Annotated in this window: 53 protein-coding genes and 3 tRNA genes (1 of these 56 running past the window's edge); 38 read left to right on the top strand and 18 right to left on the bottom strand. The window is 66.2% G+C overall.

The window, feature by feature from the left end; genetic code table 11:
* From VF329_04345 to VF329_04365, 5 genes are all read right to left on the bottom strand, one after another.
* Positions 1-203, bottom strand: a 203-nt coding sequence (locus VF329_04345; GenBank protein ID HEX7080222.1) for a hypothetical protein, incomplete at its 3' end; no start/stop codon positions are given.
* A 580-nt stretch (positions 204-783) separates the two neighbouring features.
* On the bottom strand, positions 784-1611 hold the full coding sequence (locus VF329_04350; GenBank protein ID HEX7080223.1) for a peptidylprolyl isomerase: 828 nt from the start codon (positions 1609-1611) through the stop codon (positions 784-786).
* A gap of 20 nt (positions 1612-1631) precedes the next feature.
* On the bottom strand, positions 1632-1913 hold the full coding sequence (locus VF329_04355) for a BolA family protein (protein HEX7080224.1): 282 nt from the start codon (positions 1911-1913) through the stop codon (positions 1632-1634).
* Positions 1910-2209: a YciI family protein gene (locus tag VF329_04360; GenBank protein ID HEX7080225.1), complete on the bottom strand. Its 300-nt coding sequence runs from the start codon at positions 2207-2209 to the stop codon at positions 1910-1912. The genes VF329_04355 and VF329_04360 overlap by 4 nt, the downstream gene beginning before the upstream one ends.
* Before the next feature lie 5 nt (positions 2210-2214).
* Positions 2215-2766 carry a septation protein A gene (locus tag VF329_04365; protein HEX7080226.1) on the bottom strand — a complete coding sequence of 184 codons (552 nt, stop codon included), beginning with the start codon at positions 2764-2766 and terminating at the stop codon, positions 2215-2217.
* Positions 2767-2946: 180 nt separating this feature from the next.
* Between VF329_04365 and VF329_04370 the strand changes: the two genes are divergently transcribed.
* The 5 genes from VF329_04370 (at position 2947) to VF329_04390 (ending at position 7028) form a co-directional block, all read left to right on the top strand.
* Positions 2947-3570 (top strand): L-threonylcarbamoyladenylate synthase, encoded by a 624-nt coding sequence (locus VF329_04370; GenBank protein ID HEX7080227.1) that lies wholly within the window; start codon positions 2947-2949, stop codon positions 3568-3570.
* A 30-nt stretch (positions 3571-3600) separates the two neighbouring features.
* Entirely contained in the window at positions 3601-4269 is a 669-nt protein-coding gene (locus VF329_04375; protein HEX7080228.1) for a site-2 protease family protein, read from the top strand.
* 98 nt (positions 4270-4367) lie between these two features.
* Positions 4368-5180, top strand: coding sequence for a segregation/condensation protein A (locus tag VF329_04380; protein ID HEX7080229.1), 813 nt, complete (start codon positions 4368-4370; stop codon positions 5178-5180).
* A gap of 8 nt (positions 5181-5188) precedes the next feature.
* On the top strand, positions 5189-6244 hold the full coding sequence (gene scpB, locus VF329_04385; GenBank protein HEX7080230.1) for an SMC-Scp complex subunit ScpB: 1056 nt from the start codon (positions 5189-5191) through the stop codon (positions 6242-6244).
* A gap of 31 nt (positions 6245-6275) precedes the next feature.
* Positions 6276-7028 (top strand): pseudouridine synthase, encoded by a 753-nt coding sequence (locus VF329_04390; protein HEX7080231.1) that lies wholly within the window; start codon positions 6276-6278, stop codon positions 7026-7028.
* A 60-nt stretch (positions 7029-7088) separates the two neighbouring features.
* Here VF329_04390 and VF329_04395 read toward each other — a convergent pair whose 3' ends face one another.
* Genes VF329_04395 through VF329_04415 form a run of 5 tightly spaced genes read right to left on the bottom strand, consistent with a single transcriptional unit; the run spans position 7089 to position 11936 of the window.
* On the bottom strand, positions 7089-7832 hold the full coding sequence (locus tag VF329_04395) for a YciK family oxidoreductase (protein HEX7080232.1): 744 nt from the start codon (positions 7830-7832) through the stop codon (positions 7089-7091).
* Positions 7833-7842: 10 nt separating this feature from the next.
* Positions 7843-9213 (bottom strand): DNA recombination protein RmuC, encoded by a 1371-nt coding sequence (locus tag VF329_04400; protein HEX7080233.1) that lies wholly within the window; start codon positions 9211-9213, stop codon positions 7843-7845.
* Positions 9200-9880 (bottom strand): HAD-IA family hydrolase, encoded by a 681-nt coding sequence (locus VF329_04405; protein ID HEX7080234.1) that lies wholly within the window; start codon positions 9878-9880, stop codon positions 9200-9202. Before VF329_04405 ends, VF329_04400 begins: the two co-directional genes overlap by 14 nt.
* Positions 9877-10599 (bottom strand): bifunctional 2-polyprenyl-6-hydroxyphenol methylase/3-demethylubiquinol 3-O-methyltransferase UbiG, encoded by a 723-nt coding sequence (gene ubiG, locus VF329_04410; protein HEX7080235.1) that lies wholly within the window; start codon positions 10597-10599, stop codon positions 9877-9879. The genes VF329_04405 and ubiG overlap by 4 nt, the downstream gene beginning before the upstream one ends.
* On the bottom strand, positions 10596-11936 hold the full coding sequence (locus VF329_04415) for a TRZ/ATZ family hydrolase (protein ID HEX7080236.1): 1341 nt from the start codon (positions 11934-11936) through the stop codon (positions 10596-10598). Before VF329_04415 ends, ubiG begins: the two co-directional genes overlap by 4 nt.
* Positions 11937-12213: 277 nt before the next feature.
* Here VF329_04415 and gyrA point away from each other — a divergent pair, with 277 nt between their 5' ends.
* From gyrA to galU, 12 genes are all read left to right on the top strand, one after another.
* Positions 12214-14802, top strand: coding sequence for a DNA gyrase subunit A (gyrA, locus tag VF329_04420; protein ID HEX7080237.1), 2589 nt, complete (start codon positions 12214-12216; stop codon positions 14800-14802).
* A 54-nt stretch (positions 14803-14856) separates the two neighbouring features.
* Positions 14857-15939, top strand: coding sequence for a 3-phosphoserine/phosphohydroxythreonine transaminase (gene serC, locus VF329_04425; protein HEX7080238.1), 1083 nt, complete (start codon positions 14857-14859; stop codon positions 15937-15939).
* A complete protein-coding gene (locus VF329_04430; GenBank protein HEX7080239.1) occupies positions 15939-17117 on the top strand; it encodes a phosphoglycerate dehydrogenase in 1179 nt (392 codons plus the stop codon). Before serC ends, VF329_04430 begins: the two co-directional genes overlap by 1 nt.
* A 121-nt stretch (positions 17118-17238) precedes the next feature.
* Positions 17239-18336 (top strand): prephenate dehydratase, encoded by a 1098-nt coding sequence (gene pheA / locus VF329_04435; GenBank protein HEX7080240.1) that lies wholly within the window; start codon positions 17239-17241, stop codon positions 18334-18336.
* Positions 18333-19688, top strand: coding sequence for a 3-phosphoshikimate 1-carboxyvinyltransferase (gene aroA, locus VF329_04440; GenBank protein HEX7080241.1), 1356 nt, complete (start codon positions 18333-18335; stop codon positions 19686-19688). The genes pheA and aroA overlap by 4 nt, the downstream gene beginning before the upstream one ends.
* On the top strand, positions 19685-20386 hold the full coding sequence (cmk, locus tag VF329_04445; GenBank protein ID HEX7080242.1) for a (d)CMP kinase: 702 nt from the start codon (positions 19685-19687) through the stop codon (positions 20384-20386). Before aroA ends, cmk begins: the two co-directional genes overlap by 4 nt.
* Positions 20387-20489: 103 nt before the next feature.
* Positions 20490-22166, top strand: a complete 1677-nt coding sequence (rpsA, locus tag VF329_04450) for a 30S ribosomal protein S1 (GenBank protein HEX7080243.1) — start codon at positions 20490-20492, stop codon at positions 22164-22166.
* A 61-nt stretch (positions 22167-22227) separates the two neighbouring features.
* Positions 22228-22530, top strand: a complete 303-nt coding sequence (gene ihfB, locus VF329_04455) for an integration host factor subunit beta (protein HEX7080244.1) — start codon at positions 22228-22230, stop codon at positions 22528-22530.
* Positions 22531-22614: 84 nt separating this feature from the next.
* The gene (locus VF329_04460; GenBank protein ID HEX7080245.1) at positions 22615-22920 is read left to right on the top strand and encodes a lipopolysaccharide assembly protein LapA domain-containing protein; all 306 of its coding nucleotides are present in this window, start codon (positions 22615-22617) and stop codon (positions 22918-22920) included.
* Complete coding sequence (gene lapB / locus VF329_04465; GenBank protein HEX7080246.1) at positions 22910-24091, top strand: lipopolysaccharide assembly protein LapB; 1182 nt, start codon at positions 22910-22912, stop codon at positions 24089-24091. The genes VF329_04460 and lapB overlap by 11 nt, the downstream gene beginning before the upstream one ends.
* A gap of 251 nt (positions 24092-24342) precedes the next feature.
* Positions 24343-24627, top strand: coding sequence for a helix-hairpin-helix domain-containing protein (locus tag VF329_04470; GenBank protein ID HEX7080247.1), 285 nt, complete (start codon positions 24343-24345; stop codon positions 24625-24627).
* 217 nt (positions 24628-24844) lie between these two features.
* Positions 24845-25717 carry a UTP--glucose-1-phosphate uridylyltransferase GalU gene (gene galU / locus VF329_04475; GenBank protein ID HEX7080248.1) on the top strand — a complete coding sequence of 291 codons (873 nt, stop codon included), beginning with the start codon at positions 24845-24847 and terminating at the stop codon, positions 25715-25717.
* 62 nt (positions 25718-25779) lie between these two features.
* On the opposite strand, the gene VF329_04480 is transcribed toward galU, so the two are convergent.
* Complete coding sequence (locus tag VF329_04480) at positions 25780-26949, bottom strand: CoA transferase (protein ID HEX7080249.1); 1170 nt, start codon at positions 26947-26949, stop codon at positions 25780-25782.
* 68 nt (positions 26950-27017) lie between these two features.
* On the opposite strand from VF329_04480, the gene VF329_04485 reads away from it, so the two are divergent.
* The 4 genes from VF329_04485 to VF329_04500 all read left to right on the top strand — a co-directional run bounded on the left by VF329_04485 (position 27018) and on the right by VF329_04500 (position 32421).
* A complete protein-coding gene (locus VF329_04485; GenBank protein HEX7080250.1) occupies positions 27018-27716 on the top strand; it encodes a 4-carboxy-4-hydroxy-2-oxoadipate aldolase/oxaloacetate decarboxylase in 699 nt (232 codons plus the stop codon).
* Between the two features lie 303 nt (positions 27717-28019).
* Complete coding sequence (locus tag VF329_04490; GenBank protein ID HEX7080251.1) at positions 28020-30512, top strand: TonB-dependent receptor; 2493 nt, start codon at positions 28020-28022, stop codon at positions 30510-30512.
* A gap of 170 nt (positions 30513-30682) precedes the next feature.
* A complete protein-coding gene (locus tag VF329_04495; GenBank protein ID HEX7080252.1) occupies positions 30683-31966 on the top strand; it encodes a GGDEF domain-containing protein in 1284 nt (427 codons plus the stop codon).
* 233 nt (positions 31967-32199) lie between these two features.
* Entirely contained in the window at positions 32200-32421 is a 222-nt protein-coding gene (locus VF329_04500) for a hypothetical protein (protein ID HEX7080253.1), read from the top strand.
* A gap of 67 nt (positions 32422-32488) precedes the next feature.
* Here VF329_04500 and VF329_04505 read toward each other — a convergent pair whose 3' ends face one another.
* A complete protein-coding gene (locus VF329_04505) occupies positions 32489-32959 on the bottom strand; it encodes a hypothetical protein (protein ID HEX7080254.1) in 471 nt (156 codons plus the stop codon).
* 435 nt (positions 32960-33394) lie between these two features.
* Between VF329_04505 and VF329_04510 the strand changes: the two genes are divergently transcribed.
* A complete protein-coding gene (locus tag VF329_04510; GenBank protein HEX7080255.1) occupies positions 33395-34972 on the top strand; it encodes an arylsulfatase in 1578 nt (525 codons plus the stop codon).
* A gap of 80 nt (positions 34973-35052) precedes the next feature.
* On the opposite strand, the gene VF329_04515 is transcribed toward VF329_04510, so the two are convergent.
* The 4 genes from VF329_04515 to VF329_04530 form a co-directional block, all read right to left on the bottom strand.
* Positions 35053-37290, bottom strand: a complete 2238-nt coding sequence (locus tag VF329_04515) for an ATP-binding protein (GenBank protein ID HEX7080256.1) — start codon at positions 37288-37290, stop codon at positions 35053-35055.
* Between the two features lie 245 nt (positions 37291-37535).
* Positions 37536-38186 (bottom strand): PAS domain-containing protein, encoded by a 651-nt coding sequence (locus VF329_04520; GenBank protein ID HEX7080257.1) that lies wholly within the window; start codon positions 38184-38186, stop codon positions 37536-37538.
* Positions 38187-38323: 137 nt separating this feature from the next.
* On the bottom strand, positions 38324-38704 hold the full coding sequence (locus VF329_04525; GenBank protein HEX7080258.1) for a response regulator: 381 nt from the start codon (positions 38702-38704) through the stop codon (positions 38324-38326).
* A 205-nt stretch (positions 38705-38909) separates the two neighbouring features.
* Positions 38910-38985: transfer RNA gene (locus VF329_04530), tRNA-Asn, on the bottom strand.
* Positions 38986-39381: 396 nt separating this feature from the next.
* Between VF329_04530 and uvrB the strand changes: the two genes are divergently transcribed.
* The 11 genes from uvrB (at position 39382) to VF329_04585 (ending at position 48088) form a co-directional block, all read left to right on the top strand.
* Positions 39382-41415 carry an excinuclease ABC subunit UvrB gene (uvrB, locus tag VF329_04535; GenBank protein HEX7080259.1) on the top strand — a complete coding sequence of 678 codons (2034 nt, stop codon included), beginning with the start codon at positions 39382-39384 and terminating at the stop codon, positions 41413-41415.
* Between the two features lie 75 nt (positions 41416-41490).
* Positions 41491-41565 (top strand) — tRNA-Val (locus VF329_04540).
* 188 nt (positions 41566-41753) lie between these two features.
* Complete coding sequence (locus tag VF329_04545; protein HEX7080260.1) at positions 41754-42485, top strand: HAD family hydrolase; 732 nt, start codon at positions 41754-41756, stop codon at positions 42483-42485.
* Between the two features lie 231 nt (positions 42486-42716).
* A complete protein-coding gene (gene infC / locus VF329_04550) occupies positions 42717-43235 on the top strand; it encodes a translation initiation factor IF-3 (protein ID HEX7080261.1) in 519 nt (172 codons plus the stop codon).
* A 106-nt stretch (positions 43236-43341) separates the two neighbouring features.
* The gene (gene rpmI / locus VF329_04555; GenBank protein ID HEX7080262.1) at positions 43342-43539 is read left to right on the top strand and encodes a 50S ribosomal protein L35; all 198 of its coding nucleotides are present in this window, start codon (positions 43342-43344) and stop codon (positions 43537-43539) included.
* Positions 43540-43548: 9 nt separating this feature from the next.
* A complete protein-coding gene (gene rplT, locus VF329_04560; protein HEX7080263.1) occupies positions 43549-43911 on the top strand; it encodes a 50S ribosomal protein L20 in 363 nt (120 codons plus the stop codon).
* Between the two features lie 22 nt (positions 43912-43933).
* Positions 43934-44917, top strand: a complete 984-nt coding sequence (pheS, locus tag VF329_04565) for a phenylalanine--tRNA ligase subunit alpha (GenBank protein HEX7080264.1) — start codon at positions 43934-43936, stop codon at positions 44915-44917.
* Positions 44918-44926: 9 nt separating this feature from the next.
* Positions 44927-47305, top strand: coding sequence for a phenylalanine--tRNA ligase subunit beta (gene pheT, locus VF329_04570; protein ID HEX7080265.1), 2379 nt, complete (start codon positions 44927-44929; stop codon positions 47303-47305).
* A gap of 20 nt (positions 47306-47325) precedes the next feature.
* Positions 47326-47625 carry an integration host factor subunit alpha gene (gene ihfA, locus VF329_04575; protein HEX7080266.1) on the top strand — a complete coding sequence of 100 codons (300 nt, stop codon included), beginning with the start codon at positions 47326-47328 and terminating at the stop codon, positions 47623-47625.
* Positions 47606-47962 carry a MerR family transcriptional regulator gene (locus VF329_04580; protein ID HEX7080267.1) on the top strand — a complete coding sequence of 119 codons (357 nt, stop codon included), beginning with the start codon at positions 47606-47608 and terminating at the stop codon, positions 47960-47962. The genes ihfA and VF329_04580 overlap by 20 nt, the downstream gene beginning before the upstream one ends.
* 49 nt (positions 47963-48011) lie before the next feature.
* Positions 48012-48088 (top strand) — tRNA-Pro (locus VF329_04585).
* A 48-nt stretch (positions 48089-48136) separates the two neighbouring features.
* Here VF329_04585 and VF329_04590 read toward each other — a convergent pair.
* On the bottom strand, positions 48137-48928 hold the full coding sequence (locus VF329_04590; GenBank protein HEX7080268.1) for a hypothetical protein: 792 nt from the start codon (positions 48926-48928) through the stop codon (positions 48137-48139).
* A gap of 100 nt (positions 48929-49028) precedes the next feature.
* Here VF329_04590 and VF329_04595 point away from each other — a divergent pair, with 100 nt between their 5' ends.
* The 4 genes from VF329_04595 to VF329_04610 all read left to right on the top strand — a co-directional run bounded on the left by VF329_04595 (position 49029) and on the right by VF329_04610 (position 53897).
* Positions 49029-49436: a DUF6152 family protein gene (locus VF329_04595; GenBank protein ID HEX7080269.1), complete on the top strand. Its 408-nt coding sequence runs from the start codon at positions 49029-49031 to the stop codon at positions 49434-49436.
* A gap of 36 nt (positions 49437-49472) precedes the next feature.
* Positions 49473-49877 (top strand): gamma-glutamylcyclotransferase family protein, encoded by a 405-nt coding sequence (locus VF329_04600; protein ID HEX7080270.1) that lies wholly within the window; start codon positions 49473-49475, stop codon positions 49875-49877.
* Positions 49878-50004: 127 nt separating this feature from the next.
* Entirely contained in the window at positions 50005-51306 is a 1302-nt protein-coding gene (locus tag VF329_04605; protein HEX7080271.1) for an FHA domain-containing protein, read from the top strand.
* 80 nt (positions 51307-51386) lie between these two features.
* Positions 51387-53897 carry an ABC transporter permease gene (locus VF329_04610; protein ID HEX7080272.1) on the top strand — a complete coding sequence of 837 codons (2511 nt, stop codon included), beginning with the start codon at positions 51387-51389 and terminating at the stop codon, positions 53895-53897.
* A 237-nt stretch (positions 53898-54134) separates the two neighbouring features.
* On the opposite strand, the gene VF329_04615 is transcribed toward VF329_04610, so the two are convergent.
* Positions 54135-55409: a hypothetical protein gene (locus VF329_04615; GenBank protein HEX7080273.1), complete on the bottom strand. Its 1275-nt coding sequence runs from the start codon at positions 55407-55409 to the stop codon at positions 54135-54137.
* Between the two features lie 270 nt (positions 55410-55679).
* On the opposite strand from VF329_04615, the gene ilvD reads away from it, so the two are divergent.
* Positions 55680-57353 carry the 5' portion of a dihydroxy-acid dehydratase gene (gene ilvD, locus VF329_04620; protein ID HEX7080274.1) on the top strand. It continues 15 nt past the right edge of the window, so the window shows 1674 of its 1689 coding nt (coding positions 1-1674); the start codon lies at positions 55680-55682; the stop codon falls past the right edge of the window.

Here is a 57353-nt window from a genome sequence, read left to right on the forward strand (position 1 = left end):
CAGCGCAGCATCTCCGGCAGCAGCCAACGCAGTATCTCCGGGAGCAGCCAGCGCAGCATCTCCGGGAGCAGCCAACGCAGTATCTCCGGGAGCAGCCAACGCAGTATCTCCGGGAGCAGCCAGCGCAGCATCTCGGGCAGCAGCCAGCGCAGCATCTCCGGCAGCAGCCAGCGCAGCATCTCGGGCAGCAGCCAGCGCAGCATCTCCGGCAGCAGTCAGCGCAGCATCTCGGGCAGCAGCCAGCGCAGCATCTCCGGCAGCAGCCAGCGCAGCGCCTCTACGAATGCCAGCTCAGCCAGCGATCTTGTGGTCTATGGACTCGTAACCGCGGCAAACGAGAGTCGAATCGAAGTCCTTGGTCAGAGCTTGAAGGTGAAACCTAGTATCGCACCCAGTGGGCTAGGTGGTGCGGTTGGAAAGACAGCATACGTTGAGGCCCAAATTCAGGATGGTGCACTCGTTGCGACCAGAATCGACCTATTCGATGAACTATCTGTTCCCGGCGCCAGTACTGTGCTCATAGCAGGTCGAGTAGACCAGGTGAAATCAGCTATCGGTCAGATAGTTGTCGGCGAAATAACGATTGACATCACCTCCGTGCCCGGATTGAGTCTGGAACCTTCTCAAAGCCTTGCTATCGCTGGTATTCAGCCAGTACCGGGCGGCCTAGTTATCGCTCAATCGTTAGTTCATCTTGATGATCATCTCATTCGGCCTGCTGATCGCGTGGCTGCTGAGGACCTTTCACTAGCCCAAGAGCCGTAGAGACTAGAGATCAAATTCCTAACGTTCATTTGTGACTGACCGCAAAGATACTAGGTACTCCTCAACCTTCCGCTGAGTTACTCGGTTTGTAATCTCAGCGCGGACTGCGTCGAGGCCGGGTGGTTCGCTGGTGCGACGGTCCTCTAAGAGGATCACGTGCCAGCCGAACTGTGTTTCGACGGGTTCAGACGAGAACGTGCCCACTTCCATTGCGCTGACGGCGGCGGCAAACGGCGCGACCATCGAGTCGGAGGTGAACCAACCGAGATCGCCGCCGTTCGAATCGGCCGAGGGATCGGTGGAGCGCTCCTGAGCTAGCTCGGCGAAGTCGGCGCCGCCCTGAAGGTCTGCGATCACAGCCTTCGCCTCGTCCTCCGATTCGACGAGAATATGGCGGGCTTTGTGCTCGGTCGTCGCAAACTCGGAGGCGCTCGCCTGATACTCCGCTTGAAGCTCTTCTTCGCTCGGGGGATTCTCTTCAACGAACCGATTGACCATCGATCGAGCTAGAACCTGCAATCTCTGCAACTCGAGCTGTACGGCAATCGGCTCTTCGTTAGGCAGGCCGCGTTCTTCCGCTTCGTCCGCGAGTGCCTCCAGGTTGGCGAGACTTTCCAGAATGGCTTCGCGCTCCTGATCGGTGAGCTGCTCGGGAGACTTCTGAAGCACGTTCGTCGCGTAATAGCGAAAGAACGATTCGCGCACCGGTGTACCGTCGGAGGCCTGTAAAGTCGCGGACCCCAGGGGATCCGCCGTAGATGCTGCGTCTGTCGCGTCGTTCGATTGCGTGCAGCCGAGCACCGACATCGAAACGGCAGCGACGGCGATAATCCCTCTGGAGTACATGCCTAGTCCTCGCGTGGTAATCAGTCTTTCTTGGCAGGGGAGGGCGCGAAAGCCACCAGGCTCAGCGCATGAATTTCCGTCTTCATGAGATCGTCGAGCGCTTCGTACACCATCCGATGGCGCGTGAGAGGATTCGTCCCCGCGAAGCGCTTGGATACGATGCGCACCTTGAAGTGCCCTTTACCTTCTCGTGCACCCGGATGTCCCACATGCAGCCGGCTTTCGTCGATGACGTCCAGCTCTTCCGGTTGGAAAGCGGCTTCGAGACGGGCGCGGATCGCCGAGACGCGGCTGTCGTTCATGGAAGTGTTTGCAGTACCGGCTGAATTTCAACGGCTGCGAATACGCCTTCGACCGAGTAGGGGTCGCGTGACACCCAGTCTCGAGCCGCTTCGAGCGACGAAAATTCGGCGATGATGAGGCTGCCGGTGAAACCGGCCGGCCCGGGATCCGGGCTATCGATGGCCGGGTGCGGACCGGCAAATACCATTCGCCCCTCGTCGACGAGCTGCTCGACGTACTGCAAATGGCGGGGGCGCGCAGCGGCCCGCTTTGACGAGCTGCTCTCGATATCTCGGCCGAATATGGCGTAGAGCATCTCGATCAAGCCTCCTCTTGGCTTTCGCCGTGACCCGAAGTTCGGGCGGCTATCCAGATCCCTTGCCCCAAAGCCGTGAGGAGCGTAAGTCCGAGCATTCCGAACAGCTTGAAATTCACCCACGTGTCTTCGTCGAAGTTGTACACCACGTAGAGGTTGGCGGCACCGAGAAAGACGAAGTTTGCTACCCAAATCATGTTGAGCTGCCGCCACATTCTGGCATCGAGCCGCACTGCGTGCCCCATCACCCGCTCGATCAGGTTCTTCTCGCCGATAAATTCGCTGCCGAGCAATGCAACTGCGAACAACCAGTTGACTATGGTGGGCTTCCACTGAATGAATATCGGATCGCGCAGCAGCAGCGTGATACCGCCGAGCACCGCAACGATGGCGCTCGAGGCGAGCAGCATTTTGCTGATCGTCCGTTGCCGGAACCACTGAATCGCCATTTGGACGCCCATCGCGAGAATGATCGCCGCAGTCGCCCAGTAGATGCCGGCGAGCTTGTAAACGACGAAAAATACGACAATGGGAGCAAAATCAATCAGTAGCTGCATGTGCGGGGATGCGGGGGATGGGGGAGATCAGCAGATGTTAACCCAAGTCGGTGCGGGGCTCATCGTGCGCACGCGCTAGAGCCGCCGGGCGGCCTTCGACCTTGGGCGAAGGCCTTTTTCGCCTCGCCGGCCCGCCGCTCACCAGGCAGGCGGCGCCGGAAAGCGTCTTACAATGAGCCGGTGAGCCAGTTCTTCAAGATCCATCCCGTAAATCCCCAGCGCAGGCTGCTGGAGCGGGCCGCGGAGATTCTGCGCGAAGGCGGCGTCATCGTCTATCCGACCGACTCGAGTTACGCGCTCGGGTGCCGGCTCGCCGACAAGGCGGCGGTCGACCGAATCCGCCGCATTCGGGCTGCCGACTTGGACCACGAGTTCACGCTCGTGTGCCGGGATCTCTCCGAGATCTCCAACTATGCACGCGTCGACAACCGTGCTTACCGGATGCTTCGGGCGCTTACGCCGGGGCCCTACACGTTCATTCTGCGCGCCACGCATGAGGCGCCGAGGCGGCTTCGGGACCCGAAAAAGCGCTCGATCGGAATTCGCGTGCCTGACCACAAGATCGTGTCCGCGCTTCTCGACGTGCTCGGCGAGCCGATTACGAGCTCGACTCTGCTTCTGCCTGGCGACGCGCTGCCCGTTTCCGATGCGGAAGCCGTGCGCGGCCGCCTGGAGCGGCAAGTCGATGCGATCATCGACGGCGGAACCTGTGGCCTGGAGCCGACAACGGTCCTCGATCTGACCGATGGCAACGTCACCGTGGTACGGCAGGGGAAGGGAGACGCCTCCGCCTTCCTGTCCTGAATCCCGCGCGCGACCGCGTATAATGCGCCGATGCCCCCGATAGACATCGCCTCGGTCCTGTACGACCTCTCGGTCGCAGCCGTGCCAATTCTTTTTGCTATCACGCTGCACGAGGTCGCACACGGGTGGATCGCGAAGCTATTCGGGGATCCCACCGCGCAATTTGCCGGCCGCCTCACACTGAACCCCCTGAAGCACGTAGATCCGATCGGCACCGTCGTTCTGCCGATCGTGCTCCTCTTCCTCGGCGGCCCGATTTTCGGTTGGGCCAAACCCGTGCCGGTCTCGTTCGCGAATCTCCGCAATCCTCGGCGCGACATGATTCTCGTCGCCGCAGCGGGTCCGGGCTCGAACCTGCTGATGGCGCTCGGGTGGGCTCTTTTGGCGGCCGTCCAACTCTCGGTCCTGCAGATCGGCGGCGCGATCGGCGACTGGATCGTCGATGCGTGCACCGTGGGTATCCTGATCAACGTGATCCTGGCGGTCTTCAACATGCTGCCGATCCCGCCGCTCGACGGCGGGCGCGTGCTCGCGGGCCTGTTGCCGCCGAGCGGTGCTCGGGTGCTCAATCAGATCGAGCCGTTCGGCATTCTCATCGTGCTCGTGCTCCTCATGACGGTGCTGTGGCAGGTCATCGAGCCGGCGATCCTGTTTTTCAACGACTTCTTCGTCTCCATCGCGGGGATATACGGAAATTGACCGCCGACGTGAAACAATCCGAGCGGCCGCGCCTGCGGCTGGTGCCGCAGGTTCCGCCGCCGTTGCACGATGAAGCGAACGCGCCGGCGCAAACCGAAATGCCGTTCGCCATCGTAGAGGGCGAGCCGATCACTCAGCTGCCGAGAGATCTCTACATCCCGCCATACGCGCTCGAGGTCTTCCTCGAAGCCTTCGAGGGTCCCCTCGATCTGCTTCTTTACCTGATCCGACGGCAGAATCTCGACATCCTCGATATCCCGATCGCCGAGATCTCGCGGCAGTACGTCGAGTACATCGAGCTGATGAAGGAGATGCAATTCGAGCTCGTCGGCGAATATCTGGTCATGGCCGCGACGCTCGCCGAGATCAAGTCGCGCATGCTGCTGCCGCGCGCGGAGTCGCAGGAAGAAGAGGAAGAGGATCCGCGCGCGGAGCTCGTTCGTCGCCTTCAGGAATACGAACGATTCAAGAAGGCCGCCGAAGATTTGGATTCGCTCGAGCGGCTCGAGCGCGACGTCATACAGGCATCGGGCGAGGTCGTCGAGCGGCGCGTCGTCACGAAACTTCCGGACGTCACCCTAAAAGAGATGTTGATCGCCTTCAAAGAGGTGCTGGACCGCTCGAACATGTTCGCTCACCATCACGTGCAGCGCGAAGCGCTCTCGGTGCGCGAGCGGATGTCGGCCGTGCTGCTTGCCGTGCAGAGCGAGCGCTACGTCGACTTCGTCAAGCTCTTCGACCCGCTGGAGGGACGCATGGGGGTCACGGTTACTTTTCTCGCGCTTCTGGAGTTGCTCAAGAGTTCTCTCATCGACGTCGTTCAAACAGAGCCGTACGGGCCGATCCGCGTGCGCAGTGCTCAGTCCCGCCCCGAGGCCGTCCGGCCCGACAACGCGACCGAGCAGGCCTGAGGCGCTCGATGGACGAGACCCAGGTCAAGCACGTGCTCGAGGCTGCGCTGTTGGCAGCCGGTCGTCCGCTTTCGCTGGATACGCTCGCCTCGCTCTTCGCGACGAAAGCGTCCGAGCTCGACAAGACCATGCTGAAGGCTGCGCTCGATGCCCTCGCGGAGGATTACCGGGAAAGGGGGATCGAGCTGAAAGAGGTCGCGAGCGGTTACCGCATCCAGATCCGGCGCTCGATGAGCGACTGGCTCACGCCCCTTTGGGAGGAACGAGCGCCTCGGTACACCCGTGCCCTGCTCGAGACGCTTGCGCTGGTCGCGTATCGCCAGCCGATCACCCGAGCCGAGATCGAGGAAGTGCGCGGCGTCGCCGTGAGCACGAACATCATCCGTACATTGATGGAGAGAAACTGGATTCGTGTCGTGGGACACCGTGACGTTCCCGGCAAGCCCGCGATGTTCGGGACGACGAAGGAGTTCCTCGACTACTTTGGGCTGCGCAAGCTCGAAGACCTGCCTCCGCTCGCCGATATCAAGGACGGGCTTCCGGAGCTCAGCCCTCAAAGCGATCTCATCGACGCCCTCGTCGTGACCGAAGAAGGGGGAACGGCAGAAGTCGACGCCGACGCGCACGGCCCAACGGCGGCCGCCGCCTCGGAGGCGTCCGGACAGGCTGCGGAGCAGCGGCCAGCCGAAGCGACGACAGGATCTGAGCAGACAGAAGCGGCAGCAGAGTCGGCGCCGATCGAGGCGTCGGCAGCGCCCGAGCCGACCGAAGCGGACGCAGAGTCGGAGCCGACCGAAGCGCACGCGGAGTCGGAGCCGACCGAAGCAAACGCGGAGCCGGAGCCGATCGAAGCCGAGGCATTGTCCGAGTTGATCGAAGCAGCCGAGCGACCGGCGGAGGAGCCCGAGCCGGCGGCGACGGCTCTCGAAGCGCTCTCCGAGCCCGACGACGAAGCCCCGTCGCTTCGCCTTCGGGATGCCGCCGAGCCTTTTGCGAGCGACGAGAGCGAGGGCGACGAGAGCGCGGACGACGACGAGGAGCTGACCAAGGTCGAAGCGCGTTGAATCGGCGCGCCGCGCGCCGAGCGGACCGACCGTGGCCGAAAGAATTCAAAAGGTGCTGGCCGACGCGGGCGTCGCGTCGCGCCGCGTGATCGAGCGCTGGATTGCCGAAGGGCGCGTTGCGGTCGACGGCCGGGTCGCGAAGCCGGGCGACCGCCTCGAAGGCACCGAGCGGGTCGTCGTCAACGGTCGGCTCGTCCGCTTGAAGCCCGCCGCCGGGCGGCATGCGCACCTGGCCTACTACAAGCCGGCCGGTGAGGTCACGACGACGGCCGACCCGGAGCGCCGCGCGAAGGTCTTCGACCGCCTGCCGCGCGCGCCGCGCGGCCGCTGGATCAGCGTCGGCCGCTTGGACCTCAACACGTCGGGCCTTCTGCTGTTCACCACCGACGGCGAGCTTGCGCATCGTCTGATGCATCCGCGCTACGAGATCACGAGGGAATACGCCGTACGCGTGCTCGGCTCGCCGGACGAAGCGCAACTGCACCGCTTGCGCCGCGGCGTCGTGCTCGACGACGGCCTCGCGGCATTCGACAGCATCGAGCCGCGAGGCGGGAGCGGCCGGAACACATGGCTGCACGTCGTGCTGAAGGAAGGCCGGAAACGCGAAGTGCGGCGCATGTTCGACGCGGTGGGTTTGCCGGTGAGCCGGCTGATTCGCGTGCGCTACGGCCCGGTGCGCCTCGGCCGCATGACGCGCGGCGGGATACGCCCTTTGACGCAGGCCGAGGCCGGCGCGCTTTACGCCGCCGTCGACCTGCCGCCGCCTCGCGCCGGCGGCGAATGAGCGCGTGCGACCGTCCGTTCGCCGCAGCGCTCGCGCGCCCGTCGGCCGCTCGACCTCCGTTCAGCCTGCCGGATCGAGCCGCTGCCCGGAGACGCCGCGACTGTCCGGGCCGAGCAGATAAAGATACGGGCCGACGACCTCTTCCGGCGGCTTGACCGTCTCGGGGTCCTCGGCCGGATAGGCGCGGGCGCGCATCTGCGTTCGAGTGGCACCCGGGTTGATGCAGTTGACGCGAATCGACGTCTTGTCGAGCTCGTCCGCGAGGATTTGCGCAAGCCCTTCCACCGCGAATTTGGACGCCGAATACGCGCCCCAGTAGGCCCGCCCCTTTCGGCCCACGCCGCTCGTCGTGAAGATCAGCGACGCATCCGGCGATTGCTTAAGCAGCGGCAACAGGCAGCGCGTAAGGATGAAGACGGTATTCACGTTCACGTGCATCACGCGCTGCCATACGCCGATGTCGTGGTGCTCGATGGGGCTGCGGTCGCCGAGAATCGCGGCATTGTGCACGAGACCGTCGAGCCGTCCGAAGCTCGATTCGATCTCGGAGGTCAGATGCTGGTACTCGGGCCCTTGCGCGCGCTCGAGGTCGAGTTGCGCGATCGCCGGCGTCGGCCCGATCTTCGCGACCTCGTCATGGAGTTGCTCGAGCGCAGGCCGATTGCGCCCATGGAGCAGCACCGTCGCGCCGTGCCGCGCGGCGGCGAGTGCGAGCGCGCGGCCAATCCCCCGCGTCGTGCCGGTGATCAGAATGACGCGGCCTTCGAGCAGGCCGGCGCGCGGCGAGTAGCTCCAGGGATCCATCCGTCCGAGGCTATTCGCGTGCGGTGGAGACCGCAAGGCGGTCCGCAACCTCGGCGTCGTCCGAGTCGCGCCCCATGTCGGCCGCGTCGGCGCACTCTGCATTGCTCGCCTCGACGACGGCGGCGCCCTCGCGCGGAGATTCCTCTATCGGCGACAGCGTAGGCAACTCCTGCCGCGGCGTAACGCCGAGTTCCGTGAAGCGGCGCGCCCCAGGCAGGACCAACCGCTCGAGCGAACCGATGCCGCGGTTATAGGCCTTGACGCTGTCGCCGAGCGACTTGCCGACCTGGAGAAGGTGACCTGCGAACGAGTTCAATCGCTCGTAGAGCTGCGTCCCGATGCGGCGGATCTCCGCGGCGTTCTCCGTGAGCGTGACCTGCTGCCAGCCATAGGCCACGGCCTTGAGCAGCGCGACCAAGCTCGTCGGCGTCGCGAGAATGATGTTTTGCCGCAGCGCCTCGTCCAGAAGCGCAGGGCGCTGCGACAGAGCGGCGCTCAGAAACTGATCGCCGGGAATGAACAGGATGACGAACTCGGGGCTCTTTTCGAACTGAGTCCAGTAGGCCTTCGCGCTCAGCTCTCGTACCCGCTCGGCTAGCGTCGCTGCGTGGCGCGCGAATGCGGCGCGCTTCGCCGCCTCGTCCTCCGATTGAATCGCATCGAGATAGGCATCGAGGGGCGTCTTCACGTCGACGACGAGCTGCCGCCCTTCGGGGAGATGGATCACCATGTCCGGGCGGATCGCGCCGTCCGCCGTCGCCCGGTGACTCTGGCTCACGAAGTCGCAATGCTCGACCATTCCCGCGAGCTCCACTAGACGGCGCAGCGTGATCTCGCCCCATTGGCCGCGAACCTCGGGGCGCCGCAGCGCGCTCACGAGGTTCCGCGTCTCGACGCTCAGCTCGCGTTGGCTCGCCGTGATCGCCTCGAGCTGCGCCTGCAACACGGCCTGCGATTCGCGGCGCGACTTCTCGAGCTCTTGAAGCTGAACGTCCGTGCGCTGCAGCGCCTCGCGTATCGGCCGCACGAGGTTCTCGATGGCCTGCTCGCGCGCGGCCAAATCTCCTTTCGCTCGCTCGTGGTGCACGCCCATGCTTTCACGGGCAAGCTTCAGGAACGTGTCGGCATGCGACCGGAACTGCTGGCTCGCGAGCTCGCCGAAGGTCGCGCTCAGACGCTCGCTCGCGAGCGCGAGCGCCGCCTCCCGCTCCGCCTCGGCGCTCGCCCGCGCTTGAAGCTCCGCCGTCCGTACCTGGAGGGCGGCCTTTAGCCGCACGCGGCCGACGTGCCCGATCGCGAGCCCCGCGAGCGCACCGACGAGAAGGCAGGAGCCCGCGCCGAGCAGAAACAGCCCGAACGAGACGGTATCAGGCAGCGTCATCGGCCTTCCGGCGAGCCAACGTGTCGATCGCCGCCGCAAGTCCGCTCGGGTGGCGGACGAGGAGGTCCGCGCTCCAGGCGCGCACGTCGTTGCCGGGACGAATGTAGCCGTATGCGGCCGCGATCGTCGCCATGCCCGCGGCGCGCCCGGCCTCGATGTCGCGCGGCGCGTCTCCGACGTAGACGCATCGTGAGGGCGACGCGCCGAGCTCTTCGGCCGCGAGCAACAGCGGCGCGGGGTCCGGCTTCTTCTGTGGAAGCCGGTCGCCGCTCACCACCGAGCCGAATCGCTCCGCGACCCCGAGACGCTCGAGCAACGGGACTGTCATCTCGTGAGGTTTGTTCGTCACGATCCCCCATCTTTTAGGAGATCCAAGATTAACAAGTTTCTCTAACGATAGGAATAACCGAGATTTTGCGCATACCGCGCCCGAGTAGATCTCGAGGAACCTGGCGCGCAGCTGCTCGATGGCGGCCGGAGACGTCTCGGCACCGAAACCGAGACGGATCAGCCCGAGCGCGCCGTTCGAGACCTCGTTGCGCGCGACGGCATAGGGAACGGGCGGCTTCCCCGCTTCCGCGAGCAGCCGATTCAGCACCGCAACGAGATCCGGAGCGGTGTCGACGAGCGTGCCGTCGAGGTCGAAGAGTACCGCGTCGACGCTCATGTCGCGGCTTTGCGCGTATGGGCGAAATAATTGACGTCGACGTTGCCGCCCAATGAGTAGCGGTCGAGCAGGGGATTGAAATGCAAGCCGGTCAGCTCCTCGAGGGCGAGACCGCTTCGCCTGCACCATGCGGCAAGCTCCGAAGGCCGGATCAGCTTCAGATATTCGTGCGTGCCGCGGGGCACGATGCGGAGGACGTGCTCTGCTCCGACGATCGCGAACAGGAAGCTCTTGACGTTGCGGTTGATCGTGGAGAAGAACACCGCCCCGCCCGGCTTGACCGCGGCCGCGCACGCGGCGACCACGTCTTCCGGATGCGGCACGTGCTCGAGAAGCTCGAAACAGGTGACCGCGTCGAACTCGCCCTCGCGGGCCTTCGCGACCGAGGCGACGTCGGTGCATTGGTAGTCGATGGAGAGGCCGCTCAGCGCCGCGTGCGAGCGGGCGATGTCGATGCACGCGGGCGCCATGTCGATACCCGTGACGTTCGCGCCTTCGGCCGCGAGAGCCTCGCTGAAAATGCCGCCTCCGCACCCGACGTCGAGGACCTGGGCTGACTCGAGCGCGACGCGGCGGCGCACATAATCGAGCCGCAGCGCGTTGATCCGGTGCAGCGTCGCGAAAGGACCGTCGGGGTCCCACCAGTCCGCGGACAGCGCGGAGAATTTTTCGAGCTCCGCAGGATCGGCGCTGCCCGCTGCGCCCGTCGTCGTGCTCATGATGCTCCCGGTGCCGAACGTGCCGCCAGGAGCCGCTCGCTCCAGCGAGCGGCGCTCTCGCAGACGGCGCCCACGTCCATGCGTGCGTGCACGCCGTCGACGATCAGGTGCTCGCCTGCGACCCATACGTCGGTGACGTGCTCGCGCGACGCAGAGTAAACCAGCTGCGAGAGCGGATCGAGCACGGGCTGCAGCGCGACGTCGCTCAGCGCGACGCAAATGACGTCTGCCGCCTTGCCGGCCGCAAGCGTTCCGATCTCCTGCTCGAGGCCCACGGCTTTCGCGCCGTTCAGCGTCGCCATTCGAATCGCCGCGCGGGCCGGCACCGCCGTCGGGTCTCCCGCCGTGCATTTCCCGAGCAGCGCCGCGGCGCCCATTTCCGACCAGAGATCGAGGCGATTGTTGCTCGCGGCGCCGTCCGTGCCGAGAGCGACGTTGACGCCCGCGCGCAGCAGCGCGTGAACCGGGCAAGCGCCGCTCGCAAGCTTCATGTTCGAGCGCGGGCAGTGAACGATGCTCGAGCCCGCGTTCGCAAGCGCTTGGATTTCCTCCTCGAGGAGCTGCGTGGCGTGCACGCCGATCAGGGCGGGGGTCAGCAGACCGAGGGCGTCGAGGCGGGCGAGCGGGCGCCTGCCGGTGGCGGCCACGGCCTCGGCGACCTCGGATGCGGTCTCGTGCAGGTGAGTGTGCACGGGGACGTCGAGCTCGTCGGCGAGCTGACGAATGCGCGCGAGGGTCGCGTCGGACGTCGAGTAGGGCGCATGCGGCGCGAACGTGGTGGAGATCAGCGGACTGCCTTTGTACCTGTCCCGCACCGCCAAGCCCTTGCTGATGTACTCGTCGGCCGTCGCAGCCCAGACCGTCGGGAACTCGATGGCGATCATGCCGACGACGGCCCGCATGCCGGCCTCGAGCGCCGTTTCCGCGACGACGTCGGGAAAGTAGTACATGTCGGAGAAGCAGGTGATGCCGCCCTTCAGCATTTCGGCGATCGCGAGACGTGTGCCATCGCGCACCATCTCCGGGTTCACCCATTTCGCTTCGGCAGGCCAAATCCGCTCCCCGAGCCAGCGGTCGAGCGGGAGGTCGTCCGCGAAGCCCCGGAACAGCGACATCGCCGCATGGCAATGGGCGTTGACGAGGCCCGGCATCAGGACGTGATCGGGGCGCTCGTGCAGCGCGTCCGGCGCGAAGCGGGTTTCGGCTTCCGCGCGCGGCAGCACCGCGACGATCCTGCCGCGGTCGATCGCCACGGCGAAATCTTCGTTCGCGCACACCTCCGGCTCGACCGGAACCGTCCAGCGCGGGCAGATCAGGGTATCGATGCGTTCGGCCATTCTCGCTCCCTCGGCCGGGCCCGCTACCGGTGCACGGCGCCGGCGCAAGTATAGCCTCTCGAGGGTCTTGCCGGACCTGCGAAAGGCGCCTCCCTGTGGTAGAATTCGTTTTGTTTTTTGAGCACTTGAATCCTGTCTGTCCGGCTGCCGTTTTCGGTCGACAGCAGTGGCCGGCCCCGCAGGTGCGCGGGCCCTGAACACCATACCTCGCGTTTCTCTCGAGTTCTCCTTGGTGACGCGTCAAGGGAGACAGGGACCGTATTTTTGAGCGAAACGAATGGCTGAAGGCGCGAAGGAAATCCTGCCCGTCAATCTCGAGGACGAGATGCGGCAGTCGTACCTCGATTACGCGATGAGCGTGATCGTCGGGCGAGCGCTCCCGGACGTCCGCGACGGGTTGAAACCCGTGCACCGCCGGGTGCTGCATGCGATGCGCGAGCTCGGGAACGACTACAACCGGCCGTACAAGAAGTCCGCCCGCGTGGTCGGCGACGTGATCGGTAAGTATCACCCGCACGGCGACGCCGCGGTGTACGACGCGATCGTCCGCCTCGCGCAGGATTTCTCGATGCGCTACCTGCTGATCGACGGGCAGGGCAACTTCGGCTCGGTCGACGGCGACGCGCCGGCGGCGATGCGCTACACCGAGGTGCGGATGGCGCGCATCACGCAGGAGCTGCTCGCCGACATCGAGAAGGAAACGGTCGATTTCGTCCCGAACTACGACGAGTCCGAGCGCGAGCCTTCCGTCCTGCCCACGCGCATCCCGAACCTGCTGATCAACGGCTCCTCGGGCATCGCGGTCGGGATGGCGACGAACATTCCGCCGCACAATCTCGGCGAGGTCGTCAACGCGTGCCTCGCGCTGCTCGAGACCCCTTCGATCAGCATCGCGGAGCTGCTCAAGCACGTTCCCGGCCCGGATTTCCCCACGGCTGGGCAGATTCACGGGGTGCAGGGCATCGTCAGCGCCTATACCACGGGCCGAGGCCGCATCTACGTGCGCGCGCGTACGCACGTCGAGGAGATCGACGAGCGCAGCGGCCGCGAGGCGATCATCGTCACGGAGCTGCCGTACCAGGTCAACAAGGCGCGCCTGATCGAGAAGATCGCCGAGCTCGTCCGCGAGAAGCGCCTCGAAGGCATCAGCGAGCTGCGCGACGAATCCGACAAGGACGGCATGCGCATCGTCATCGAGCTCCGCCGCGGCGAGATGTCCGACGTCGTGCTGAACAATCTGTTCAAGCAAACGCCGCTGCAGAGCGTCTTCGGCATCAACATGGTCGGCCTCGTGGACGGGCAACCGCGGCTCCTCACGCTGAAGGAGCTGCTCGAGGCCTTCCTGCGCCATCGGCGCGAGGTCGTCACGCGGCGCACGCTCTACGATCTTCGCAAGGCCCGTGAGCGCGCCCACGTCCTCGAAGGGCAGATGGTGGCGCTTGCGAACATCGACGAGGTGATTGCGCTGATCAAGTCGTCGCCTTCGCCGGCCGAGGCGCGCGTCGCTCTCTGTGACCGGGTCTGGGCGCCCGGCGCGGTCGTCGGCATGCTCGAGCGTGCCGGCGCCGCGAACACCCGCCCCGAGGATCTGACCGAGGAGTGCGGCCTCATGGAGGGCGGGTACCGCCTCTCCACGGTCCAGGCGCAAGCGATCCTCGACCTGCGCCTGCACCGGTTGACGGGGCTCGAGCAGGAAAAAATCTCCCAAGAATACGGGGGGTTGATAGATAATATTCACGAATTTCTTCAAATCTTGTCCGATCCCGAGAAGCTGCAGTCCGTCATTCGCGGCGAGCTCGTCGAAGTGCGCGACCGTTACGCGGACCCGCGTCGCACCGAGATCGTCGAGGATTACAACGACCTGACGATCGAGGACCTGATACCGGAGGCGTCGCTGGTCGTCACGCTTTCGCATGCGGGGTACGCGAAGGCGCAGCCGGTCGAGGACTACCAGGCTCAACGCCGCGGCGGGCGCGGCCGGGCCGCGGCTCGCGTCCGAGACGAGGACTTCATCGACCAGCTTTTCATCGCGCACTCGCACGACACGCTGCTCTGCTTCTCGAGCCGCGGCAAGGTGTACTGGCTCAAGGTGTACCAGCTGCCGCAGGCGGGCTCCGGCTCGCGCGGCCGTCCGATCGTGAATCTGCTGCCGCTCGAAGCCGACGAGCGGATTAACGCCGTGCTGCCCGTGAAGTCCTACGACGAAGACAAGTACGTGTTCTTCGCCACGATGCAGGGCACCGTGAAGAAGACGCCGCTGATCGCGTTCTCGCGTCCGAGAACGAACGGCATCATCGCGATCGACTTGCGGCCGGACGACCGGCTGATCGGCGCCGGCATCACCGACGGGAAGCAGGACATCATGCTGTTCGCGAGCTCCGGCAAGGCGATTCGCTTCTCGGAGGAGGGCGTGCGGCCGATGGGCCGGACGGCGGCGGGCGTGCGCGGTTTGAAGCTCTCCGGGCAAGGCGACGAGGTGATCGCGGTCAGCATTCTCGAGCAAGGCCCGCTTCTCCTCGCCACCGAGAACGGCTACGGGAAGCTCACGTCCGTCGACGAGTTTCCCGTGCAGGGGCGCGGCGGCCAGGGCGTGATCTCGATTCGCACGAGCGAGCGCAACGGCCGCGTCGTCGGCGCTCTGCAAGTCTCGCCCGACGACGAGGTCATGCTCATCACGTCGGCGGGAACACTGGTGCGCACACCGGTCTCCGAGATCTCGATGCTCGGCCGAAACACTCAGGGCGTGCGGCTCATTCGGCTCGACGAGGGCGACCGGCTGGTCGGCATCGAGCGGGTCGAGGCCTTGCAGGACGACGGCGGGAACGGCGCGGCCTACGGCGCCGACGGGGCCTCCGACGAGGGGTGACGACTCGGCCGGACGGAGTCGGCCGGTAATGCTTTAGGGACGGATAGTTACAGGATGAATCGAGTGTACAACTTCAGCGCGGGCCCGGCGATGCTGCCCGAAGCCGTGCTGCGCCGCGCACAGGCCGAGCTGCTCGACTGGAAGGACAGCGGAATGTCCGTGATGGAGGTGAGCCACCGCGGAGCGGACTTCATCGAGTGCGCGGCCCGGGCGGAGAGCGCCTTGCGGGCGCTCCTCGAGGTGCCCGACGGTTACCGCGTGCTCTTTCTCCCCGGCGGCGCCACTGCGCAGTTCGCGGCCGTGCCGCTCAATCTCGCGCCGCCCGACGCTACGGTCGACTACGTGCTGACCGGCAGCTGGGGCAAGAAGGCCGCGGGGGAGGCCGCGCGCTATGCCGAGGTCAACATCGCCGCGGACGCGGCCGAGTCGGGCTACACGCTCATCCCGGATCGCTCCGAGTGGCGGCTCTCGAAGAACGCCGCCTACGTGCATTACACGCCGAACGAGACGATCGTCGGCGTGGAGTTCCATTCGATTCCGGAGGTCGGCGAAGCGCCGCTCGTGGCCGACATGTCGTCCACGATCCTGTCGCGGCCGCTCGACGTCGGCCGCTTCGGCGTGATCTATGCCGGCGCGCAGAAGAACATCGGCCCCGCGGGTCTCGGCATCGTCATCGTCCGGGAGGATTTGATCGGCCGCGCGCGGCGCGAGACGCCCGGCGTCTTCGATTACAAGATCATGGCCGAGTCCAACTCGATGTGGAACACGCCGCCGACGTTCGCCTGGTATCTCGCCGGCCTGATTTTCGAGTGGCTGGCCGAGCAGGGCGGGCTCGCCGTCATGGGCGAGCGCAACCGCGCCAAGGCGGAAGCGCTCTATGCGGCCATCGACGCTTCGGACTTCTACTCGAACGCCGTGCGCGCGGACTGCCGCTCATGGATGAACGTGCCGTTCACGCTCGCCGATCCGTCGCTCGACAAGACCTTCCTCGAGGAGTCGAAGGCGGCCGGCCTCACGAACCTGAAGGGGCATCGCCTCGTCGGAGGCATGCGGGCGAGCCTGTACAATGCCATGCCGCTGGAAGGCGTCCAGGCGCTGATCGAGTTCATGGCGGACTTCGAGAAGCGGAGGGCCTGATGCGGTTCAAGATCCTGACGCTGAACAACATTGCGCTCGCCGGGCTCCGTCGCTTTCCGCGCGAGCGTTACGAGATCGCCTCCGACATCGCGCGTCCGGACGCGATCCTGGTCCGGTCGCACAACATGCACGACATGGACATCCCCTCGAGCGTGCTCGCGGTCGCGCGGGCCGGGGCGGGCGTGAACAACATCCCGGTCGCGGAGCTGAGCCGTCGAGGCGTGCCGGTCTTCAACGCCCCCGGCGCGAACGCGAACGCGGTCAAGGAGCTCGTGCTTGCGAGCCTGTTCCTCGCCGCGCGCAACGTGGTCGAAGCCTGGGATTTCGTCCGCAAGCTCGACGGCTCGGACGAGGAGCTCGCCCGCCAGGTCGAGGCCGCGAAGAAGCAGTTCGTCGGCTTCGAGCTGCCGACGAGGACGCTCGGCGTCATCGGGCTCGGCGCCATCGGCGTGGAGGTCGCGAACGCGGCGCTCGGGCTCGGCATGCAGGTGATCGGGCACGACCCGAAGATCACCGTGCAGCGCGCCTGGCAAATGTCCTCCGGTGTGCAGCAGGCCGTAAACCTCGAGGATCTGTTCACCCGCGCGGACATCGTCACCGTTCACGTGCCGCTCACGAGCGATACGCGTCACCTGATCAACGCCGAGCGGCTGCGTCTGATGCGGCAGGGCTCGGTCGTGCTGAACTTCGCGCGGGAAGGCGTGGTGGACGTCGACGCCGTGATCGAGGCGCTCGACTCGGGCAGGCTGAGCCACTACGTCACCGATTTCCCGACGGAGAAGCTCAAGAATCATCCGCGGGCGATTTGCCTGCCGCACCTGGGCGCCTCCACGCGCGAGGCCGAGGAGAACTGCGCGGTAATGGTGGCCGAGAACCTGAAGGAGTACCTCGAGAGCGGCAATGTCCGCCATTCCGTCAACTTCCCGGAGGCCACGTTGAACCGGGACCGGCCGTACCGCATCGCCGTCCCGCACCTGAACGTCCCCAACATGGTGGCGCAGATCTCCTCGTGCGTCGCGAGCGAGAACATCAACATCAACGACATGTTGAACGTCTCGCGCGGCGAGATCGGCTACACGCTCGTCGACCTCGACGGGCCGATAGGCGACGGCTGCCTGGAGCGCATCCGCGGCATCAACGGCGTCCTGTCCGCGCGCGTGCTGCCGGAACCGGCGTAAGGGGCATGAGAGGCGTGAATCTCGTGATCGCACGTGCCGGCCGGCCGCGCGCAACGCGGCGGCCTCCGGTGCGAGCCGCTTCACGAGATTCACGAGGCGCTCGTCGGGCAAGGGGGGGCGCATGACCAAGGACGAGCAGCAGGCGGCGCTGCGCGAGCTCCGCGCGCGCATCGATCGCATCGACGCCGAGTTGCACACGCTCATCTCGGAGCGAGCGCGCTGCGCACAGGAGATCGGCACGATCAAAGGGCTGAGCAAGACAGCCGAGTTCTACAGCCCGGAGCGCGAGGCGCAGGTGCTGCGCGCCGTGGTCGAGCGCAATCGAGGGCCGCTGAGCAACGAGGAGATGGTGCGGCTCTTCCGCGAGCTGATGTCCGCCTGTCTCGCGCAGGAGGAGCCCCTGAAGGTGGCGTACCTCGGGCCCGAGGGCACCTTCACGCAAACCGCGGTCTTCAAGCACTTCGGGCACTCGGTCCGCGCGCTTTCCGTGCCGACGATCGACGAGGTATTTCACGAGGTCGAGGCCGGCATCGCCGATTTCGGCGTCGCCCCGGTCGAGAACTCGACCGAGGGCACGGTCAATCACACGCTCGACATGTTCCTCACGTCGCCGTTGAACATCTGCGGCGAGATCGAGATGCGCGTCCATCAGCACCTGATGGGCAAGATGAAGGAGATTGGCCGGATCAAGCGGGTTTGCTCCCATTCGCAGTCCTTCGCCCAGTGCCGCGGCTGGCTCGCCCAGTACCTCCCGGACGTGGAGAAGATCGTCGTCGCGAGCAACGCCGAGGGCGCACGCCGCGCGCGCGACGAGGAGGGCACTGCGGCGATCGCCGGGGAGTCGGCGGCCGAGGTCTACGATCTGCACGTGCTTTTCCCCAACATCGAGGACGAGGCCGACAACACGACCCGCTTTCTCGTGATCGGCCGCAAGACGTTCCCGCCGAGCGGGGAGGACAAGACGTCGCTGCTCGTCTCCGCCACGGGCACCGAGGGCCCGGGCGTTCTCTTCCACCTGCTCGAACCTCTGGCGCGCCACGGTGTCAATATGACGCGTATCGAGTCGCGGCCGTCGCGCCGGAAGAAGTGGGACTACGTGTTCTTCGTCGACGTCGACGGCCATGCCGACGAGCCGGTGCTCCGGCAGGCCCTCGCCGAAATCAAGGAGCAATCGAATCTGTTTAGGGTCCTCGGCGCGTATCCGAAGGCGGTGCTGTGAGCTCGAGGGCAGGGCGCGAGGCCGCGGAAGAGCCGTCCGGCAGCGTGTTCCGCGCGCACCCGGTGACACGCGTCGGCGGCATGCTCGAGGTTCCCGGGGACAAATCGATCTCGCACCGCGCGCTGATGCTCGGCGCCGTCGCGGAGGGCGACACGCTGATCCGCGGCTTCCTCCATGGCGAGGATTGCGTGGCGACGCGCGCGGCCCTCGAGGCGCTCGGCGTGCCGATCGCGGACGGCGACGGCGGAACGGTGCGGATCTCGGGCGTCGGCGCGCACGGCTTGCGCGGCGCGGCGCGCGCGCTCGACCTCGGCAACTCGGGCACCGCGATCCGGCTCATGACCGGCCTTCTCGCCGGCCAGCCGTTCGATTCGGAGCTCACGGGCGACGCGTCGCTGCGCCGAAGGCCGATGGAGCGGGTTGCCGCGCCGCTCCGGCGGATGGGAGCGCGGATCGCCACGAGCGACGGGCGCGCGCCGATCAGGATCAGCGGTGGAGCGCGGCTCCGCGGAGCCGAATGCACGCTCGACGTGGCGAGCGCGCAGATCAAGTCCGCGCTGCTGTTGGCCGCGCTCCAGGCGTCCGGGACGACGATGATCCGCTCGCCGGGCCCGAGCCGCGACCACACGGAGCGGATGCTGCGGAGCATGGGCGCGCTGCTCGACGTGGACGACGAGGGCCTGGTCGTGTCCGTCGAAGGGCCGCAGACCCTACGCGGCATCGAGATCGACGTGCCCGGCGACCTGTCGTCGGCCGCGTTCTTTCTCGTCGCCGGGTGCCTCGGCGCGCGGGACGGTCTGCTGCTCAGGAACGTCGGCATGAACCCGACGCGGATCGGCCTCCTGACGATCCTCGGCGCGATGGGCGCGCGGATCGAGGTCCGCAGCCCGCGCACGGCGGGCGCCGAGCCGGTAGCGGACCTGTACGTCGAGCAGGCGGAGCTCAAGGGCGTCGATGTGCCACCGGAGCTCGTGCCGCTCGCGATCGACGAGTTTCCGATCTTGTTCGTTGCAGCGGCCGGCGCCCGCGGGCCGACGATCGTCCGCGGAGCGGACGAGCTGCGGCACAAGGAAAGCGATCGGCTCGCGGTGATGGCGAAAGGGCTCACGGCGCTCGGCGCCCGGGTCGACGAGCGTCCGGCCGGGCTGATCATCGAAGGCGGACGGTTGTCCGGCGGCGAGGTGCACAGCCACGGCGATCATCGCGTGGCGATGTCCTTCGCCGTCGCGAGCCTGATCAGCGACGGGCCGATCCTGATTCGGGAGACGGCCCAGGTGGCGACGTCGTTCCCGGGCTTCACGCGGGCCGCGGCGGCGGCGGGACTGCGCATCGACGAGCTCCGCGAGGGATGAGCGGATCGAGCGGCGCGCGTCCCGATGTGCCGATCGTGACGATAGACGGCCCGAGCGGCGCAGGCAAAGGCACGGTGTCTCGGGCGGTCGCGCAGCGCCTCGGCTGGCATCTGCTCGACAGCGGCGCGCTTTACCGGCTCGCGGCCCTCGCGGCGCTCGAGGCGGGGGCGGATCTCGACGACCCGGCCGCGGTGGCGCGCATCGCGCGCGGGCTCGACGCGGCGTTCGCGGAGGAGGGCGGCCGCGAGCGGATCGTGCTCAGCGGACGCGACGTGACCGCGGAGCTACGCACGGAGCGCTGCGGCGAGACGGCGTCGAAGGTGGCCGCGATGCCGGAGGTCCGGGAGGCGCTGATGGCCCGGCAGCGCGCGTTCGCCGTGCCGCCGGGGCTCGTTGCCGACGGGCGCGACATGGGAACGCGCGTGTTCCCCAACGCGCTCCTGAAGGTGTTTCTCACGGCCAGTGCCGAGGAACGGGCGGCCAGACGACATAAGCAGTTGAAAGAAAAAGGGATTGATGTTAGCCTGCCCGACCTTTCCCGGGAGATCGCCCAGCGCGACCAGCGGGATGCGAATCGGCCGGTCGCGCCGCTCGTCCCCGCCGCAGATGCGCGGATCATCGATTCCACGCACATGACCCCGGAGGAAGTCGCGCAGCGCATCTTGCAATGGCTTCGCGAAGCGGGTGTCATGTCGTGATGACTTTCATCCCAAGGACGCGCCGAAAGAGAAGGGACTCGGCGCGATTGTTAAATCGGCCGCCGCCGCGGGAACGCGGCGGCGTTGAGGTTGCAAACGGCACATGAGTGAATCTTTTGCGGAACTACTGGAACAGAGTCTCGCCACACAGCAGATCAAACCCGGCGCGATATTGACCGGGACCGTCGTCGATGTGAACAGCGACGTCGTCATCGTCAACGCAGGCCTCAAGTCCGAGGCTGTCATTCCCTCGAGTCAGTTTCTCAACGACAAAGGAGAGCTCGAAGTCGCCGTCGGCGACGAGGTCGAGGTCGCGCTCGATACCGTGGAAGACGGCTTCGGCGAGACGCGCCTCTCGCGCGAGAAGGCGAAGCGGATGCGCACGTGGGCCCGGCTCGAGGAGGCCTTCGAGAAGGGCAGCATTGTCACGGGCACGATCAGCGGCCGAGTGCGCGGCGGCTTCACGGTCGACATCGATCTGGTGAGGGCGTTCCTGCCCGGCTCCCTGGTCGACGTTCGCCCGATTCGCGACCCCGTCGCGCTCGAAGGCAGCACGCTCGAGTTCAAGGTCATTAAGCTCGATCAGAAGCGCAACAACGTCGTCGTCTCGCGCCGCGCGGTCGTCGAGGAGGAGTACAGCGCCGAGCGCGAGCACCTGCTGAAGAATCTCGAGGAAGGCGCGATCCTGAAGGGCGTCGTGAAGAACCTCACGGACTACGGCGCATTCGTCGATCTCGGCGGCATCGACGGGCTGCTCCACATCACCGACATGGCGTGGAAGCGCGTGAAGCATCCTTCGGAGGTCGTCTCCGTCGGCCAGGAGCTCGAGGTAAAGGTGCTCAAGTTCGATCGCGAGCGCAACCGCGTATCGCTCGGCCTGAAGCAGCTCGGCGCCGATCCCTGGGAGGATCTCGCGCGGCGCTACCCGCCGGGCACGCGGCTCTTCGGCCGCGTCACGAACATCGCCGACTACGGCTGCTTCGTCGAGATCGAGGAGGGCGTCGAGGGGTTGGTTCACGTGTCCGAGATGGATTGGACGAACAAGAACGTGAACCCGCACAAGGTCGTGCAGATCGGCGACGAGGTCGAGGTCATGGTGCTCGACATCGACGAGGATCGCCGGCGCATTTCGTTGGGCCTGAAGCAATGCAAGCCGAACCCGTGGGCCGAGTTCGCGGAGAACTACAAGAAGGGCGATCGCGTCTCGGGGCAGATCAAGTCGATCACGGACTTCGGCGTATTCATCGGGCTGCCCGGCGGCATCGACGGTCTCGTCCACCTCTCCGACTTGTCCTGGGACGTGCCCGGCGAGGAGGCGGTGCGCAATTACAAGAAGGGCGAGGAGCTCGAGGCGGTCGTGCTGGCGATCGATCCGGAGCGCGAGCGCATCTCGCTCGGCGTGAAGCAGCTCGATAAGGATCCGCTGTCACTGTTCATCGCGGACTTCCCGAAGGGCAGCATCGTCAAGGGCGTCGTGCAGGAAGTCGACGCGAAAGTCGCCACGGTCGCCCTCGACGGCGGCGTGCTGGGGCAGCTGCGAGCGTCGGAAATCTCGCGCGACCGCGTCGAGGACGCGAGGACGGTGCTGAAGCCTGGCCAGGAGATCGAGGCGAAGTTCACCGGCGTCGACCGCAAGAACCGGGTCGTCTCCCTGTCGATCAAGGCGAAGGAGGCGCACGAGGAGGCGCAGGCGATTCAGAGCTACAAGACGGATGCAGGTAAGCCGTCCGCCGGAACGACGTTGGGCGATCTCTTGAAGGAACAGATGACCCCGGAGTGAGGCCGCCGTCGGGTTTCGAACGAGAGAGCGCTGCGCGAGGCCTGGGAGGAAGGTTCCGTCCATGACAAAGTCCGAGTTGATCGAGTCCATTGCCCGGAATCAGAAGCACCTGCCGGCCAAAGACGTCGAGCTGGCGGTGAAGCACATCCTGGAACTGATGAGCGAGGCGCTCGCGAGCGGCGAGCGCATCGAGATTCGAGGCTTCGGCAGCTTCTCGTTGCATTACCGGCCCCCGCGCATGGGCCGCAACCCGAAAACGGGCGATGCCGTGGCGCTGGCCGGCAAGCACGTGCCGCACTTCAAGCCGGGGAAGGATCTCCGCGAGCGGGTCAACGCGTCGCGACACCTTCCCGTGCGCAGCTGAGGACGGCTTACCGAAAAAGGTGTCAGACACCTTTTTCCGGAAAATGGTGTCTGACACCTTTTTCCGCAGAGCAGGGGCTGGCAGGTGAGTACGCTGCGGCGCGTCGTCGTCATCGTGTTGCTCGGGTTCGTCGTGGCGGTCGCGGCATTCTTCGGCTACATCAACCCGGAACCCATCGACATCGACGTCGGCGTGGCGCGCCTCGAAGGCGTGCCGGCGTCCGTGGCGTTCGTGACGGTGTTCGCGCTCGGCTGGGTCTTCGGGCTCGCCTGCGCGAGCTTCGGCATGCTGAGGCTCGCGGCCGACCGGCGGCGGCTGCGGCGAGAGCTTCGGCTCACCGAGGCCGAGGTGCGCAACCTCCGCAGCTTTCCGCTGCACGATGCCGACTGAAGCCACATTCTTCCTGGCCGGCCTGCTGATCATCGCGGCGGCGATGGGGTGGGCGTTCGAGCGCCTCAGCCGCGAGCGCGACAATCAACCGCCCGCGCGGATCAGCGCCGACTACATTCGCGGCCTGAACCTCGTTCTGAACCGCAAGACGGACGAGGCGCTCGAGCTTTTCGTCCAGATCGCCAAGGTCGACGACGATACGCTCGAGACCCACTTCGCGCTCGGCCACCTGTTTCGCCGCCGCGGCGAGGTGGATCGCGCGATCCGCGTGCATCAAAACCTGCTCGCCCGCCCGAGCTTGAGCGAGGCGCAGCGGCACCAGGCCCTGTTCGCGCTCGCCGAGGATTACCTGGGCGCGGGGCTCTTCGACCGCGCCGAGAATCTGTTCGCGGAGCTCACGAGCAGCGAAACGGTGGCCCAAGCCGCCCTCGAGCGGCTCGTCGACATCTACGAGCGGGAACGCGAGTGGAACAAGGCCATCGAGGCCCAGCGTCAGCTCGAGGCGCGCACGGGCGAGCCGTCCTCGCGCATTGCGCACTATCACTGCGAGCTGGCCGAGCAGGCGCGGCTCGAAGGCGATGACGGCCGAGCGCTCGAGCTGCTGAAGAGCACCGCTCGTACCGAGTCCGGAGCGTTGCGCGGCGCGTTGATTCGCGCGTCCATCGCGAAGGGCAAGGGTCGATTCGACGAAGCCATCCGCCTTTACGAGCAGGTGATCGACACGGACCGGCGCTTCATCGCCGAAGTGCTGCCTTCGTTGATGGAGTGCTACCGCGAGCAGGGCAAGCTCGGCCGCTTCGACGAATACGTCTCTCGGATCGTCGCGCGAGACGCCGCGCTCGAGAAGGATCTGGCGTATGCCGCGGTCATCGGCGAGCTGGTGGACTCGCCCGCGCTCGCGCGCTGCGTCGAAAGCTTCGTGCTGAGCAACGACATCCTCGTGAACCTCGTCGGCGCCGACGACCTGCGCTCCGCGACGGCGGAAAAGAAGTCGCGCGCGATTCAGCGGATCGTCAAGGGCCTTCGCCGGATCGCGATGTCGGGCACCCGGTATCGCTGCACGAATTGCGGGTACGGCACGCAGCGCCTGATCTGGCATTGCCCGAGTTGCAAGCTCTGGGATTCCGTGCGGCCGACGCAGACCTTTCATTTCGACGCGCTGATCTCGTGACCGGTTGCAGCGCGGCCACAGCGCGGTCCGCGCAAGCCGCGCGCTGGAGCGCCTGCGGAGCAGCTGCCCGGTCGGCCGCGGCGTCGCGATCGACGGACATCGGCGCGCTCGCCCGGATCGAGCTCCGGGGCATTGCGCACGCGGCTCGACGCCGTCGCTACGAATCTCGCCGAACGCGCGACATTGCCGCGCTGCCGTTCGCCGTTCCCGCCTCTACGATGCCGCTCGTCCCAACCACGAGAGGAAAAGCCATGAAACGGAATTCGCTATCGGCGGCGGCGTTGTCGATGATGTTCCTCGTGCCCGGCGTGCTGCTCGCCGGCCCGGTGAACATCAACACGGCCGATGCGGAGACGCTCGCGCTCGAGCTCACCGGCGTGGGTCCCGCTCTGGCGGAAGCGATCGTTCGCGACCGCGCGGAGCACGGGATGTTCGCTTCGGCGGAGGATCTCGCGCGCGTGAAGGGCGTCGGCGCACGCATCATCGAGATGAACAAGGGCAACATCCTCGTCAGCGATCCCCCGCCCGCCGAGTGACGCGAGCGCGCGGGCGGCCCGGCGGGGCGGCCGCCCGCGCATCTGTCACGATCATCCGCCCATGCCGAAAACGGAAACCGGTTGCCGGTGCGCGTCAATCGGTACTGTCGCGGATCGGTGACGCTGCAAGCCGAGCGCGCCGCCCGCAGCGCCGCCTCACCGGGAGCGCCGACACTTATGTATCATGCTCTCTTCCCGAGTTTTGCGGAGAGAGAGAATGGCACGGCTGCGCACCGCAGTCTTTCCGGTGGCGGGGCGGGGAACTCGCTTCTTGCCGGCGACGAAAGCGTCTCCGAAGGAGATGCTGCCGATCGTGGACAAGCCGCTGATCCAGTACGCGGTCGAAGAGGCGCTGGCTGCCGGCGTCGAAAAGCTGGTGTTCGTCACGGGAGCCTCGAAGCGATCCATCGAGGATCACTTCGACGTCGATCCCGAGCTCGAGCGTACGCTCGCCGAATCGGGTAAGGACGACATGCTCGCGTTGGTGCGCGACATCGTGCCCCCGCACGTCAGCTGCCTGTACGTGCGTCAGGGCGTGCCGCTCGGGCTCGGCCATGCGGTGCTGTGCGCGCGGCCGGCGGTCGGCGACGAGCCGTTCTTCGTCCACCTCGCGGACGACCTCATCTACAGCGAAGTGCCTTGCCTCAAGCAGATGCGCGATCAGTTCGAGCAGCACGGCTGCAGCGTGATCGGCGTCGAGACGGTGCCGCGCGACCAGACGGCCAGCTACGGCATCGTCGGGGTCGTGACGGACTCGGGGGGGCGGCAGCGCATCGACAAGATCGTGGAAAAGCCGCGGCCGGAGGAGGCGCCTTCCACGCTGGCCGTGGTCGGCCGCTACGTGCTGACGCCCGCGATCTTCGACGAGCTCGAGAAGACCGAGCGAGGAGCGGGAGGCGAAATTCAGCTCACCGACGGAATCGCCGCGTTGATGAAGAGCGAGCCGGTCTACGTCTGGCCGTTCGCCGGGACGCGCTACGACTGCGGCAGCAAGATCGGCTATCTCCGCGCCACGGTCGAGTACGCGCTTCGCCATCCGGAGCTCGGCGAGAACTTCAAGGCCTATCTCGAGGCCGTCTGGGAGCGCTGAGGCACGCTCGCCTTCCGAGGTCAAGCCCGCGCACGCGCTCCCGTAAGATCGCGTGCGTCGGCTCAGCTTCCCGCGGCTTCCTCGCGAATTTCCCGATTGTGCTCGCCGAGGAGCGGCGGGGGCCGCCGGTAGACCGGGCCGGACTCTGCGAACCGGAACGGTAGCGCCAGCGACTTGACTGCGCCGATCAACGGGTGCTCGAGCTCGACGATGAGGCCTCGGGCCCGCAGGTGCGCGTCCTCGAGCGTCTCGTCGGGGTAGTTGATCGGGCCCGCCGGAATGCCGGCGGCCACGAGCGCCTCGATCCAGTCCGCCGCGTCCCGCTGAGCGAGCGCGCGCTCGATCAGCGGAATCAGCTCCGCGCGGTGAAGATTGCGCTCGGCATTCGTCGCGAAGCGCGGATCGCGCATCACGTGCTCCTCGATGCCGAGCACGGCGCAGAACCGTGCCCACAGCCGCTCGTTGCCGACGGCCACGATCATCACCTTGTCCCTGGCGCGCACGGGCTGGTAGGGCGTGACGGTCGGGTGCGCGTTGCCGAGCTTGGCCGGCCGCTCGCCGGTCGCGAAGTAGCTGCCGGCGAGATTCGCGAGCCACATCGCCTGCGCCTCGACCAACGAGATATCGATGAGCTCGCCCGTGCCGCTCCCGCCGGCGCGGTCCCGAGCATAGAGCGCGGCGAGCACGGCGAAGGCGGCGTAAAGGCCGGCGGACAGATCCGCCATCGGCGTCGGAAACCGGCACGGCCCGCCGTCCGGCGGCCCGGTGAGCGCCATCAGCCCGGCCTCGCCCTGCGCGATGATGTCGTAGCCCGGCCGCCCCGCCTTCGGCCCGGAATGGCCGTACCCGCTGATCGCGACGTATACGACGCGAGCGTTCCTCGCGCGCACGGCTTCGGGATCGATCCCGGCGCGGCGTAACGAGGCCAGGCTCGGATTGTTCGTCAGGAAGACGTCGGCGCGATCGACGAGAGCATGCAGCACCGCGAGATCGCTCGGCTCCTTGATGTTCAGCTCGATGCTGCGCTTGTTGCGGTTGGCGGCGAGAAAGTATGCGCTCTCGCCGCACAGGAACGGCGGGCCCCAGCCCCTCGCCTGGTCGCCGATGCCCGGCCGCTCGACTTTCACGACGTCCGCGCCGAGATCGCCGAGCAGCATCGCGCAGTACGGGCCAGCCAGCGCCTCGGTCATCTCCACGACGCGGACGCCTTCGAGCGGTGGTCGGTCGGTCAACGAAGCTCCCGGGCACATCATTTATACTTTGCCGGAAGTATAAGCCGTCGACCTTCAAGGAGGAGCGAGTGAAGAACGTAGCCGTACGCAAGATCGAGCGGGCGCCCAAAGACGTCGTCGATGCCCTGGGCGAGCTCGGCGTCGCCACCGTGCACGAAGCGCAGGGGCGCACGGGCCTGCTGAACGCTTACATGCGGCCGATCTATACCGGCGCGAGAATCGGCGGTAGCGCCGTCACGGTCCTTGCTCATCCCGGCGACAACTGGATGCTTCATGTCGCGGTCGAGCTCTGCGAGCCGGGCGACGTCGTCGTCGTTGCGCTCAGCAGTCCGAACACGGACGGGATGTTCGGAGAGCTGCTCGGCACGTCGTACCAAGCTCACGGCGTCCGCGGCCTCGTGCTCGATGCCGGCTGCCGAGACGTCCGCGAGCTCACCGAGATGCGTTTCCCGGTATGGAGCCGGGCAATCTCCGCGAAGGGCACGGTGAAGGCCACCGTCGGGTCGGTGAACGTGCCCGTCGTCTGCGCCGGCGCGCTCGTGAACCCCGGGGACGTGGTGGTCGCGGACGACGACGGCGTCGTGGTCGTCCCGAGGCGCCGGGCGGAAAGCGTGCTGCAAGCCGCGCAGAGCCGCGTGGCGAAAGAAGAGGAGAAGCGCAAGCGCTTGGGCTCGGGCGAGCTCGGACTCGATCTCTACGGCATGCGCGAGCCGCTCGCGGCCGCCGGCCTTGTTTACGTCGATCGGCTGGAGGATCTCGACGAGTAGGTGTTCCGCGCGCAGTCGCGAATCTGCAACAATATCGAACCTTCTTTCTCCCTGATATAGTCCTGTTCCCACGACTTCTTGATCGTATCGTTGCGATGGCACTACAATTCCTCGCGGCTGCGCACGGTTGCGCAGCCGTGAGGGGGCCCGTTTGAGACGAACGAGAACGTCCGGCCTTACCCGCCCGGAGCTCGCTGCTCGACGACGCGGCACGCCGCGCCGAGGGCCCGCGTACCCATCATTCTGACGCCGGCCCGGGCCGGCGCAGGCCGGACGCGGTGTCGGGACTATAGGGGGGATCAGATGGAACACCGAAAGCTTTCTCGTCCGGACGCGCTCGATGCCCTGCAGCGCCTCCGCCTGCTCCGTCTCAGTCTGCCCGCCGCCGCGTGCGCGGCGATACTCGCCGTCGATCAAGCCGCCGCACAGGAGCTCGAGGAGGTCGTCGTCACGGCGCGGTTCCGCGAGGAATCGCTCCAGGAGACGCCGCTCGCGATCACCGCGATACCGGCGGAAACCCTCGAGGTCAACGGCGCGACGAACGTAATCGACGTGGCAGACTGGGCGCCGAACGTGGTCATCGATCAGCTCGGATCGGGTTGGGGGCCGACGCTCGGCGCGAACATCCGCGGCCTCGGTTACGGCGACTTCAAGGCCACCTCCGAGCCCACGGTCACGATCTACATCGACGACGTCGTCCTCGGCCGGCCCACCGGCGCGATCCTCGACCTTCTCGATCTCGAGCGCGTGGAGATTTTGCGCGGGCCTCAGGGAACGCTGTTCGGCAAGAACTCGATCGGCGGCGTCGTGCGCCTGATCTCGCGCAAGCCCGGCGAGGGCGATCAAGGCGGGAACGTCGAGGTGACGGTCGGCACGTACGACAGGCTCGACGTGCGCGGATCGTTCGAGACGACGCTCGTCGAGGACAAGGTGTTCTCGCGCGTGTCGTTCGTCTCGAAGCGCCGCGACGGCTGGCAGAACAACGTCGATTTCCGCTGCTACATGATCGAGCGCGGCACGCCCGAGCTCGCGGGCGTCAACGACGGCATCGTCGGATGGGACTCCACGACGAACACGCCGATCATGGGCGTGGCCGGCAGCCCGGAGGACAACGACTTCGCGCTGCCCACGCGCACGTCGACGCGCGGCACGGATCGCGACTGCGTCGTCGGCACGTTCGGCGACGAGAACGTTCAGGCCGCGCGCGGGATGCTGCGATTCATTGCCAGCGACACGTTCGAGGTTTTGCTCGCCGCCGACGTCACCGATCAGCAGGCGAGCAGCCCGTACGACTTTCTCGAGAACGCGAACCCGAACACGAATCTGGGAACTTTGTACAACAATGCGGTCGCGCTGCCGAATTGGGGAGTGCCTTGGGACCAGCGGTTCGTCCCGGACGACGAGAGCATCAACTTCTCCGGCTTCAACGACAACAACGGGCTCGACGGCGGCATCGAGACGCCGAACATCAACAACTTCAACCACTGGGGCGTCAGCAGCACGTTCGACTGGACCTACGACGAAGTCGCCGTGAAGCTGATCCTCGCGCACCGCGAGCTCGACGCGCAGTGGGGCCGGGATTCGGACGCCTCGCCGATGCCGATCAACCACACGCTCGATACGTTCCGGGACGATCAGGACACGGCGGAGCTGCGGTTCAGCGGCAGCCTGTTCAATGACCGTACCGACTGGACCCTCGGCGGATTCTATTTCGATGCCGACGATTTCAACTCCAACATCTCCGTGCTCTTTCCGTGCCTCTTCCCGACGGCCTGCATCGATCGCGTGGACACGCAGAACACGCGGAACACCGGCATCTTCCTCAACACGGTCACCGCTCTCACCGATCGGCTGTCGTTGACCCTGGGCCTGCGCCGCAGCGAGGACGAGAAGAAGATCCTTCAGGAGCGCTTCGACCGCGAAGGCAATCCGTGCTGTGGATTCGAGACGTTGACGCTCGTGACTGCGAAGGCGACGGAAACCGATCCGATGATCAGCCTCGCCTACGACGTCAACGAGGACATGATGGTCTACGCCACGTACCAGGAGGGGTTCCGCGGAGGCGGCACCACGGCGCGCCCCACGGCGACGACGCGCGTGCCTTTCGGGCCGGAAACCCTCGAGAACTTCGAGGTCGGCATCAAGTCGGATTTCCTGAACAACCGCCTGCGCTTGAACGCCACCATCTACGACATGGACTACGAGGACATGCAGACGGGCACGGCGGGGCAGGACGAGCGCGGGCAGCCGGCATGGGTCACGAGCAATGCCGGGACCGCGCAGATTCGCGGCTTCGAGATCGAGCTGCAATCGACGATCGGCGCTCACTGGCTCGTCGATGCGACGCTCGGCCGGATCGACTTCGAGTACGTCGATGCGCCGACGATCGAGGACTGCCTCGCCGCCGGCTTCCCGGCCTCGAGCTGCAGCGGCATCGACCTCGACAGCGCTCCGGCGCGCACGCCCGACTATACGGCGTCGCTGAACGTCGGATGGCTGGCCGATCTCGCCAACGGGTCGCAGTTCTCCGTCCGGGTCGGATCCACGTATCAGGACGACACGTTCTTCGGCGCGAACGACGACCCGCTCACGCGCTCTCCCGCGTATTCGCTCGTGAATGCCCGCGTGACGTGGGTCTCGCCGGACGACTCGTGGGAGGCCGCGGTGTTCGGCACGAACGTGACCGACGAGCGCGCCATCCAGAGCAAGCTCAACTTTCTGAACCTGTTCGGCAGCATCCAGACGACGTACGTGCGTCCGGAGGAGTGGGCGTTCTCGATCAGGAAGCGCTTCTAGCCGAGCACGCGCAGCTGCGCGCCTTTGCGGCCCGCCCGAGGGGAGCTTCGCGCCACCTCTCGGCGCGGGCCGATCTTCATTTTCGCCACTTCGTCCACGATATCGGGGCGGCCTCGTCGGTTAGAATGCACGCGCGCGCCCAGCCGGACGCGCGAGCACGAGCCCTGATCGTGACGGACATCCATCTTCAAGACCCGGCGCCCGCCGGGAAGCGGTCCTACGCGGATCTCTGGTACGCTGTCGCGCTCTTCCTGGCCGCATCGGTCGCGGTCGCATGGGGCATCCGCGCGCAGGGCGGCGTCCTACCGACCCACGATCCGCGCATCGCTGCATTTTTCCTGGCTTACGGCCTGCTCACGATCTCGATCGGGTATCCGCATCCGCACTTCGGCTACTACTCGTTCGATCGTGTTTCCCAAGTCGCGAGCATCCTCGTCCTCGGGCCCGTCGATGCGGCATGGATCAACGGCCTTGCGTCGCTGATCTACCCATGGCATCGGCTGTGGAAGGGCGTTTCCGCGAGCTCCGTGCTCAACGCGTCCATCAACAACTCGGGGATGATGGCGCTTATGATTCTGCTCGCGGGCTCGCTCTACACGGCGCTCGGCGGCCCGGTTCCGCTCCTCGAGCTCACACCGAGGACGGTCGCGCTGCTGCTCGTCCTGGTTCTGGCGATGCAGCTGCTGAACGACCTCGCGATGCTGGGCGTGTTCCGCGTCACCGGCTTGAGCCCCGCGAAATTCTTCAACGTGTTTTCGGTATGTCTCGAGCTCGGTTCTTCCGCTGCCGCCGTGCTCGTGGCGATCGTGTTCAACACGATGGACCGGGAGGTCCTAACGTTGCTGCTCGGCGTCCTCACGCTCGGCATGCTCGCGATTCGGCAGTTCGCGAACATGCGCCACCGTCTCGAGCGGCTCGTGCTGGAGCGCACGAAGGATCTGCACGAGAAATCGATCGAGCTCGAGCGGCAAGCCACGCAGGACATGCTCACGGGCCTCCACAACAGACGCTACGCGGACGAGTTCCTGGCACGGCAGTTGGAGGGCGGCGCCGCCGACGCCTCGCGCTTCGTGATCGCGTTAGCCGACATCGACTTCTTCAAGCTCATCAATGACGGTTACTCCCATGCGATGGGGGACGAGGTGCTCCGGCGAATTGCGGACATCTTGCGGGCGCGGTGTCGCAAGACCGACGTGATCGCCCGCTACGGAGGCGAGGAGTTCCTCCTGTGCTTCCCCGAGACCGACGCGGATGCCGCGGCGGCGTTGTGCGAGGAGCTGCGGGCGGCGGTCGAGCGCGAGGACTGGTCGCCATTGGGGTTGAGGCAGGGCGTTACGATCAGCTTCGGTATCGCGGCCTGCGCACCCGGCGCGACGAGCGCTTCGCTGCTTCGCGCCGCCGACCGCTGCTTGTATGCCGCGAAGCGGCGCGGACGAAACCGCGTGGTCGCCTGACGACCGCGAACGTGCGCTGGCGACCGCCGGATTGGCGGCTCGATTCGGTGAACCGTTTCCAAAATTTGAGCCCTGGGCATCGGTCGCCAGGTTGCGACAGCGTTCCGGCCCAAGTCCGCTCGGCGGGATCAGCAGCATTGGGGCAGGCTGCCGCCGCGGCTGGCACGGCCCTTGCTGATCGCCCTCAACGGCCATTCATTCATCCAGCAAAAACAGCAGAGCCGACACCGAGAGTGCCCGAGGATTCAGATCGCGCCGCCGAGCTAGTGCTCGCGGCCGAAGATTGTGCCGCAGGTCAGCGCCAGATCGTGGCGAGCTTGGCTGCGCTCGGCGCCGACACGGCGCACGCCGAGCAGCTGCTCGCTCTGATGGAGGAGCTCGCCCAATCGCTCAGGGAGCACCTGAGATGGATCGAGCGCGCGCAGAACAGGGGGCGCGAGACGCCGACTTCCTAGTTCCTTGGAGGACGGCGAGGGACGGAGGCGGGAACGACTCGCGGGCCCCGTGCTGCACGGCCGCTCGCTACGGCGGCGCTGAGTCAGACCGTCTTGGCGTATGCCGCGCGCGCCACCACGTCGCGACGCGTGCGAGCGGGCCCCGGAGGAGCAGGTAGGGCACGAAGGCGAGCAGCAAGGCAACGATGACCGCCTCGCCGGGATAGAACATGTCGAGAACCATCAGCTGATAGACGACGTCCATGATGAGACCGAGGAGGATGATTCTGGACGTGGCGATTACGCCTTCCCGCAGGCGAGGACCGCGCTCCTGCCGACTGCCGAGCAGCGTCCAGAAATAAGGCGAGCGGCCGGTCCTTGCATCCTCGACGCCGTCGCGCATCGCAACCAACGCCGCCATCGCCGGCTGAAGGACCAGACGGAAGGTCATCGGCCCGCTTGGGCGATCGGACAGATCCTGCCAGATCCGTTGCTTGACGTCTGACGAGAAGCCGTACCACAGCGAACCCGCAACGATACCCGCGACGATGAGCGTCACCGCGGTCCGCGCAAGTAGGACCTGATTTCTCGAAGGGCCCTCTGCCATCGCATTCCATCAAACCGAGGCGGGCCGACATCCTATGGTGTCGCCAATTGCGTGGGCTATTGGACATTGGGGCAACTTCGCTGTGACGGCGGCGGTTCACGCTTGCGAAAGTGCTGGAGCCATAGAAGGCGCGACGCCACCGGCCCACGCAACGGCTTCGCACGCATACACCCGCGTGCCGGCTATCTCGAGCTGCTGGACCAAGATCCATCGGACGATACGACCAAAGCTGTATTGGCTTCGAGAAAGCGTCGTGCAACCGTTTGTGAAGGGCAACGACGCAAGCCGACGGCGTGCATCCAAGCAATGGTTCACGCCCATCGAACGAATCTGTGGGCTGATGGAAGTCGGCGAACCCATGGGAAAATCAGCAGTAGGAGACTGACAATGGCGCAATCCGCGAAAAGGCAAAGGCCGAATATCGTTCTCATCGTCTCCGACGACTTCGGCTACGGGGATTCCGGCGTATATGGAGGCGGCGAGAATCGCGGCATGCCGACTCCGAATCTCGACCGCATGGCCGCCGAGGGCATGCAGTTCCTGTCGTTCTACGCGCAGCCAAGCTGCACACCCGGCCGCGCCGCAATGCTGACCGGTCGCATTCCGAACCGCAGCGGTATGACGACCGTTGCCTTTCAGGGGCAAGGCGGCGGCCTGCCGGCAGCGGAGTGGACACTCGCTTCGGTTCTCAAGACCGGCGGGTACAACACCTTCTTCACGGGCAAGTGGCACCTCGGCGAGTCCGACTATGCGCTTCCGAATGCGCATGGCTATGACGAGATGAGATATACCGGCCTATATCATCTCAACGCCTACACGTATGCCGACCCGACCTGGTTCCCGGACATGGATCCGGCCCTGCGGTCTATGTTCGTCCAAGTGACCAAAGGTTCGCTCTCCGGGAAGGCGGGCGAGCCGGCGACAGAAGACTTCAAGATCAACGGCCAGTACGTCAATACACCGGAAAAAGGCGTGGTCGGCATTCCCTTCTTCGACGAGTACGTCGAGAAGGCGGCGCTTGAGTTTCTGGACAGAAACTCGAGTCCGGCGCAGCCTTTCTTCATGCATGTCAATTTCATGAAGGTGCATCAACCGAACATGCCGGCGCCGGAGTTCCAGGGCAAGTCGCTTTCGAAGAGCAAGTACGCCGATTCGGTCGTAGAGAACGACACGCGTATCGGCCGGATCATGGACAAGATTCGTTCGCTCGGCCTCGACAAGAACACGTATGTGTTCTGGACGACGGACAACGGCGCCTGGCAGGACGTTTATCCTGACGCCGGCTATACGCCGTTCCGCGGCACTAAGGGAACCGTGCGCGAGGGCGGCAATCGCGTTCCTTCCATCGCGTGGGGGCCGGGAATCAAGGCCGGATCGAGGAACGCCGACATCCTTGGCGGCCTGGATTACATGGCGACGTTTGCCTCACTCACCGGCGTGAAGCTGCCGGAGAACGATCGTGAGGACAAGCCCATCATCTTCGACAGTTACGACATGTCACCAGTCCTGTTCGGTACCGGGAAATCCGAGCGTAAGAGCTGGTTCTACTTCACCGAGAACGAGCTGACTCCAGGCGCTGCGCGGGTCGGCAACTATAAGGCGGTGTTCAATTTGCGCGGCGACGACGGCGCGAACACGGGAGGCCTCGCCGTCGACACGAACCTGGGTTGGAAAGGCGCGCAATCCTACGTCGCGACCGTTCCTCAGGTCTTCGATCTGTGGCAGGACCCGCAGGAGCGCTACGACATCTTCATGAACAACTACACCGAGCACACTTGGACGTTGGTCACTATCAACGAGGAAATTAAGGAGTTGATGCAAACCTATCTGAAGCACCCGCCGCGCAAGATTCAGAGTGAAACCTATGCGGGCCCTATCACCATCGCGCAATATCAGAGATTCCAGAACCTACGGGAGCAACTCGCGAAGGAAGGTTTCAACATCGGGCTGCCCACGGGCAACTAGTCGGTTGTGCCGTCCGCGCTCGACGCGCCGAGGTCCAATGACCGGCGGGCGCTCGATCTTCCGATCGACTCGAGTGGACGCTACGAAAGGGAGAGCGAGCACGCTGCGGCAGGCCAGGTGAGGCAGAACGTCGCGCCTCCAGCCTCGTTACTCTCGGCCCAGATCGATCCGCCATGCGCTTCGACTATGGTCCGGGTGATCGATAGCCCCATGCCCAGGCCCTCGCGCTTCGTTGTGTAGAACGGCTGAAACAGCTTCGGCCGCACGTCTGGCGCAATCCCGTGTCCGGTGTCGGCGACCGCGATCGTCACGCTCTGGTCATCGCTGTCGCGAACGCATACCACGATCCGCCGGTCACCGTCCGGGCGAGCCGATACCGCATCGAGAGCGTTCAAGACCAGGTTTAGTAGAACCTGCTGCAACTGGACGGGATCCGCCAGCACACACGCCCCGCCGGCAGCGTCGCTGTGCACCATGATCCGTCTCGCCGTAGCCTCGGCATCCACGAGCCGGTGAAGGTCCTTGAACATGCCCTTCAGGTCGACCGGCCGTCTCGTGACGCTCTGTTTCCTCATGATGCTGCGAATCCGGTGAATCGTCTCGCCGGCACGCTGCGCGTCCTTCTGTATGTCCTCCAGGATTTCCTGCACTTCGTGCAGGGCGGGTGAAGTCTTGCCGAGGACCATTCCCGCTGCCCCCGCATTGCTCAGGATTGCACCGAGCGGTTGGCAAAGCTCGTGGGCAACGGATGCCGTCAGCTCGCCCATCGTCGCTATCCGGTTCATGTGAGCCAGCTCCGAGCGGTGTCTTTGCAGCTGGAGCTCCGTTTCCTTCCGCTCGCTGATGTCCGTGCAGCAGCCGACGAGACCCGCGTAGTCGCCTTTGAGTGAGAGGCGCGCCAGTCCCGTGCAGAGCATCCAGCGATAGGTCCCGTCGTACCGGCGCAATCGGCACTCGACCGTGAAGTCATGAGGATCGATCAGGCTCCTGTCGAAAGCCTCGGAGCATCGTGTAACGTCGTCGGGGTGGAGCTGTCCGAGCCAGGTCTTGTCGAGCGCGTCCTCCGAGCTCAGGCCGGTATAGTCCATCCACATCTTGTTCACAAACACAAACCGCCGATCCGGACCGGACATCCAAATCAGGGCCGGGGCCGTATCAGCCATCGTTCGCAACCGGTTCTCACTCTCTCGCAGCTTCGACTCCGCTCGTCGACGGCTCGATCGTTGCACCAACAGCGCTGCGATCATCAATGCCTGGATGGAGAGAATCGAAGATGCGGCCACGACCTCGCGCTTGTGCTGGCTCCAGAGGGTAGGTTGCCGATTGAGCATGACGGCATCGGGCGGTAGTGCCTCCTCGCGAAGGCCCCATCGGTCGAGTTGGCGGGAATCGATGATAGTCGTGAGATTCGAGGGTGATTGCGGAGGAAGCCCCGCGGGGTCGGAGCCTTCGAGGACCGCCATGGCCAGGTGCGCAGCTTCCGCACCGTGCTCGGCGAGACTGTACATTCGGCCGCCGACGATTCCTCGGCCGACGAACTGATCGACGAAGCCGTACACTGGGGCGTTCGAGGCTGCCGTTATGCTCTGCGCTGCGACATGCGGCACGAACGCAGTTCCGGCTCCATCGCGGAAGATGGTCGAGTAGAGCACAACGCTATCGCGAGGCAATCGCCGGAGCTCTGCCAATAGCGCGGGCATCGGCAGCTCCGTCAGATAGCGAAATTCGTACCGTTGCTCGAACGGCCGAAGCTCGTCCTTCGCTTGCTCGATCAGCCTCCGATCGAACTCGGATGTTCCGCCGACGAACACGAAGCGGCGCGTTTTCGGCTGCAGTCGGAGCGCCAGCTCGACTGTAGGTGCGAATCGCCTCTCGAGCAGCACACCGGTCACGTGCTCAGGCAGAACGCGGCCGTGGAGTTCCCAGGGATCGACGCCGGCGAAGACGATGAGCGCCTCCGGAGCGAAGGCGCCGCCGTAACGCAGCACAAAGTCGAGCGCCGGACCCATCACTGCGACTACCACGTCGATCTTCGTGTCCGCATACTTGATTCGGAGATGATCGCGCAGACGCAAGGGATAATCCCCGGAACCCAAGCGGGAGAGATCCATATCTTCGCGATACAGCACGATGGAGCCGGACGATGCGGACGAGAACGTGCGAGCGAGGCTCGAGTCGAAGGCGGAAAGCCCGGGGAGCTCCCTTCGCTCGTCGTACAGCACAAGGACGTTTGCGGCGATGGCAACGCAGGGCGCCGCGAGGGAGAAGAGGGCGATCCCCGCGAAGACAGTGAGCAGCGACGGAAAGGTCCGGCTCATCCCATTCTTCCTACCGATGAGCACAAGATACCCGACGTCGAGCTGCAGGCGAACAAGGCCGCGCCTGGAAACGGCAGTGGACGTTGGTCCAATTGCACGAGCCGGGCCACGTGGCTAGGCGGCCGGGTCTCGCAGCTTCGCTCGCGAAAGACGTCCGACCGCGTCGAGCGCGGTGATGCGAATCAGTGCGTTGCTTGCAGTCTCGGTCGCGACTTCGAGAACCCGCCTCGTAGCTCGGAGGTGGCTCATGGCCTCGCGAGCATGCTCCGAAGGCGTGCGATGATCGCTCCGGTCCTGCGGGCATCGTCCTCGATGTCTTCGAGAATGTCGAACAGCACTACCGAGGGCCCTTGTGCTCTCATCGCCAGGCCGACTTGGGCATTTGTGAGAATGGCGGTGACCGGCTGATTCAGCTCATGCGCCAATGCGCCGGAAAGCTGGCCGAGCGTTGCGGCCCTCATGGCCCTGCCGAGCTCGAAGCGGAGCGATTCCCGTTCTTGTTCGGCGCGCTTTCGGTCGGTGATGTCGAAGTGCGCGATGACTGCACCGGAGGCGTTGCGAAGGGGCGACACACGCTGCGAATACCAGCGGATGTCGTCCTCCAGCGGGCAAGCGTACTCGTATTCGAACAAATCCGTCGAGCCTGCTAAGACGCTTTCGATGCCGGCAAGAACACGTGCGGCATCCGGGCTGCTGCTCGCCGCCACTCGTAGTGCGCCGACGTAGTCGGCGCCCGCGGCAACCGAGTCGGAACCGCCGCGCAGCCTCGCGAGCTCCTTCCACGCAGCGTTCACATGAATGATCTTTCCGAAGCTGTCGATGATCGCGACCTCCTCGACTAGGGAGTCGAGGACTGTGCTCGAAAGGGGGAAGGACGGCTCGGAATCGCTGAGCATTGCGTTCCTCGGTATCGGCCGCGAGGCTCCGGGGGTTGAATGCCGAGGTGACGTCGATAGCGAGTCTAGTCCATCGCAGAGCGCGCTTCAAAGCTCGTTCCATAGGAAGGGTCGAGGCGTGCACGGGTCGGCATTGGTCAGTCGGGGGCGACCCCTAGTACGTCCCGCACGGACGCGAGCAACGTCGCGCAATCGATGGGTTTGCGCAGATAGTGCTTCGTGCCGAGTGTCCGGCATTCGTCCTGAGTTCGCTGGGCATCGTCTGCGGAGATTACGATGACGGGGGGCGGATTCGTCATTCTCGACATGTGCTCGAGAAGCTCGAGGCCCGTCATTTCCGACATCTGAAGGTCGAGAACGATGCAGTCCGGCCTCCGCTCGGAAAGCGACGCCAGGAAGTCCGCGGCTGACTCGAATGCTTCCGCTCGATAGTCGGCCAGACGAAACAGGCGAAGGAGCGCCTTCCGCATCGACTCCTCGTCGTCCACGACGGCGACGTGCACCGTGGCTCTGCCCATGCGTCCACGTCATAACCCCGCTGCGGCAACCATGGCAATACGCCTTTCGGGGCTGATGTCGACGCCGTTCGAGCCAAGCCATACGCTGTCCCGCTCGGGCGCACTATCCGCAGCGCACGCTCGACGACGCAAAAAGCGAGGACTGGCGCAGACTGTAGGATCAGGCGGGTAAGCGGACTGTGACGGACGAAGGTGGACGGTAGGTTGGCTCCCCGGGCCGGACTCGAACCAGCGACCAATCGGTTAACAGCCGATCGCTCTACCAACTGAGCTACCGGGGAAGCGGTACCCAACTGCGGTCGGCATTTTGCCAAGAGGCGTTGACTATAGTCAAGGAGATTCGCCCGACATTCGGGGAAGTTCTCAAGGACTTACTACCTCTTTTTCAGAAATATCATGAGCAATAGGCCGACTGCTGCGATGAATTGTCCGGCCCGAGCACCCATGGGTCAATGCGTCGTTCCGCCCGTGATCGGCCAATAACCGAGGGCGAGCGGCCCGGTCCCACGTCCCGCAGCCATCTGCGGGGCGCGATACTCTGCGGGCACTGCCGGCCGGCGCAGCGATCTAACGAGGCGTCGTCCTCGCGGTCCGCGTCGCCGCGAGCCGCGGCTTTCTAACGGTTCGACGGTCGCTTATCTTAGCGGCGCCGGCTTTCGTCCGAACTTGGGTACAAGGTGAATCGATCGGCATCCCCACGTCCCTTCGAGCTCGAGAAGAGCTATGAGCCGGCCGGCGATCAGCCGGAGGCGGTCCGTGAGCTCGTGGAAGGCATCGAGGCCGGTCTCGCACGGCAGACGCTGCTCGGTGTGACGGGCTCGGGAAAAACCTTCACGATGGCGAACGTGATCGCCGCCGTGCAGCGCCCCACGCTGATCCTCGCGCACAACAAGACTCTCGCCGCCCAGCTGTATGGCGAAATGCGCGAATTTTTCCCGCGCAATGCCGTCGAGTACTTCGTTTCGTACTACGACTACTATCAGCCGGAAGCGTACGTCCCCTCGAGCGACACCTACATCGAGAAGGACGCCTCGATCAACAATCACATCGAGCAGATGCGCCTGTCCGCGACGAAAGCGCTGCTCGAGCGGCGCGACGTGATCATCGTGGCCACCGTGTCCGCTATCTACGGGCTGGGCGATCCCGAGGCGTATCACGCGATGGTGCTGCACCTCGTGCGCGGCGCCTCGATCGACCAGCGCGACATGCTGCGGCGCCTTGCCGAGCTCCAATACACGCGCAACCCCCTCGATCTGGCACGCGGCACCTACCGCGTCCGCGGCGACGTGATCGACATCTTTCCGGCCGAGTCGGAGCAGGAGGCCGTGCGCGTCGAGCTCTTCGACGACGAGATCGAGGAGATCAGCTTGTTCGATCCGCTGACCGGCGCCGTGCTGCGCAAGACGCCTAGGGTCACGATCTACCCGAAGACGCATTACGTCACTCCGCGCGAAACGCTGCTGGATGCCGTCGAGCAGATTCGCGCCGACCTCGCGGTGCGGCTGAAGGAGCTGCGCGATGCCGGCAAGCTCGTCGAGGCGCAGCGGCTCGAGCAACGCACCCGCTTCGACATGGAGATGATCGTCGAGGTGGGCTACTGCAACGGCATCGAGAATTACTCGCGGTATCTCTCGGGGCGCAGGCCCGGCGAGCCGCCGCCGTGCCTTTTCGACTATCTGCCGCCGGACGCGCTGCTCTTTGTCGACGAGAGTCACGTCACGGTGCCGCAGCTCGGCGGAATGTACCGCGGCGACCGCTCGCGCAAGGAGACGCTCGTCGAGTACGGCTTCCGGCTGCCGTCGGCTCTCGACAACCGGCCGCTGCGCTTCGAGGAGTACGAGGCGCTCGCGCCTCAGACGATCTTCGTCTCGGCGACGCCGGGGAAATACGAGCTGGAGCTCTCCGACCAAGTGGTCGAGCAGGTCGTACGGCCGACGGGCCTCGTGGATCCGGAGGTCGAGGTCAGGCCCGCGGGCATTCAGGTCGACGACGTGCTGTCCGAGATCAATGCCCGGGTCGCCGCGAACGAGCGGGTGCTGATCACGACGCTGACGAAGCGCATGGCCGAGGATCTCACCGACTACCTTCAGGAGCACGGGGTGCGGGTGCGCTATCTTCATTCGGACATCGACACGGTCGAGCGCACGGAAATCATCCGCGACCTGCGCCTCGGCGAGTTCGACGTCCTCGTCGGGATCAACCTGCTGCGCGAAGGGCTCGACATGCCGGAGGTGTCGCTCGTTGCCGTATTCGACGCCGACAAGGAGGGCTTCCTGCGCTCGGAAGGCTCTCTCATTCAGACGATCGGCCGCGCGGCACGCAACGTGAACGGGAAGGCGATCCTCTACGCCGACCGCGTGACCGGCTCCATGCAGCGCGCGATCGACGAGACGAACCGCCGCCGCACGAAGCAGATTGCCTTCAACGAGGCACACGGGATCGAGCCGCAAACGATCCGCAAGCGCGTGCAGGACATCATGGAGGGCGCACGGCCGGCCGGGCGGGCGCGGGGGACGACCGCGCGCGCGGAGCCGGCGCGCGCGGCGTCGCGGATGACGCCCGAGCAGGTTCTCGCCCGAGTGCAGCAGCTCGAGAAGAAGATGTACCAGCACGCGCGCGATCTCGAGTTCGAGCAGGCGGCGAGGCTCCGCGACGAGATTCAGGCGCTCCGAAGGCAGGGGTTCGGGGTCGATACCGAGGCCGTCGGCTGACCGGCCGCGACGGTCATTGCAGTGCCGCCGAGACTTGAGTCCCGCCCCCTGAAGTGGGTATCGTTGCGCTTCCTTAGGCGCGTAGCTCAGTGGTAGAGCACCACCTTGACATGGTGGGGGTCGGTGGTTCGATCCCACTCGCGCCTACCACACTTCACCCGGCGGTGGGCCGTCCTCGTCCTCGGCCGAAGGGGCTAGACGGGGCCGACGGGCGCTTGCCCGGCCCGCCGCCGCCGAGTGATCCTCCGCGCGCCGCTCTACCGTCCCGCCCGCAATGCTACACTCGAAGGCACGCCGCGGGGCACGTCGCGGCCGGTAGTTAGCGGAGGAAATCAAGCATGGCGATCACGGGCCGATGGCCGCGGGCAATCTTCTACGACTCGAAGACCACGTTGTTCAATTGGGCGGGCAGCTGGCGCGGGGCCGCGGCCCGTATCGTGAAGAAATACGATGCGGCCGTCTCCGAGCAGGAGCTCGTGGAGACGTGGGTCAAAGGCTTCGAGGGCCTGCACCGCCGGGCCGCGTTCTACCGCTATGCGCAGGTCACGGACCTCGTGCGCGAGTCCCTGGTCAACGCCTATCGTTTGCTCGGCATCCCCGGCTCGGCCGACGACGTCGAGTATTTCCTCGAGCTCCAGGACAAAGTCGAGCTCTTCCCGGACACCGAGGAGGCCCTGACGAACCAGCAGAAGCTCGGCGTGAAGGTCTTCATTTACTCCGATGTCGAGACCAAGTACCTGCGGATGTACGTCGACAAGTTCCAGCACTTCCAGCCCGACTTCGTCGGCACCACGGAGGAGGCCGGGGTCGCGAAGCCGAATCCGCGGACCTATCGCTGGGTGCTCCACCGCACGGGGCTCGAGGCGCGCGACGTCCTGTACTGCGCGGCGCCGATATTCGACGTGCAGGGGGCGATGTCGGCCGGAATGATCGCCGCGTGGCTGCGCCGGCCCGAGGGCAGGCTGTCGGGCGAGACGCATTCGCCGGGGGATCTTCCGGCGGACTTCGAGGTCGAAAGCCTCCACGACGTCACCCGGATCGTCGAGCTCAACCGCGGCGCGGGCCCTTGAGGGGACGAACGGCGAGCACGGGCGGTATCCGCGATAGCGCCGGCTTGTGTCCCTTCAGGGACGCCCGTAAAATGCTCGACTGCCCTGAAATGCCGAGCAAAATCGGGCGGGGCGGTTCTAAATCGAGAGCGGCCGTAGGTAAGCGCACCGAGAGGCAACCCTCTCGCCGACGTGAGCCCGCGGCCGCAGTTGTTTTAGCGGGGCGTTCGACCGGAACGTAAGGAGGACAGAATCGTCCAAAGCAAGCGCGTCAGGCGCAATGAGGAAATCAGCGCGCCTAGGGTACGGGTAATCGGTGCCAACGGCGAGCAAGTCGGCATCATGACCATCCAGGAGGCACGGCAAGCCGCAGACAGCGTCAACTTGGACCTCGTAGAGGTTGCACCGAACGCCGACCCGCCGGTCTGCCGCATCATGGATTACGGCAAGTTCGTGTTCGAGCAGAACAAGAAGGCCCAATCCGCGCGGCGCAAGCAAAAGCAGACGCACATCAAAGAGGTCAAGTTCCGGCCGGGAACGGAGGAGGGCGACTATCAAGTCAAGCTCCGCAACCTGGTCCGGTTTCTGACGCACGGAGACAAGACCAAGGTCACGCTGCGGTTTCGCGGCCGCGAGATGGCGCACCAGGAGCTCGGCACGCAGTTGCTTCGCCGCGTGCAGAAGGACTTGGAGGAATACGGCACGGTCGAGCAGTTCCCGCAGCTCGAGGGCCGGCAGATGGTAATGGTCATCGCACCGCGCAAGCGGTAGCGAGCCGAAACGACGAGAAGTGCACGACGGCGCGCCGGGCGCCGCCGTCGGCCGCCTGCCCGATCTCGGCGATCGGCTCGGGCCAGAAGATCCGGAGGAGAAGGACATGCCGAAGCTGAAGAGCAATCGCGGCGCCGCGAAGCGCTTTCGCCCGAAGGGCAACGGCGGATTCAAGCGCGGCCAGTCGTATCTGAATCACATCCTCACGAAGAAGAGCCCGAAGCGGAAGCGCCAGCTTCGGGCCACGTTGCAGGTCGCCGAGGCCGACGTGCCGGCCGTGCGCAAGATGCTGCCGTACAGCTAGGAGCGCGACATGGCACGAGTCAAACGCGGCGTCATCGCCCGAGCCCGGCATCGCAAGGTGCTGGGCAAAGCCAAGGGGTATTACGGGGCGCGCAGCAAGGTCTACCGCGTCGCCAAGCAGGCGGTGATCAAGGCGGGGCAGTACGCCTACCGGGACCGCCGGCAGCGCAAGCGCCAATTCCGCGCGCTGTGGATCACGCGCATCAACGCGGCCGCGCGCGGGCACGGCCTCTCCTACAGTCGTCTGATCAACGGGCTGAAGCTCGCCGAGATCGAGGTCGACCGCAAGGTGCTCGCGGACATCGCGGTTTACGACGAGCAAGCATTTGCTGCGCTCGCCGCGGCCGCGAAAGAGGCGCTCGCAGCTCGCTGACCCAACGACGACGGGTGGCGGCGTGAGCGCTCTTGCCGAGCTTGTCCGCGAGGCCGAGTCGGCCGCGAGCGCGGCGCGGGACCTTCAGCAGCTCGACGCGGTCCGCGTCAAGTATCTCGGCAAGAAGGGGCTGCTGACCCATCGCTTGAAGGAGCTCGGGCGGCTGCCGCCCGAGGAGCGCCCCGCTGCCGGCAAGGACATCAACGCCGCAAAGCAGGCGCTCACGCGCGTGATCGAGGCGCGCCGGCGCGCGCTCGAGGCGGGGCGCATCGAGGCGGCGCTCGCCGCCGAGCGCGTGGACGTGACCCTGCCGGGCCGCGGCGAGCTGCCCGGCAATCTCCACCCCGTCACGCGGACGCTGCGGCGCATGACGCGCATTCTCGAGCGCGCCGGCTTCGAGGTCGCGACCGGCCCCGAGGTCGAGGACGAGTTCCACAACTTCACGGCGCTGAACATCCCGGAGGACCATCCGGCGCGTGCCATGCACGACACGTTCTACCTGGCCTCCGGGCTGCTGCTGCGCACCCATACGTCGCCGGTGCAAATTCGTGCGGCGCGCGCGCACGGCGTGCCGCTGCGCATCATCGCGCCCGGGCGGGTGTACCGGTGCGACTCCGACATGACGCACACGCCGATGTTCACCCAGGTCGAGGGGCTCGCGATCGACCGCGGCGTGAGCTTCGCGAACCTGAAGGCGCTGCTCTACGAGTTCGTCTCGAGCTTCTTCGAGCGCGAGGTCCGGCTGCGCTTCAGGCCGTCGTATTTCCCGTTCACCGAGCCCTCGGCCGAGGTGGACATCTGGTCGGAATCGGGCCGCTGGCTCGAGATCCTCGGCTGCGGGATGGTGCACCCCGTCGTGCTGCGCAACATGGGCGTCGATCCTCGCGAGTACAGCGGCTATGCGTTCGGCATGGGCGTCGAGCGGCTCACGATGCTGCGCTACGGCGTCGACGACCTGCGCCTGTTCTTCGAGAACGACTTGCGCTTTCTCGAGCAGTTCGCGTAAGGCCCGGCCGTGCGCGTCAATCTCGAATGGCTGAGCGAGTGGGTCGGCGTCGACGGCGACGCGGACCGCCTCGCCGAGGATCTCACGACGGCCGGGCTCGAGGTCGATGCCGTGCTGCCTGCCGCGCCGCCGCTCGAAGGCGTCGTCGTCGCGGAGGTCGTCGAGTGCGCCCCGCACCCGAATGCCGACAAGCTTTCCGTATGCATCGTCGACGACGGCGCCGGCCGGCACGAGGTCGTGTGCGGCGCACCGAACGTCAGGGCGGGGGTGAAGGCCGCGTTCGCCCGGGTCGGCACCCGGCTCCCGGGCGGCACGACGATCGCGGAAGCGGCGTTCCGCGGCGTCACGTCGCACGGCATGCTGTGCTCGGCCGCCGAGCTCGAGCTCGCGGATGATGTCGACGGCATCCTGTTTCTCGATTCCGCGGCGCCGGTCGGCACGCCGATCGCCGAGCACCTGAAGCTCCGCGACTCGATCCTCGACATCGACATCACGCCGAACCGCGGCGACTGCTTCAGCGTCGTCGGCATCGCGCGCGAAATCGCAGCGAAGCGCGGCGTGCCGCTTCGGGCCGTCGAGTTCCCCGCCGTCCCTCGAGCCGTGCCGGAAACCTTCCCGGTCGAGCTCCAGGCGGGCGCCGATTGCCCCCGGTTCGCCGGCCGCGTCATCCGCGGCGTGCCGACCGGGCTCGAGTCGCCGCTGTGGCTCCGCGAGCGGCTGCGCCGCGCCGGGCAGCGCGCGATCCACCCGATCGTCGACGTCACGAATTACGTAATGCTGGAGCTCGGCCAGCCGCTGCACGCCTACGACCTCTCGAAGCTGCGCGGGCGCATCGTCGTTCGCCGCGGGGAGGCGGGCGAGACGCTCGAGCTCCTCGACGGCCGCACGGTCGAGCTCGACGAGGAGGTGCTCGTGATCGCCGACGAGTCCGGCGCGATCGGCATGGCCGGGATCATGGGCGGCGCGAGCACCGCGGTCTCCGCGAAGACGACCGACGTCTTTCTCGAGTCCGCGTTCTTCGCGCCGAAGGCCGTCGCGGGTCGTGCACGACGCTTCGGGCTGCACACCGATGCCTCGATGCGGTTCGAGCGCGGCGTCGATCCGGAGGGCCAGGCGCGGGCAGTGGAGCGCGCCACCGCGCTGCTCCTCGACATCGCCGGCGGTCGGCCGGGGCCCACCGTCGTGTCCGCGCTCGAGGCGCATCTCCCGCGGCGGCCGGTCGTGCCGCTGCGCCGCGCGCGCGTCGCGTCGTTGCTCGGCGTCGACGTCGGGGGAGCCGAGGTCGAAGCGCTGCTCTCGCGTCTCGGCATCGAGCTCGAGCGCACGGGCGAAGGCGCGTGGGACGCCGTGCCGCCGTCCTTCCGGTTCGACATCTCGATCGAGGAAGACCTGATCGAGGAGATCGGCAGGCTGATCGGCTACGACAGGATCCCCGTGATCCCGGGAGCGGGGCCCGTGCACCTCGGCACGGCCACCGAGCAGCGAGTCGACGACGAGCGGCTCGCGGACGTGCTCGTCGCGCGCGGTTATCACGAGATCGTGAGCTACGGCTTCGTGGATGCGGAGCTCGATCGGGCCGTCTCGGGCGGCGCCCCGCAGCTCGCGCTCGCGAATCCGATCTCGGCCGACCTGAACGTGATGCGCACGTCGCTCTGGCCCGGGCTGCTCCTCGCGGCCCGGCAGAACCTCGCGCGCCAGCGGACCCGCCTGCGGCTCTTCGAGATCGGCCGGGAGTTCGCGCCGGCCCCCGACGGCGCCGCGGAAGCGCCTGTCGTCGCCGGGCTCGCGGTCGGGAGCCGGGCCCCCGAGCACTGGAACGTCGAGCCGGCCGAGGTCGACTTCTTTGATGTGAAGGCCGACGTCGAGGCGCTGCTGAAGCTGACGGGCGCGGCCGCGGCGTTCCGCTTCGAGCCGGCTCCGCACCCGGCGCTTCACCCCGGGCAAAGCGCTCGGGTGCTGCGCGACGGCCGCGAGGCCGGGTGGATCGGCGCGCTCCATCCCGAGCTCGAGCATCGGCTCGAGCTGCGCCGGCGCGTGTTGCTCTTCGCGCTCCGGCTCGACGTCGTCACGCCCGCGGAAGTGCCTGTTTTCCAGCCTTACTCGAGGCTGCCGGCCGTCCGGCGCGATCTCGCGCTCGTGGTCGACGAGGCCGTGTCCGCGGCCGCTTTGGTGGAGGAGGCGCGGCGCGCGGCGGGGGAATGGCTCCAAGAAGTCGTCATTTTTGACGTCTATACGGGCGAGGGTATAGAAGCTGGGCGAAAAAGCGTCGCCTTAGGCTTGATTTTACAAGGCGTTTCACGCACGCTTACCGACGCCGACGCGGACCGAGCGGTAGGCGCCGTGACGCAGCGGCTGGAGCGGGAGCTCGGCGCGAAAATAAGAATTTGAATCGCTGACACCGGGAAAGCATGGCACTAACGAAAGCGGACATGGCCGAGTCGTTGTTCAACGAGCTCGGCTTGAACAAGCGCGAGGCGCGCGAGCTCGTGGACCTTTTCTTCGAGGACCTGCGCTCGGCGCTCGCATCGGGCGAGCAGGTGAAGCTCTCGGGCTTCGGCAACTTCGATCTGCGCGACAAGAACCAGCGCCCCGGTCGAAACCCGAAAACGGGTGAGGAAATCCCGATAACCGCACGGCGTGTGGTAACTTTTAGGCCGGGTCAAAAACTCAAGGCGCGGGTGGAAGCCTATGCTGGAACCCGGGAATAACCACGACCTGCCGCCGATACCCGGAAAGCGTTATTTCACCATCGGCGAAGTCAGCGAGCTCTGCGGCGTGAAGCCGCACGTGCTGCGGTACTGGGAGCAGGAATTCCCGCAGCTGAAGCCCGTCAAGCGGCGCGGCAACCGCCGCTACTACCAGCGCCAGGACGTGTTGATCATTCGCCAGATCAGGAGCCTCCTGTACGAGGAGGGCTTCACGATCGGCGGCGCGCGCCAGCGGCTGACGGGTGACGAGGCGCGTTCGGACGTCACGCAGGCCCAGCAGATCATCCGGCAAATCCGCACCGAGCTCGAGGACGTGCTGAAGCTCCTGCGCCGCTGAGGCGCCGCCGCCCGCGTGCGGCGTTTTCCGTTACACTTGCCACCACGGTCGGGGCGTGGCGCAGCCTGGTAGCGCACTTGCATGGGGCGCAAGAGGTCGCTGGTTCAAATCCAGTCGCCCCGACCACCTCTTCAGATCCACAGCGGCTGGGCAGGCTCTCGTCGAGCGCATCTGCTATTGCCCGAAGCGCTGATTCTCGAGACACACGAACTCGATCAGCTCCTCGTCGACCATGATTTCCTGATTGACGCGCACGGTCCAAGGCTTCGTATACGCCTTGGGATCGTCGACCGTCACATCGATGTACATGCGGCCGAAGCTCGGCCGCCGGAACCGCTCGGTGATCGTCGCCGCATCGGTCAGCGGGCTCCCGACGATGTCGAGCCAGCCGCCGTCGCGAAAGTTCGTCGTCGTGACGACCAACGTATCGCCTTCCCAGTGGCCCGTGGAGTAACCGTAGTACCAGGGCTGAGGGTCGTTGTCGGGCGACGGGCGGCCGTCAGTGAAGATTTGCCGGTAGCCCATGCTGGCCTCGTAAAGAATGATCAGGATGTCGGGCAGTTGCGCGAACCTCCGCGGCGCCCCCTGCGTGTGAAACTGCATGTTGCCCATCGGAAGGCAGGCCGCCTCCGGGTTGTCGCGGCTGCCGTTCGCTTCGCGTTCGGCGCGGAGCTTCGCCGCCCAGGGTCGAAACGGAAGGCCGCCTTCGATGTTTGCGCCCACGTCGCGGAACGTTGCAAGCGGCGGTGCATCGCCCGTCCCCGTGGGGCCGCCGCCTCGCGGAACGCGCCACAGCCCGGAAAGATCCGGATGGCCGTCGGCCGTCCTAGGGAGGGGACCGTCGAGATCGACTGCGCCGTCGGGCGTTCGCGGCACGCCCGGCGTCGGGTAGTGCGGCCATTGGGCGTGCGCCGCCGAAGCGATCAAGACCGCGACGATCAGAACGGTCAGTCCTAGCGCCTTCATACGAACAGTCCCCCCGTTTGGCTCTTGTGCGCGAAGCTTGGACGGCTCCGCGAGCAAACCTATCATAGCCTCCGAGTGCCAGGCCGGTCGGGGAGCCGAAATGAGTCCGCGGTCCTTTCTCGTTCTGCTTTGTGGCGGCGTGCTGTGGGCCGCCGTTCCGGCGTCCGCCCACCATTCCTTTGCGGCTCAATACGACCGCGACCGACCGATCACGGTCACCGGCAAGGTCGCCAAGCTCGAGTGGACGAACCCGCATGCGCGTCTCTATGTCGACGCTGTCGACGAGAACGGCGAAACGCTGCATTGGGACTTCGAGCTCGGCCCGCCCAACAACTTGATGCGCCTCGGCTGGCGCTGCGATTCGCTCGTGCCCGGCATGCCGATCACGGTGGAAGGCTTCCTCTCGCGCACGGAGGAATTCGTGGCCAACGCGCGCACGGTCAAGCTTGCGGACGGCCGGGAAGTTTTCGCAGGCTCGGCGTTCGATACGACGACGCCGGAAGAGTGAGTCGGCTCGTCACGCCCTAGCGCGCGATCGAGCAGCATGACCGAGCACTTGTTCGTCTACGGCTCGCTGCGCCCTGGCTTCGGCGGAGAGATGTGCACGGTGCTCGCCCGCCATGCCGAGCATATCGGCGAGGCCGCGTTTCAGGGCCGACTCTATCTCGTCGATTGGTACCCGGGCGCCGTGCCGTCTGGCGACGAAGCGGACACCGTCCGCGGCGACGTGTTTCGACTCCGCGAGCCTCGCGCGCTGCTGCCCCTGCTCGATCGCTACGAGGGCTGCACGCCCGGGACCGCCGGCGAGTACGTGCGCCGGACGGCGCGAGTGTGCCTCTCGGGCGGCGGCGACATCGACGCGTGGATCTATCTCTACGACCGGCCGATCGACGGCCTCGAGCGCATCGTCTCGGGCGATTTCCTCGGGGCGCGGCGCGGGCGCATTTGAAACCTCGCGGCTCCCGCCGCCCGGAGCGAGTGGTTGAAGCCCCCCTCGCGTGGCATCATCGGCCAAAAGGAAACTGCCGCCTGCGGGCGCGGCGCGGTGTCGGGACCGGAGGACGGAGCCGCACGGATTGCAGGACGTCGCCTTGTTCATTGCGCACTACAAGCTCGAGACGAATCCTTTCGCGGCGCAGAGGGCGCGGCCGTTCTTCACGTCGGAATCGATGCGCTACGTGGAGCTCAAGCTCGAGCATTTGCTCGAGGGGCGGCTCCAATCCCTGTATCTGAGCGGTCAAGCGGGGGTCGGGAAGTCCACACTCGTCGGCCACCATCTCGACGGCCGACGCGACATTCACCTGTCGTGGGTGAAGCCGGACATGCAGGAGCCGCAGCAGCTGCTGCAGAAGCTTCTGGTCGACATCGGCCCCGGAGAAATAAAGGGCTCAATCAACGAATTAAGAAATGTTCTTGAAGTCTTCTTAAAGCATCAGGCTGCGCATGGCCGCAGGTCCGTGATCGTCGTGGACGCGCTCGAGCGCCTCGCGCTGCCCGTGATTCGCGAGCTCGAGTCGCTCGGCCGGCTACGGCTGCGCCGCCGCCCGGTCGTCCACTGCGTGCTCATTACGCGCAACGAGGATCTGATCGCGAGCCTGATGGCCCACGAGGAGAGCGGCACGCTCTGCCCGTCGGTGCATCAGCGCCTCGTCGGGTTCACGCCCGAGGAGACCGGCGCCTACATCAGGGCCTGCCTGCACGGCGCCGGGTGCTCGTGGGTCGAGGAGCTCGTGCCGGAGGAGGCGATCGTGGACATTCAAGGGTTCACCCGGGGCGTCGTCGGCGACATCAATGCGCTGTGCCGCGAGGCGCTCGAAACGGTCGCGGCCCAAAGCTCGGAGTTCCGCCAGCCCCGCGTCACTCGGGCCGTGCTGAAGGAGGCCGGCGCGCGCCTGCACCTGCGCTACGAGCCGACGCCCTGGGCGCGAAGGGAAGGCGAGGCCGAGCTGTCCCCGGAAGCGATCCAGGTCGCGGACCCGGCCGAGGGCGAAGCACCGGGTCAGGCGGCGCGTCTGATCGTCACGAGCGGCGCGAACCTGATCGCGGAGGTGCCGCTGCGGCGCCGGCGCATGGTCCTCGGCCGCGACGAAAGCTGCGACATCCGGCTCGACAGCAGCTACGTGAGCCGCTATCAGAATCTGTTCATGGAAACTCCCGACGGGTGGATGCTGTTCGACTTGAACAGCACGAACGGCTGCTTCGTGAACGGCCGCCGAGTGAGCGAGCATCGCCTGCGCGACGGCGACCTGATCGCGGTCGGCCAGCATCAGCTGCGTTTCGCGACGGCCGGCGCGCGACCGGCCGAGCCTCCGGAGACGCGCTCCCCGGCGGAGGATACGCTGGTCAGCCCGAAGCCGATCGTCGGCAAGACGGGGTAGACCTCGTCGCGCTACTGCACGGTCGCGCTCAGCGGCCGCACGATATGCTCGCTCGATTCGGGGTGAAGGGGGGGCTCCGCATGATGCTGTTTCGACAAACCATTCGCCGCCTGCTTCGCACGCCGGGGTTCACGATTACAGTCGTCCTCATGCTCGCGGTCGGCATCGGCGCGACGACCGCGATGTTCTCGTGGGTCCATACCGTGTTGCTTCAGCCGCTGCCCGTGCCCTCGCCCGAGCAGCTCGTGAACCTCAGCGCGCCGGGCCCGAAGCCGGGCTCGACGAGCTGCGCCCTCGCCGGAGACTGCCCCGACGCGATCTTCAGCTATCCGACGTTCCGCGATCTCGAAGCAAGGCAGGACGCCTTCACGGGGATCGCGGGTCACCGCTTCTTCCGTGCGAACCTCGCTTACGACGGAAGGACGCTGGCCACTGCGGGTCTACTCGTATCAGGCAGCTATTTCGACGTGCTCGAGCTCGAGCCTGCCGTCGGGCGTCTCATCGCGCCCGCCGACGAGCCGCGCATCGGCGAATCGGCCGTCGTCGTGCTGAGCTACGACCATTGGCAAAACGCTTTCGGCGGCGATCCGGGCGTCGTCGGACGCACGCTCGTCGTGAACGGGGCGTCACTCACGATCATCGGCGTCGCGCCTCGAGGGTTTTCGGGCACGACGCTCGGCGCGCAACCGAAGATCTTCGTGCCGCTCTCGATGCGCTGGACCATGGAGCCGACGGTACGGCGGGACGCCGAGAATCGGCTCGCGTATTGGGTCTACGCCTTTGCCCGCCTGCGCCCCGGCGTCACGATCGGAGAGGCTGCGGCCGCGATCAACGTGATCTATCGCGGGATAATCGAGGAGATCGAAACGCCGCTCGTTTCCTTCCTGCCTCCCGAGAGGCTCGAGCAATTCAAGCAAAAGCAGATCGTCATCACGCCCGGCGCGCACGGCCAGAGCGAGATCCCGCAGAATGCGCGCCGGCCGCTCACGCTATTGCTCGGAGTAACAGGCCTCGTGCTCTTGATCGTCTGCGTCAACATTGCAAACCTCGTGCTCGCGCGCGGCATCGCACGCACGGGCGAGCTCGCGGTCCATGCGGCGATCGGCGCGAGCCGCCGGCATCTGCTCCAGCGGCCGCTCGCGGAGGCGGCCGTGCTCGCGGTCGTCGGCGGGCTCGCGAGCTTGCCGGTCGCCGCGCTCATCCTCGGAGGCATCCAGGCGATGCTTCCGGGCGCGGAGGCCAGGACCGGCTTCGATATCGAGCTCGACGGGGCCGTGCTCGCGTTCGCGGCGGGGATTACGCTCGTCACGGCTCTGCTCTTCGGCTCGATTCCCGCGATCAAGGCAATGCGCACGGATCCCGGCCGCGTCGTGAAAGGGCAGGCTTCGCTCGCCGCGAGCGGGCGCGGCATGACGAGATTTCGCGGCTCGCTCGCAACGTCTCAGGTCGCATTGTCGATGCTGCTGCTGGCGCTCGCCGGGCTCTTCACGCAGAGCCTCATGAACGTCGCTCGCGTGAATCTCGGCATGGACATCGATTCGCTCGTCACCTTCACCGTAGCGCCCCGTCTGAACGGCTACGGCACCGAGCGCACGATGAACGTCTTCGATCGCCTCGAGGAGGCGCTCGCCGCGGCGCCCGGCGTCGTCGCGGTCGCCTCCGCATCGGTGCCGCTCATCGCCGATAACGACTCGCGCGTCAGTCTGACGGTACAAGGCTTCGATGCCGGTCCAGGCACCGACACTAGCGCGTCTACCAACGAAGTCAGCGCCGGCTTTTTCGGCGCCATGTCGATTCCATTGCTGGCCGGGCGAGAGTTCGGACGTGCCGACGGCCTCGGCGCGCCAAGCGTGGCGGTCGTGAATCAGGCCTTCTTGCGAAAGTTCGGCTTGGGAATGGATGCCGTCGGCACGCGCTTCGGCGAGGGCCGCGGCAACGGTGTCGATCTCGATGTCGAGATTGTCGGCATCGCGGCCGATGCGAAATACAGCAGGGTCAAAGACGACGTCCCGCCTCAGTACTTCCTGCCCCGGCGCCAGGACGACAACATCGGCGCGCTCGCATTCTATGTGCGCGGCGCGGTCGGCCCCGAGACGCTGTTTGCGACTGTCCGGGGTGTCGTGAACGCAGTCGACCCCGCGCTGCCGGTTGCGAATCTCATGACGATGGAGACGACCGTCGAGAACAATGTCTTCCTCGACCGGATCGTCGCGCTGTTCTCGGCGGCGTTCGCCGGTCTCGCGACGCTGCTCGCGGCGGTAGGCTTGTACGGCGTGCTCGCCTACAACGTGGCGCAGCGCACCCGCGAGCTCGGCGTGCGGCTCGCGCTCGGCGCCACGCCGGGCCGCCTGCGCGGCCTCTTCTTGCGACAAGCCGGCTGGATCGCGCTCATCGGCATGCCGATCGGACTGGGCGCGGCTCTTTTCGTCGGTCGCGCGCTGGCATCCCTGCTGTTCGGGCTTTCAGGAAGCGACCCCGGCGCGCTCGCGGCCGCGGCGCTCGTGCTCGTGTGTGTCGTGGCGGCGGCCGGCTACCTGCCGGCGCGGCGCGCAGCGCGCGTCGTTCCTATGGAGGCGTTGCGCTACGAGTAGCCGCGCCTGCTCAATCCGCCTTGATTGCAGCCGCCGGCTCGATGGCGAGCGCCCGGCGGACCGGCCGCATGCAGGCCGCGAGAGCCGAGCCGATCAGCAGCGTGGAGACGATGACGAGCGAGCGGCGGCGGTCGAGAACACCTCCCAGCGTTCCTTCTCCTCGGCAAACCGGCGTCGCCCGCGCTTCGTCAGGCGATAGACCTGGCCGAGGGACAATCGGCAGCCTGGCTTAGGCTACTACACGGTCGCGCTCAGCGGCCTCACGATGTGCTCGCTCGACTCCTGGAGGAGTTGGCCCGCCGCGAGCCTCTTGTCCTCGATGCCGAGCAGGATCGGCTCGGCGTTGCGGCGGTAGATGTTGGCCTTCGCATTGAAGACCTGCCTCGAGATGCCGTGCTTGTCGTTGACGGTGATTCGGCGGACCGTGAACTGGCCGTTGCGCAACCGCGTGCCGGTGAGATAGGACTTGATCGAGTCGACCCGCTCGCCAGCAAGCTCGAGCCCCTGCAGCTGATCGAGGTTGGCCGTGGCGCGCAACACGAAGTCCATGGCGTCCATCGTCGTCGTGCCGCCGCCGGCGCGCTCGACGTCCAGCGTGAAGTCGCCGACGAGGATCTGATTCGGCAGCGCGCGGTCGATCATCCTCGCAAGCTCGACGGTGACGTCGCCGACGAGGTAGTTGTAGAGCGTGGGGTTCAGGCCCTCGGACTGATGGAACTCGTAGCAGCTCCCGATGTGGAAGCACGCGCGCAGCTTCGGCACCGAATTGCACGTGGCCTTGTGGCGGGCGATCGCGTTGTCGGCCAGCACGAGGTACATCAGGTGATAGAGATTGATGTTCGCTTCGAGATCGAGGTCGCGGTTCCAGATGTAGAAGCCGTCCCCGGTCGTCGAGCGCGCGAAGTCCACGCCGATTTTCTTGTCGAGGAGCTTGCTTTGAGCGGCGTTCACGGAATAGGAGAGGCTGTTCAGCTGCGTCATCTGCTCGAACGGGCTGAGCAGCCCGAAGCCGACGATGTCGAAGAGCGCGACCGCGCGGCTCGGCACATAGGTGATGCTGTAGCGCTTGATCATCGCCTCGACGATGCGCTCGTGCGCCGGGTGCGTGCCGAGCGGCGCGCGCAGCTGCAAGTGCGTCTTCTCCGCACCGAGGAGCCGCACGACGTTGTCGAGGTGCCGGGGGCTCAAGCGCCTGCGGCCGGACAGCAGGGCCTTGAAGAAATCCTCGGAAGGGCCTACCCGTTGCTCCGCGCCGGCACCCGCCGTGCCGCGCCGGGTGACCTCGGCCACGGCGTAGTGCGGGATCACGACGAGGGAGATCCCGTCCGCCTCCGGGCACCAGCAGAGGATGACGTTTTGCCCGAGGCCCCACAGACGGTGGAGGCACTTGTCGAGGTAAATCAGGTCGCTGCGCTCCTTCAGGCTCATCTCGGCCGTGATGGAGGACAGCGCGTCCAGGTACCTTCCGACGCTTGCGAGCCGGAAGATCCCCGAGTCGTCCGTAAAGCTCATAACGGCCCCTCCAAAAGAGGCCCGGCAGCCAGCAACGACGCGGACGCCTGTGCGTGCCGCGCGACCGACCACCGCCCCATTTTCCCCTCTCTCCCCGGCCGTTCTATGTGAGTGCTTCCGCGACGGCTCGAGGGAACCATTTCAAGTGTACAGAATTTCGCCAGTCATTGAAGAAAATCGCCTCCGGTTGCCGGGCCGCGGTGCGAACGGGATAATCGCTGCCCGCCGTCTGGCGCGGAGATTTGCAGGAACGCCACACTGGGGAAACGCATGGCTCAGGACGATTCGAACAAGGTCGATCCCCGACGCTGGTCGCGGATCGTCGTCGACGGCGTCGAGCAGGCGCCGAGCCGCGCCATGCTGCGCGCCGTGGGCTTCCGCGACGAGGACTTCGGAAAGCCGCAGGTCGGCATCGCCTCGACGTGGAGCATGGTCACGCCGTGCAACATGCACATCGACCGCCTCGCCCGCGAGGCCGCCGCCGGCGCCGACGCCGCGGGCGGCAAGAGCGTGCTCTTCAATACGATCACGCTGTCCGACGGCATCTCTATGGGCACGCCGGGGATGCGCTACTCGCTCGTCTCCCGGGAGGTGATCGCGGACTCGATCGAGGCCGTCGTCGCCGGCGAAGGCTTCGACGGCTTCGTCGCAATCGGCGGCTGCGACAAGAATATGCCGGGCTGCGTCATGGCCATGGCCCGGCTCGACCGTCCGTCCGTGTTTGTCTACGGCGGCACGATCCAGCCCGGGCCGAAGCACCGGGACATCGTTTCCGTGTTCGAGGCCGTCGGCGGGTATGCGTCGGGCAAGATCAGCGCCGAGGAGCTCAAGGAGGTCGAGTCCACGGCGATACCGGGGCCCGGCTCCTGCGCAGGCATGTATACGGCGAACACGATGGCGTCGGCGATCGAGGCGCTCGGCATGAGCCTCGCGAACAGCTCGGCGCAGGAGGCGGTGTCGACGGCGAAGCGGGACGACTGCCGCCGTGCCGGCGAGGCCGTCGTCGAGCTGATCCGCCGCGGCATCAAGCCGTCCGACATCCTGACGAGGGAGGCCTTCGAGAACGCGATCGCCACCGTGATCGCGCTCGGCGGCTCCACGAACGCCGTGCTGCACCTCCTTGCGATCGCGCACGACGCGCGCATCGAGCTCGCGCTCGACGACTTCTCGCGGATCGGTGCGCGCGTCCCCGTGCTGGCGGATCTCCGCCCGAGCGGCCGGTACATGATGTCGGAGCTGATCCGGATCGGCGGCATCCGGCCGCTGATGAAAACGCTGCTGGATGCGGGGCTGCTGCACGGCGGCTGCCTCACGGTCACGGGCCGGACGGTCGCCGAGAACCTCGCAGACGTCCGGCCGTACCCCGAAGGGCAGGACATCGTTCGGCCGCTCGACGATCCGATCAAGGCGGACAGCCACCTCGCGATCCTCTACGGCAACCTCGCGCCGGAAGGCGCCGTGGCGAAGATCTCCGGCAAGGAGGGCATCCGCTTCGAAGGGCGGGCGCGCTGCTTCCCGTCGGAGGAGCAGGCGTTGCGCGCGATCCTCGACGGCGGCGTCGTCGCGGGCGACGTCGTCGTCATCCGTTACGAGGGCCCGAAGGGCGGCCCGGGCATGCGCGAGATGCTGAGCCCCACGGGCGCCATCATCGGCCGCGGGCTCGGCGACAAGGTCGCGCTGATCACCGACGGCCGGTTCTCCGGCGGAAGCCACGGCTTCGTCGTCGGCCATGTCACGCCCGAGGCCGCCGTCGGCGGCCCGATCGCCGCGCTCGAAGACGGCGATCGCATCGTCATCGACGCCGAGAAGAAGACCATCGACGTGCTGCTGTCGTCGGACGAGCTCTCGCGGCGGCTCGCGGCCTGGACTCCGCCGCGACAAGCCGAGCGAGGTTTACTCGCCAAGTACGCCGCGCTCGTCAGCTCGGCTTCCCGCGGCGCCGTC

Source organism: Gammaproteobacteria bacterium, assembly GCA_036381015.1.
Taxonomy (GTDB): Bacteria; Pseudomonadota; Gammaproteobacteria; order Steroidobacterales; family Rariloculaceae; genus ZC4RG20.

Excerpts from the sequence above, each read along its gene's own strand:
- VF329_04350 (HEX7080223.1), bottom strand. The coding sequence starts at position 1,611 with ATGTACTCCAGAGGGATTATCGCCGTCGCTGCCGTTTCGATGTCGGTG.
- VF329_04355 (HEX7080224.1), bottom strand. The coding sequence starts at position 1,913 with ATGAACGACAGCCGCGTCTCGGCGATCCGCGCCCGTCTCGAAGCCGCT.
- VF329_04360 (HEX7080225.1), bottom strand. The coding sequence starts at position 2,209 with ATGCTCTACGCCATATTCGGCCGAGATATCGAGAGCAGCTCGTCAAAG.
- VF329_04365 (HEX7080226.1), bottom strand. The coding sequence starts at position 2,766 with ATGCAGCTACTGATTGATTTTGCTCCCATTGTCGTATTTTTCGTCGTT.
- VF329_04375 (HEX7080228.1), top strand. The coding sequence starts at position 3,601 with ATGCCCCCGATAGACATCGCCTCGGTCCTGTACGACCTCTCGGTCGCA.
- VF329_04380 (HEX7080229.1), top strand. The coding sequence starts at position 4,368 with ATGCCGTTCGCCATCGTAGAGGGCGAGCCGATCACTCAGCTGCCGAGA.
- scpB (HEX7080230.1), top strand. The coding sequence starts at position 5,189 with ATGGACGAGACCCAGGTCAAGCACGTGCTCGAGGCTGCGCTGTTGGCA.
- VF329_04395 (HEX7080232.1), bottom strand. The coding sequence starts at position 7,832 with ATGGATCCCTGGAGCTACTCGCCGCGCGCCGGCCTGCTCGAAGGCCGC.
- VF329_04400 (HEX7080233.1), bottom strand. The coding sequence starts at position 9,213 with ATGACGCTGCCTGATACCGTCTCGTTCGGGCTGTTTCTGCTCGGCGCG.
- VF329_04405 (HEX7080234.1), bottom strand. The coding sequence starts at position 9,880 with ATGAGCGTCGACGCGGTACTCTTCGACCTCGACGGCACGCTCGTCGAC.
- ubiG (HEX7080235.1), bottom strand. The coding sequence starts at position 10,599 with ATGAGCACGACGACGGGCGCAGCGGGCAGCGCCGATCCTGCGGAGCTC.
- VF329_04415 (HEX7080236.1), bottom strand. The coding sequence starts at position 11,936 with ATGGCCGAACGCATCGATACCCTGATCTGCCCGCGCTGGACGGTTCCG.
- gyrA (HEX7080237.1), top strand. The coding sequence starts at position 12,214 with ATGGCTGAAGGCGCGAAGGAAATCCTGCCCGTCAATCTCGAGGACGAG.
- serC (HEX7080238.1), top strand. The coding sequence starts at position 14,857 with ATGAATCGAGTGTACAACTTCAGCGCGGGCCCGGCGATGCTGCCCGAA.
- VF329_04430 (HEX7080239.1), top strand. The coding sequence starts at position 15,939 with ATGCGGTTCAAGATCCTGACGCTGAACAACATTGCGCTCGCCGGGCTC.
- pheA (HEX7080240.1), top strand. The coding sequence starts at position 17,239 with ATGACCAAGGACGAGCAGCAGGCGGCGCTGCGCGAGCTCCGCGCGCGC.
- cmk (HEX7080242.1), top strand. The coding sequence starts at position 19,685 with ATGAGCGGATCGAGCGGCGCGCGTCCCGATGTGCCGATCGTGACGATA.
- rpsA (HEX7080243.1), top strand. The coding sequence starts at position 20,490 with ATGAGTGAATCTTTTGCGGAACTACTGGAACAGAGTCTCGCCACACAG.
- ihfB (HEX7080244.1), top strand. The coding sequence starts at position 22,228 with ATGACAAAGTCCGAGTTGATCGAGTCCATTGCCCGGAATCAGAAGCAC.
- lapB (HEX7080246.1), top strand. The coding sequence starts at position 22,910 with ATGCCGACTGAAGCCACATTCTTCCTGGCCGGCCTGCTGATCATCGCG.
- VF329_04470 (HEX7080247.1), top strand. The coding sequence starts at position 24,343 with ATGAAACGGAATTCGCTATCGGCGGCGGCGTTGTCGATGATGTTCCTC.
- galU (HEX7080248.1), top strand. The coding sequence starts at position 24,845 with ATGGCACGGCTGCGCACCGCAGTCTTTCCGGTGGCGGGGCGGGGAACT.
- VF329_04490 (HEX7080251.1), top strand. The coding sequence starts at position 28,020 with ATGGAACACCGAAAGCTTTCTCGTCCGGACGCGCTCGATGCCCTGCAG.
- VF329_04510 (HEX7080255.1), top strand. The coding sequence starts at position 33,395 with ATGGCGCAATCCGCGAAAAGGCAAAGGCCGAATATCGTTCTCATCGTC.
- VF329_04515 (HEX7080256.1), bottom strand. The coding sequence starts at position 37,290 with ATGAGCCGGACCTTTCCGTCGCTGCTCACTGTCTTCGCGGGGATCGCC.
- VF329_04520 (HEX7080257.1), bottom strand. The coding sequence starts at position 38,186 with ATGCTCAGCGATTCCGAGCCGTCCTTCCCCCTTTCGAGCACAGTCCTC.
- VF329_04525 (HEX7080258.1), bottom strand. The coding sequence starts at position 38,704 with ATGGGCAGAGCCACGGTGCACGTCGCCGTCGTGGACGACGAGGAGTCG.
- VF329_04545 (HEX7080260.1), top strand. The coding sequence starts at position 41,754 with ATGGCGATCACGGGCCGATGGCCGCGGGCAATCTTCTACGACTCGAAG.
- rpmI (HEX7080262.1), top strand. The coding sequence starts at position 43,342 with ATGCCGAAGCTGAAGAGCAATCGCGGCGCCGCGAAGCGCTTTCGCCCG.
- rplT (HEX7080263.1), top strand. The coding sequence starts at position 43,549 with ATGGCACGAGTCAAACGCGGCGTCATCGCCCGAGCCCGGCATCGCAAG.
- ihfA (HEX7080266.1), top strand. The coding sequence starts at position 47,326 with ATGGCACTAACGAAAGCGGACATGGCCGAGTCGTTGTTCAACGAGCTC.
- VF329_04580 (HEX7080267.1), top strand. The coding sequence starts at position 47,606 with ATGCTGGAACCCGGGAATAACCACGACCTGCCGCCGATACCCGGAAAG.
- VF329_04590 (HEX7080268.1), bottom strand. The coding sequence starts at position 48,928 with ATGAAGGCGCTAGGACTGACCGTTCTGATCGTCGCGGTCTTGATCGCT.
- VF329_04595 (HEX7080269.1), top strand. The coding sequence starts at position 49,029 with ATGAGTCCGCGGTCCTTTCTCGTTCTGCTTTGTGGCGGCGTGCTGTGG.
- VF329_04600 (HEX7080270.1), top strand. The coding sequence starts at position 49,473 with ATGACCGAGCACTTGTTCGTCTACGGCTCGCTGCGCCCTGGCTTCGGC.
- VF329_04610 (HEX7080272.1), top strand. The coding sequence starts at position 51,387 with ATGATGCTGTTTCGACAAACCATTCGCCGCCTGCTTCGCACGCCGGGG.
- VF329_04615 (HEX7080273.1), bottom strand. The coding sequence starts at position 55,409 with ATGAGCTTTACGGACGACTCGGGGATCTTCCGGCTCGCAAGCGTCGGA.